This window comes from Paracoccus salipaludis (assembly GCF_002287065.1).
GTDB lineage: Bacteria > Pseudomonadota > Alphaproteobacteria > Rhodobacterales > Rhodobacteraceae > Paracoccus > Paracoccus salipaludis.
On the sequence record NZ_NSJZ01000008.1, the window covers coordinates 54,040 to 109,217 of the forward strand.

A 55,178-nucleotide genomic window follows, 5' to 3' on the forward strand; every position below is an offset into this window, starting at 1 on the left:
AACAGCCGGTCCGCCTCGGCGGGGCTGAAGCCGGCGATCTCAACCGCCTCAAGGCGGGCGGACAGCCGGTCGGCCTGCTTGATCTGCGCCTTCACCCCCCGCGGGATGACCGCCGGCAGCCCGAAGCGGCGATGCACCGCCGCGGCGATCCGGGCGTCCATCTCGCGGTAGCCGGGTCCCAGGGCCGCCTTGACCGGCGAGATCATGTCGCCGATCACGTATTCCGGCGCGTCGTGCAGCAGGGCCGCCAACTGCCATTGCGGCGCGACCCCCGGGTCCAGCCGGGTCACGATCTCCTCGACCAAAAGGGAATGCTCGGCCACCGTATAGGCCCAGTCCCCGCGCGTCTGCCCGTTCCAGCGGGCGACAAAGGCCAGGCCGTGGGCGATGTCCCCGATCTCGATGTCCAGCGGCGTGGGGTCCAGCAGGTCCAGCCTGCGGCCCGACAGCATCCGCTGCCATGCCCTTGCGCGCGCCATCAGAGGCCCCTGCGGATGGAAAAGGGCCGCCCGAGGCAGGGCGGCCCGATGAAAACGTCAGGGCGCATCGCCGTCAGGACAGCGGCTGGCCTTGCGGGCGCTCGCCCTCGGACTGGGCGCGCCGGGCGGCCTCTTGCCGGTAAAGGGCCACGAAGTCGATCGGGTCCAGGTTGAAGGGCGGGAAGCCGCCGTCGCGGGTCACGTCCGACAGGATGCGGCGCACGAAGGGGAACAGCATCCGCGGGCATTCGATCATCAGGAAGGGGTGCATCTGCTCCTCCGGCACGCCCTCGATGTGGAAGACGCCGGCATAGTCCAGCTCGCACAGGAACAGCTTGGCCTTGTCGGAGCTGTTCTGCGAGGTGACGCGGTACTTGCAGATCACCTCGTACTGGTGCTCGGCCTGGCGCTTGCGGGCGTCGAGGCTGACCTGCACCTGGATCTCGGGCGACACCTCGCCGCCGATGCCCTTCTGGGCGACGATGTTCTCGAACGACAGGTCGCGGGTGAACTGGGCCAGGATGTTCAGGCGCACGCCGGGCTGCGCCGCCTGCTGCGGCTGGGCCGGCTGGGCGCCCGATGCGCCGCCCGGGGCGCCGTTGGTGGTCTCATCGCTCATCTTGCGTCCTCGCGTCAGCGGTTCGTCAGCCTGTTAGCATCGCCCTGTCCGCCGCTCAATGCTGCGTCCAGCCCGAGGGGCGACGAGGCCCGCGCGGCGGCAGCGAAGGGGGAAGCTCGCCCTCGGGGGGCTCGTCCACCACCACGTATTCCGCGTCGATCACCGTGGCGCGGCCCGGCGGCGTGCCGTGGCGGCCGGTGCCGAAGCCCGCCGTCGCGACCCGGACCCGCCGGCCCAGTGCGCGCAGCAGCAGGCTCTGCAGGGGCGGGATCAGCAGCAGGATGCCGAGCGCGTCGGTGAAGAAGCCCGGCAGCACCAGCAGGCCGCCGCCCAGCATGATCAGCGCGCCATGGGCGATGGGCCGGCCGGGGTCGCGGAACTCGTGCACCGCGCGCTGCAGGTCGGCCATGGCCGCCGCGCCCTGCCGCCGCATCACCCACACCCCGATGACCGCCGAGGCCAGCACCCACAGGATCGTCGCACCCACCCCGATCGCTCCGCCGATCTGGACGAACAGCGCGATCTCGAGGATCGGCAGCAGGACGAAGGGGATCAGAAACCACATGTTGAACCTCGTTCATGGGCCGCAACTGGACTTGGCGACCCCTGGCACCTACATAATCGAGCGATCCTTTCAGACCAGACCCTTGGGGCCCAAGCGCAGAATGTCGAATACGATGCTTCAGATCGTCGTGCTGGCGGCCATCGCCGTCTTCCTCATCATGCGCCTGCGCAATGTCCTGGGCACCCGCGAGGGGTTCGAGCGGCCGCCCCAGCCGGTGCAGCCCGCACGTCCCGCCCCCGTGGCTGTGCCCGCCGAGGACAGCGACGTCCTGGACCATGCCGAGGCGGGCACCCCCGCCGCCGAGGCGCTGAGCGCCATGCAGCGGGCCGAGCCGTCCTTTGCGGTCGGTCCCTTCCTGTCGGGGGCGCGCCAGGCCTACGAGATGATCCTGACCGCCTTCGAGCGCGGCGACCTGTCCCAGGTGCGTCCCTTCCTCGCGCCCGCCGTGGCCGAGGCCTTCGATGGCGTGATCGCGCAGCGCCAGGCCCGGGGCATCACCACCGAGGTCCAGTATCTGGGCACCCGCGAGACCGCGCTGCAGGGCGCGGCCTTCGATCCCCAGACGGGCACGGGCGAGATCACCGTCCGCTTCGTGGGCGAACTGATCGCCGTGCACCGCGACGCGCAGGGCAACGTGGTCGAGGGTGATCCCAAGGCCGCGCGCAAGCAGCGCGACGTCTGGACCTTTGCGCGCCGGATGGGTCAGGACGACCCGAACTGGCAGCTCGTCGCAACCGCCGCCTGACATGGCCCGCCGCGGCCGGGGCGGGTTGTCCGAGGATGACAAGGCGCTGTGGGCCCAGGTGGCCCGCAGCGTGACTCCCATGGCCGCGGCCGAGCGCGGGCGCCTCGCCCCGCCCCCGGCGGACCCGCCCCGCGCCCCGTCGCCGTCCTCCCCGCCGGTTTCCGCCCCGCGCCTTGCGCTGCCGGAGGACTTCGGCCTCGGACGCCACGCGGCGCCCGCGCGGGTGCATGTGGCGCATCTGCCCACGCCGGCCGAACGGCTTGCCGCGCAGCCCCTGCGGATGGATGCCAGGACCCATCGCTCGCTGATCCGGGGCAAGCTGCGGCCCGATGCGCGCATCGACCTGCACGGCATGACGCTTGCGGTGGCCAAGGCCGAGTTGACGGGCTTCATCCTGCGGGCGCAGGCGGCGGGCCACCGGCTGGTCCTGGTCATCACGGGCAAGGGCAAGGGCGACCACGGGCCGCTGCCGGTCCGTTCGGGCGCGCTGCGCCACGAGGTGCCCTACTGGCTGCACATGGCCCCCGTGGCCCAGGTGGTGCTGCAGGTCGTCCCCGCCCATGTCCGTCATGGCGGCGGCGGGGCCTATTATGTCTATCTGCGCCGCCCGCGTGGGGCGGGCGGGCCTTAACCCTTTCGCAACCTTTCGGATGCGGGCCCGGGTGGCTTGGCGTTAGAACGGGAACGGGCGGTGCCTTCACCGCCATGAACCCTCCTGAGGGCGTGTGATGCTTGTGCTGCTCGGCCTTGCCAGCATGATGATGCTGGCGCTTGTCATCGACCCTTCGTCCGAGGATGGCGAGGGGGAGGACGAGGATCTGCTGTCCCCGGATGATCCCGACGCCCCGGCGTCAGAGGAGCCCGGAGACGAGGAGGCCGTCCGGCCGATCATCGGGACCGACTCGGACGACTGGCTGGAAGGCCTGCAGCGGGACGACCGCATCACCGGGGCGGGGGGCGACGACGACATCCGCGCCGGGGGCGGTGACGACCATGTCGCGGGAGACGACGGCGACGACGTGATCCATGGCGACTATACGCTGGACGATTTCGGTGACGACACGCTGCTGGGCGCGGCGGGCGGCGACATGCTTGTGGGCGAGGGCGGGCGCGACGTGCTGGACGGCGGGGCGGGCGACGACACCCTGTTCGGGGGCGAGGGCGACGACCTGGCCCAGGGAGGGACCGGCACCGACTGGCTGGCGGGTGGCGCCGGAAACGACACCCTGCGCGCGGGCGCCGGCGCCGACGACCTGTCGGGCGACGAGGGCGACGACCTGCTGGTCGCGGACGAGCAGGACGGCGAATGCGACTGGCTGCATGGCGGCGAGGGCGACGACACCCTGTGGGGCGTGTCCGGCGACTGGCTGGAAGGAGGCGCGGACCGCGACCTGTTCACGCTGCCCGCTGACGGGGTCGCGGGTCAGGCTCCGGCGACGGTCGCCGATTTCGATCCTGACGAGGACCGGCTGGAGCTGGTGCTGCCCGAGGATCAGATCGCCTCTGCAGAGATAACGCTCGACCTGCAGCCCGACGGATCGGGACTCGTGCTTCTGAACGGACAGGCAGTGGCCCATGTGCTGAACGCCGCCGGTCTGGATGCCGCGCAGATCGCCTTGCGCGCGGCCTGAGCGGACTTTCCTTCCGCCGCCCCTTCCCTTATATGCGCCCGGTCCGCCCGGCGATTCGAGTGGACCCTCCACGGGCCTGTGCTGGACGACATCCCGGCCTGCGCCATCACCCTTCACATCAGGAGACCCCGATGTCGATCACCGTTGAAGAAAAAGCCCGCGTCATGGGCGAATACGCCACCAAAGCCGGCGACACCGGCTCGCCCGAAGTGCAGGTGGCCATCCTCAGCTCGCGGATCGCCACGCTGACCGAGCACTTCAAGACCCACAAGAAGGACAACCACTCGCGCCGTGGCCTTCTGAAGCTGGTCGCCCAGCGCCGCAAGCTGCTGGACTATCTCAAGAAGAAGGACGAGGCGCGCTACACCGACCTGATCGCGCGCCTGGGCCTGCGCCGCTGAGCCCGAGGGCGCGCAGGCCGCGCCCCATCTGCGATCCCGATCACGCCCGCGGCGAAAGGCTGCGGGCGTTTTCATTTCCACGCGCCGGGGCATGTGGTTAACGATCGATTAAAATCCTCCATTTCCATTTCTGGATTCTCTCGCGCCCCTTCGTGATCCTTTGCCTGTAGTCAGACAAAGGATTGATCATGCCCAACACTGTGAACACGGGCCTCGCCGGCGCGATTGTCAGCCTGCTCGCGCATCTCAGGAATCAGGGACGGAAGAACGGCGTCTCTGCCCCCGAAGAGCCAGCGGCGACCTCTGGGCAAGCAGCGCCTCCGCCCCAGGCTCCTTCCGCCGCGCCGACGGGCGCAGACAGCGCCGTCCGGTTCGACTTCTCGGCTCCGCCTGCGCAAGCAGCCGCAGCCGCAGCCGCAGCCCCGGCGACGGCCGTTGTGAAGGCCGCCGCGCCTGCGGCCCATGTCGCCGCCGCTCCGCTTTCCGCGGCGGCTGGCAGCGCGGCCGCCCAAGGCGGCAACTCGGCCGGCGCGGCAACCCCGAGGACCTCGGGCGCTGGCGGGCAGAATGGTGCCAGCGCGGCGCCCGCGCCCTTCTCCGAGCCGGCGCGGCTGCCCGAGCCTGCGGACCCGGACGACGAAGCCAGGGCGCGGGCATGGGCGATCAGGACCATCGCGCGCGAAAACACGCTGAGCATGATCGGGCAGATCGCCCGCGTCTCCGAGCGGCCCGAGGCCGGCAAGGCGGGGACCGAAAGCGGCCACGGCAGCCACGCCGCCCGAGACTCCGAGCCGAGGACCCTGGCCCGGGCCTGATCCCGTGGGGCGCCCTTGCGGGCGGCGTGCCTTACGGCCGCCGCCCGTTTCCTGTTCCGGCGCGCCTGTCAGTCCCGCCAAGGGGCAGAGCCGCAGGGTCGCCATCGCAGCCGGGAAGGGCCTCCCCCACCCTGGCGGCGGCGGCGAGGATGCCGGGGCCAAGCATCACCTCCATGCCGCGTGCCCTCGCCTCATCGACAAGCTGCATCAGCAGCCGCGCCTCGCGTTCGGGAGAGTGATGCCCCCGCGCCCGCACGCGCTGCCGCGTTTCGGCATCCGTCCGGTCGCGCGCGTCGTAGTCCGGCACATAGCGCGTGGTGAAGAAGGTGAAGCCGACAATCCCCACCGCCTGCGCGGGCGAGGCCAGCAGCAGGCTGGCGCAGACCAGCCCGGTCGTCGGCGCGAAGCCGCCCAGCCGGCGGCACAGCGCGCGATGGTGGTCGAGCGGCGCGATCCTCAGATCCGTCGCGGGCGGCAGATCGCCTGCGAATGCGACCGTGCGCAGGAAATCGCCGCGCGTGGGCAGGCGGTGGACGATCAGCCTCACGCCCGCGCGGCGCAGGTTCTCGGGGGCGACGGGCCGCGTTTCTGCCGTCAGGCAGTGGAACAGCACGTCGCAGCGATACGGGTGACCCGGCACTGCCGCGATGGGCGTGTCCAGGCCGTTGTTCATGCGGACAACGGTGTCGAACCCCGCGCATCCCAGTTCCGCCAGATCGTCCTCGACCGTGCGGGCGGGGCCGACGATCAGCACCCGGCGGTCACGGAACGCCTGAAGGTCCAGCGCAAATCCCGGTCCCAGCCGATGGTGGAGGATGCGGTGCGCCACTCCGCGCAGCGGCTTGGGCGTGGCGCGGGCCAGCAGGGCATAGGTCGGATGCACGATCATTCCAGATCCCGGGGTGGCCCCTCCCGCCGCGCACCCCGGCCCGGGGAAGGGGGCGGCCCTCCCTTGTCGGCAACGGGGTGACGACCAATATACTTTTCACCAGACCGGTTTTCCTGTAAAGCCGGTCAATCTGCGACGTGAGGCCCGCCCCCCGGCCGCATGCGAAGGATTGGGGGGAGGCGGCAATGGGGCCGCCATATGACACGGGCGGCCGAGGGCCGGTGCGCCCTGAGGAAACTGCATGTTCGACGAAGTGAAGAAATCGATCCAGTGGGGCGGTGAAACGCTGACGCTGGAAACGGGCAAGGTTGCCCGCCAGGCTGACGGCTCGGTCATCGCCACGCTGGGCGAAACCTCGGTGATGGCGAACGTCACCTTCGCCAAGGAGCCGAAGCCGGGTCAGGACTTCTTTCCCCTGACCGTCCATTACCAGGAAAAATACTATGCCGCCGGCAAGATCCCGGGCGGCTTCTTCAAGCGCGAGGCGCGGCCGACCGAAAAGGAAACGCTGACCGCCCGCCTGATCGACCGCCCCTGCCGTCCGCTGTTCGCGCCGGGCTTCAAGAACGAAGTCCTGGTGATGTGCACCGTGCTGAGCCACGACCTGGTCAACGATCCCGACATCGTGGCGATGATCGCCGCCTCGGCCGCGCTGACGATCTCGGGCGTGCCCTTCATGGGCCCGATCGGCGCCGCGCGCGTGGGCTTTGCCAATGGCGAATACGTCCTGAACCCGGACGTGGCCGACATGGACAACCTGCGGGGCAACCCCGAACAGCGTCTGGACCTGGTCGTCGCCGGGACCAAGGACGCCGTGATGATGGTCGAATCGGAAGCCTATGAGCTGACCGAGGAAGAGATGCTGGGCGCCGTCAAGTTCGGCCACGAGCAGATGCAGCCGGTCATCGACCTGATCATCGACCTGGCCGAGGACGCCGCGAAAGAGCCCTTCGACTTCCAGTCGCCCGACTATTCCGAGCTTTACGCCCGCGTGAAGTCGCTGGGCGAGCAAGGGATGCGCGCGGCTTATGCGATCATCGACAAGTCCGACCGCCGCGACGCCATCCAGGCCGTGCGCGAGCAGATCGTCGCCGGCCTGTCCGAAGAGGAACTGGCCAACCCGAACCTGGGTTCGGCGCTGAAGAAGCTGGAATCGGGCATCCTGCGGGGCGACATCATCCGCGGCGGCGCCCGGATCGACGGCCGCGACAACCGCACCATCCGCCCCATCGACTCGGAAGTGGGCATCCTGCCGCGCACCCACGGCTCGGCGCTGTTCACCCGCGGGGAAACCCAGGCGCTGGTCGTGACCACGCTGGGCACGGGCGACGACGAGCAGATCATCGACGCGCTGCACGGCAACTCGCGTTCCAACTTCCTGCTGCACTACAACTTCCCGCCCTATTCGGTGGGCGAGGTGGGCCGCGTGGGTTCGCCCGGCCGCCGCGAGATCGGCCACGGCAAGCTGGCCTGGCGCGCGCTGCAGGCGGTGCTGCCGGCCCCGACCGACTTCCCCTACACCATCCGCGTCGTGTCCGAGATCACCGAGTCGAACGGCTCGTCCTCCATGGCCTCGGTCTGCGGCGGCTCGCTGTCGATGATGGACGCAGGCGTGCCGCTGAAGGCGCCGGTCGCGGGCGTGGCCATGGGCCTCGTGCTTGAGGACGGCGACAACTGGGCCGTGCTGACCGACATCCTGGGCGACGAGGATCACCTCGGCGACATGGACTTCAAGGTCGCGGGCACCGAGAACGGCATCACCTCGCTGCAGATGGACATCAAGGTCCAGGGGATCACCCCCGAGATCATGGGCCAGGCCCTGGCGCAAGCCAAGGAAGGCCGGATGCACATTCTCGGCGAGATGTCGAAGGCCCTGACCGAAGGCCGCCGCGAGTTCTCGGCCCATGCCCCGCGCATCGAGACGATGACGATCCCGACCGACAAGATCCGCGAAGTGATCGGCTCGGGCGGCAAGGTCATCCGCGAGATCGTGGAAACCTCGGGCGCCAAGGTCGACATCAACGACGACGGCACCATCAAGATCGCCTCGGCCAACGCCGATTCGATCAAGAAGGCTTATGACATGATCTACTCGATCGTGGCCGAGCCCGAGGAAGGCAAGATCTACACCGGCAAGGTCGTCAAGCTGGTGGACTTCGGCGCCTTCGTGAACTTCTTCGGCAAGCGCGACGGCCTGGTGCATGTCAGCCAGATCGCCGGCAAGCGCCTTCAGCACCCGAACGAGGTCCTGAAGGAAGGCCAGGAGGTCAAGGTCAAGCTGCTGGGCTTCGACGACCGCGGCAAGGTCCGCCTGGGCATGAAGATGGTGGACCAGGAAACCGGCGAGGAGATTTCCGAGCCGAAGAAGGAAGACGCGCAGGCCGAGTGATCCCTGCCATGTGACGCCCGAAGGCCCCGGTCACCGCCGGGGCCTTTTTCATGCGCGGAATTCGCTTTCCGTCCGGATCGGTGAATGGGCATTGAAATGCGTCCAATGTCATCACGATCCTTGCCGATTGACCATCATTGCTTATCATTGCGGCAGGGCCGGATACGCGCGCCATGCCGCAATGGGATTGTTCGCGTTTACCCCCGCCATGTCGGTTGTTTGTATGTTGCAGGTAATACGTGTCAAAGATCAGCATCCGGGCGGATCAGAAGCGCCTTGGCCAGGGCGTGCGAAGATTTCTGATCGTCGAATCCGATACACCGCTGCGCAGGCTGCGGCATCATCGAATCTTTTTCGATATCCCCGAGGGAGTCACCGGCCGCCCGGCGCTGCTGGATTGCCATGTCGCGCCCGCCCTGATGCTGGCCATGGCCGAGGGCCGGGACCTGTTCGTCCGGGGTCCGGTTTCGCGCCGGATGATCCACAACGCTTATGAATTCGTCGAGGCCTGGGCCAGCTGGCGCCCCGCGCTGTTCTCGCGCGTCGGGATCGAGGCCGAGAGCATCGTGGATCAGGTGGATGATCGCCCGTCCCGCGCGATCCAGGCCTTCAGCGGCGGATTGGATGCGCTGTACACCACCTGGTACCACAGGATCGGCGGACCCGGGCAGGCCTGCAGGCCGCTGCAGGCGGCATTGCTGGTCCAGGGCTTCGACATCTCGCTCCGTGACGACCGCAGCATGCAGATCATCTACGATCAGGGGCGGGCGACCCTCGACACGGTCGGTGTTCGCCTGTTCCGGATGAAGACCAACCTGAAGAAGGCGATCCGCATCGACTGGGAAATGTTCCACGGCGCCGCCATCGCCTGCGCCCTGATGCAGTTTTCCGACCAGTTCAACCAAGGGCTGATCGGCAGCAGCGGTCCCTATGATGCCCTGGAAATCCCCTGGGGCTCGAATCCCATCACCGATCCCTTGGTGGGCGGCGGCGCCATGACGATCCACCATGACGGTTGCGGGCGGTCGCGCAATGACAAGATCAATGCCGTTGCGGGCTGGCCGGTGGCGGCCGACAACCTGCGAGTGTGCTGGCGCAATTCCGATCCCTCGCAGAATTGCGGCATTTGCGAGAAATGCATCCGCACTGCGCTGGGCTTTCTGGCCAATGGCCATGCAATTCCGAAAAGTCTCAGGGCCGACATTTCGGTGGCCGACATCCTCGGCTGCCCGACCGACAACAAGGTCCAGAGGGATCGTTTCCGCCAGCTTCGGGATCTCGCGGTCCGCAATGGTGTGACTGGCGCCTGGGTGGATGCGATCGGCGCCAAGCTGCAGTCCAGAAATCCGGCGCGACGGAAGCCGAAGGTGGTGGTCCTTCCGCGCGCCGCCTGACCCGCCGGACAGCGCGCCCCTTTCGGGGGCGCGCAGTGTGTTTGGCAAGCCGCCCCGCGCGCGCTAGGAACTGCGGGAAACGAGGGCGCGAGGGGCACATGATCTGCGCGGGGCTGGATATCGGCGGGACCAAGATCGAGGCGCGGCTGTTCGACGCCGACTTGCAGGCGACCCATTCGCACCGGGTGCCGACCCCCCGTGCCAGCGCGGATGCCTTCTTCGCCGCCGTGGGGGAACAGGTCGCCTGGCTGCGGGAACGTGCAGGCGCCGACCTGCCCATCGGCATCGCCATGACCGGCGTGGTCGAGCCCGACACGGGCCTCGCCCAGACCGCGAACCTGCCGATCAGCGGCCAGCCCATGGCCGAGCGCCTGACCGCCGTCGCGGGCCGCCCCCTGCCGGTGATGAACGATTCCATGGCGCTTGCCTTTTCCGAGGCGAACGGCGGCGCGGCCGATGGCGCGGCGGCCGTCGTCGGGCTGATCTTCGGGACCGGGGTCGCTGCGGGCATCTGCGTCGACGGCCGCCCCGCCGCGCGCTACGGCGGCATCGCGGCGGAACTCGGCCATTGCGGGATGCCGGCCCGGGCGCTGGACCGGCACGGCCTGGGCCTGTGGCGCTGCGGCTGCGGGCGGGACGGCTGCATCGAGGCCTATATCCCGGGACCGGGGCTGATCCGGCTGGCCGCCCACATGGGCCTTGGCGAGATCGCGCCGCCCGAACTGGCCGCCCGCGCCGCCGGCGGGGACGCGCAGGCCGAGGCGGTGCTGGCCACCTGGGCGGACCTTTCCGCCGAGGCGCTCGAGATCCTGCAGATGACGATCGATCCGCAGATCGTGGTGCTGGGGGGCGGCCTGTCGCAGATGCCCGGCTTCGTGGAGCGGCTCGAGGCGGCGCTGCCCGCGCGCCTGATGCCCGGCACCCCGCGTCCCATCCTGCGGCTCGCGCGCCACGGGGACGCCAGCGGCGTGCGCGGCGCGGCCCTGCTGGCCCGCATGGCCGCGGCAGAGCAGCCTTGGACCTGCTGATCGCCCCCGGCCTGACCTGGGTCCGGGGCGCGTTGCGGGAAGGGCTGGGGGTCCGGCTGCGGGACGGCCGCGTGGTTTCGGCCGGGCCGCTGGGGTCTGCCACGCCCGACCTGCGTGTGCATCTGCTGATGCCGGGCGCGACCGACCTGCAGGTGAACGGGGGCGGGGGCGTGCTGTTCAACGCGGACCCCTCGCCCGGCGGGATCGCCGCGATCCGGGCCGCGCATCATGGCCTCGGCACCCATGCGATCCTGCCCACCGTCATCACCGACGCGCCCGACGTGATGGAGGCCGCAGCCGAGGCGGTGATCGCCGCCCGGGAAGCCCCCGGCATCGCGGGCATCCATATCGAGGGGCCCCATATCGCGCCCGAGCGGCGGGGCACCCACGACGCGCGCCATGTCCGCCCGCTGGACGAGCGCACCTTGGCCGTGCTGTCGCGCCTGCGGGCGGCAGGCGTGCCGGTGCTGCTGACGCTGGCGCCGGAACGCGCCGATCCGGCGCTGCTGGCACGCGCGGCGGCCCTGGGCGTGGTGCTGTCCGCAGGCCATTCCTCGGCCACGGCCGAAGAGGCGCAGGCGGCCTTTGACCGGGGCGTCACGATGGTCACGCATCTCTTCAACGCCATGCCGCCGCTTCATCACCGCGACCCCGGCCTTGCCGCAGCCGCGATCCTGTCGGATGCCTGGGTGGGGCTGATCCCCGACGGCATCCACGTGGACTGGGCCATGCTGCGGCTGGCGCTGGCCGCCCGTCCCCGGCCGGACCGCTGCTTCATCGTCTCGGACGCCATGCCCACGGTGGGCGGCCCCGACGCCTTCACGCTGTATGGCCGGCGGATCGAGGTCCGGGACAGACGCCTGGTGAACGCCGAAGGAGCGCTGGCGGGTGCCCATGTGGACATGCTGACCGGCGTGGCACGGCTGCACCGGCAGGGCGGCGTTCCCCTTGAAAGCTGCATCGCCATGGCGACCGACGCGCCGCGCGCGGCCATGGGCTTGCCGCCCCTGGAGATTGCGCCGGGAACGCCCGCGGGCAGCCTGGCGGTGCTGGACGAAGCCTTGGGCTTCGCCGGTTGGCTCGACCGCCTGTTATAACGGATTCGTGCCCTTGCCGGGCTGCGGCCCCGCTGCAATGCTGGCGCCATGACCCCTCGACTGCACTTGCCCTTGTGGGGACTCCACGCCGGACGGGCCGCGGCAGTCGCGGCCCTGGCCGCGCTGACGCTGATGCTGGCCGATCCCGGCGCGGCCCAGTCCCCCCCCGGCCCCGCAGGCCCCGGCGCGCAGGGCCCGCGCGAGGTCGGCGTGATGCAACTCGAACGCGAAACGGTACCTGTGACCGTCACGCTGCCCGGCCGGGCCGTGGCCTATCAGGAAACCGCCATCCGCCCTCAGGTCGGCGGCGAGGTCGCCGAGATCGCCTATCAGCCCGGCGTCCCCGTCAAGGCGGGGACGGTGCTGTTCCGCCTGAACGACGACCAGCTCGAGGCGACGCTGTCCGCGGCCCGCGCCGCCGTCACCAGCGCCGAGGCCGCCGTCCAGGGCGCCAGCGCGACCGTCAGCCGCTATGACCGCCTGCAGGGCACCGGCGTCAGCCAGGCCGAACTGGAAACGGCGCAGGTGGCGCTTGCCATCGCGCGCGCCAGCCTGTCGGCGGCCGAAGCCGACCGGGCACAGGCGCAGCTTGCCATGGACCGGACCGAGGTCCGCAGCCCCATCGACGGCATCCCCGACATCGCCCAGGTCTCGGTGGGTGATCTTGTCACCGCCAACCAGGCCGAGGCGCTGACCACGGTCACGCAGCTCGACCCGATCTATGTCGATGTCTCGCAATCCCGCGCCAGCGTCCTGCGCAATCGCGAACAGCGCTCGGCCGGCATCCTGAGGCGCTCTGACGGGCGCGAGGCCCAGCTGATCCTGGAAACCGGGCAAGCCTATTCCGAACCCGGCCAGATGGTCGCGCCGGGACGGCAGGTGTCCTCGACCACGGGGACGGTTCCCTATCGCTGGCAGTTCCCCAACCCCGACCGCCTGATCCTGCCGGGCCAGTTCGTGCGGGTGCAGGTGGCGGTCGGCGCGGTCGAGGGCGTGCTGGTCCCGCAGGGCCCCACGCGGCGTTCGGCAACCGGACAGCTGACGGCCTTTGTCGCCCGCGACGGGCGGGCCGAGGAGGTCGTGCTGACCGAGGCGGGCACCCACGAAAGCAACTGGATCGTGACCGAAGGCGTCGCGGCGGGCGACCTCCTGATCCTCGACGGGCTGACCAACCTGAACGACGGGGACGAGATCACCACCCTTCCCGTCACCATCGACGCCGAGGGCGTGGTGCGCGAGCTGTCGGGCGCCGGGGAACCGGCCGCGTCCGGTCCCGCCCCGGCCGGCCCCGGGGACGCGGCCGCACCCGCCGCCGCAACCGCGGCGGGCGGAACCTCGTCGCCGGCCCCGATGGCCGCGCAGGCCGCCGTGGTCGGCGCCCCTCCGGCCAATCCCGCCCGCAGCCCCGCCGCGGCCACGGGCATGAACTGATGGCGCAGTTCTTCATCCATCGCCCGGTCTTCGCCTGGGTGCTGGCGATCGTGACCATGCTGGCGGGCCTCTGGGGCGTCCTGAACCTGCCCGTGTCGCAATATCCCGACATCGCGCCCACGACCGTCCGCATCTCGGCCAGCTACCCCGGCGCCACCGCCGAAGCCGTGCAGAACTCGGTCACGACGCCGATCGAGGATTCGCTGACGGGCCTCGAAGGCCTGCTTTACTTCGAGTCCTCGTCCTTCCGGGGCCGGTCCTCGCTGACGCTGACCTTCGACGACAGCGTGGACCCGACGGACGCGCTGAACGACGTGCAGTCGCGCGTCCGCAGCGTCGAATCCCGCCTGCCCTCGGCGGTGCAGGACGATGGCGTGTCGGTCACCCGCTCGACCTCGTCGATCCTGATGGTGGGAGCGCTGGTCTCGGCGGGCAATGACTATTCCACGGTCGAACTCGGCAACCTGCTGGAAGAGGTCGTGGAAGGCCCGGTCAAGCGCGTTCCGGGCGTGGGCGGCATCGACATCTTCGGCTCGGGCTACGCCATGCGGATCTGGCTCGATCCGCTGCGCCTTGCGCAATACCAGCTGACGCCTTCGGACATCACGGCGGCGGTGGCGGAACAGAACTCGACCGTCTCGGTGGGGTCGCTCGGCAGCCAGCCCTCGGTCGCGGGCCAGCAGTTCACGGCGACCATCACCGCGCAAAGCCAGCTGACCAGCGTCGAGGATTTCCAGCGCATCCTTCTGCGCACGGGCGAGGACGGCGCCTCGGTCTGGCTGGGCGACGTGGCCGAGATCGAGATCGGGCAGGAAGCCTACGGCGCCAACAGCCGCTTCAACGGCGCGAATGCCTCGGGCTTCGGCGTCAACCTGGAAACCGGGGCCAATGCCGTGGACACGGCCGCGGGCGTGCGCGCGGTGCTGGAATCGCTTCAGCCCGCCCTGCCGGACGGGGTCGAGCTGCGCGTGGCTTATGACACCTCGCCCTTCGTGGAACGCTCGATCGAGAAGGTCTGGCACACGCTCTTCGAGGCGATCCTGCTGGTGATCGCCGTCATCCTGGTCTTCCTGCAAAGCTGGCGGGCGACGATCATCCCGGTGATCGTGGTGCCGGTCGTGCTGCTGGGCACCTTCGCGGTGCTGTTCGCGCTGGGCTACACGATCAACACGCTGACCATGTTTGCCATGGTGCTGGCGATCGGCCTGCTGGTGGACGACGCCATCGTGGTGGTGGAAAACGTCGAGCGCATCATGCGCGAGGACGGGCTGGACCCGGTGCGCGCGACCGAGGTGGGGATGCGCCAGATCACCGGCGCGCTGATCGGCATCGCGGTGGTCCTGTCGGCGGTCTTCCTGCCCATGGCCTTCATGGCGGGCTCGACCGGGGTGGTCTACCGCCAGTTCTCGGTGACGATCATCACCGCGATGATGCTGTCGCTGGCCGCCGCCCTGATCCTGACGCCCGCGCAGACCGCGTCCATGCTGCGCCCCCACCAAGGGCCGCCGCGCTTCGCGCCCGCGCGCTGGTTCAACCGGGGCTTCGACCGGGCGAGCGACTGGTACGCGCGCGTCGTCGCCCGCACAGTGCGGCATCCGATGCTGGTGCTGCTGGTGCTGGCGGTGATCTCGGTGGCGGTCTGGCAGCTCTTCACGCGCATGAACTCGACCTTCCTGCCGACCGAGGACCAGGGCGTGCTGATGGCCCAGATCAACCTCTCGGAAGGCTCGACCACCCAGCAGACCCTGGCCGTGGTGGAGGAAATCGAAAGCTACCTGCTGAACGAGGAACCGGCGGTCGCCTCGACCTTCGGGGCGCTGGGCTTCGGGTTCTCGGGCACGGGGCAGGGGCGGGCCACGCTGTTCGTCCGGCTCAAGGACTTCGACGAAAGGCCCGACCCCGACGAGTCCGCCTCGGCCGTGGTCGGACGCGCGACCGAGCGCTTCGGCAACCACCGCGCGGGACGGATCAACTTCGTCCAGCCGCCCCCCATCCAGGGCCTGGGCAACAGCGCCGGCTTCCAGATGTACCTGATCGACCAGTCGGCCCAGGGGACGGCCGCCCTGCGCGAGGCGGCGCAGGCGCTGGAGGAGGCGGGCGAGGCCCATCCCCAGCTGGTCAACGTCCGCAGCCAGGGCGACGAGGATGACGCGGCGCTGCGGCTGGACATCGACCCCCAGCGGGCCGAGGCGGCGGGCCTGAGCCTGTCCGAGGTGAACGGGATGCTGGCCACGATCTTCTCGGGGCGCGAGGTCAACGACTTCGCCATGGGCGCCACGCTGCGCCCCGTGATCGTGCAGGCGGGCGCCGAGTTCCGGATGCAGCCCGAGGACCTGGAAGACTGGTATGCCCGCAATTCCTCGGGCGAGATGGTGCCTTTCAGCGCCTTCATGTCCACCCGCTGGGTTCCGGTGGCCCCGCGCCTGTCGCGCTTCGAGGGGACCGACGCGATCTCGATCTCGGGCAGCGAGGCCGAGGGCGCGACCTCGGGGCAGGCCATGGCGGCGATGACGGACCTGGTGGGGCAGATGCCGGGCGGCTACGGCGTGGCCTGGACCGGCCTCAGCTACCAGGAACAGCAGGCGGGCAACCAGGCGCCTTACCTTTACGCCCTGTCGGCGCTGGTGGTGTTCCTGTGCCTGGCCGCGCTTTACGAAAGCTGGACGGTGCCCTTCTCGGTCATGCTGGCGGTGCCGGTGGGCGTCCTGGGTGCCGTTCTGGCCGCCCTGATCTTCGGGCAGTCGAACGACGTGTATTTCAAGGTGGGCATCCTCACGACCATCGGCCTGGCCGCCAAGAACGCCATCCTGATCGTGGAATTCGCCCGTGACCTCGAGGTGGGCGGCCGATCCACGGCCGAGGCGGCGATCGAGGCCGCCAAGCTGCGCCTGCGGCCGATCCTGATGACCTCGCTGGCCTTCATCCTGGGCGTGCTGCCCCTGGCGGTCGCCACCGGGGCGGGGGCGGCGGCGCAGAACTCGATCGGGATCGGGGTGATGGGGGGCATGATCTCGGCCACCTTCCTGGGCATCTTCATGATCCCTGGCCTTTACGTGGCCGTGCGCCGCCTGACCGGGAACCGGCCGCTGGTCGCGCGGCATGCGCAACCCGCGAGCGCATGAGAAAAGGGCCGCGCGATGGCGGCCCTTTCCGAAGCATCATCCCGCGGTCACAGGATGAATTCGTCGGTCGAATACTGGTAGGCCCGGATCCCGCCGTCGGCGATGATCAACTGGAAATCCGCCACGCCGTCGTTGTTGACGTGACCCGACAGGATCGTGTTCGTCCCCTGTTCGCTGAGCGCCACCGTTCCCGCTGCGCGCGAGGTGCTGAAGGCGAAGGCCTGGTTGCCGCCATAGTTCAGGTTGGCATCGATCCCCGACAGGTCGATCCGGTCACCGCCCGTGGTGCCCACGCCCTCGAAGGCCACCGCGCCGTCGCCTGCCGCGATCACGTCATAGCCGAAGCGCGCGTTCGAATCGGTGTGGCTGTGGAAGACGAAGCGATCCGCCCCCGCGCCGCCGTAAAGGTCGTCGGCGCCGGTGCTGCCGAACAGGACGTCGTTGCCGGCCTGGCCCCGCAGCACGTCATTGCCCGCCTGGCCCTGCAGCACATCCGCCCCGACGCCTCCCACCAGCGCGTCGTTGCCGGCGCCGCCGATCAGGTTGTCGTTGCCCCCGGCGCCGATGATCGTGTCGTTCCCCGCCATGCCGTTGATCGCGTCATTGGCCGAGGTCCCGTTCACCCTGTCGTTGGCGTTGCTGGCATAGCCCGCCGAGACGGTCAGCACATAGCTGCCGGTGGCGTTGTCGCCCTGCTCGCCGACCACCAGCGTGTAGGTCGAGGTCCCGCCCGCGCCGATCTTGAAGGTCAGTTGCGCGTCCCGGTTCGTGCCCGGCGACACGTCGTCGTTTTCAAGCAGGCGGCTCCCCGACGAGTCGTACAGCGCGAGGTTCGGGTCGCCCAGCGTGCCGTTCCCGCTGGAAGCGCCCTTGGCGGCGACCGAATAGGTCAGGCCGCTGATGAAGGTGGTGTTGAAGCTGTCGTACTCGCCCTGGTACGAGATCACGCCCCGTCCCGTGGTTCCGGTCCCGATGGTGCCGTTGTAGGCCATCCTGTTCTCCCAAGCTTTGCGCCGATCGCGGCTGCTGCATCCTAGGATCGCGTGCCATCACCCGCACTTCACCTTGCGGCGCGCGGCGCGTGACCGGCCTGCGAGCCGTCGTGCGCTTCAACGCGAGACCGCGCAGGCCCGTTCGCTCACGATCCGGTGCATCGGCGGAAGCCCGCAGGCCAGGAAATGCCCCGGCCCTGGCGGCCGACCGGAAAGCCCTAGGGAATCATTGAGGACGCGGCCTGCGCGCCCAAAGGAAAGACGCCCCTCCACCTTCGGGTGGCGGGGCGTCTGTCGTTCATGGTCATGCCGGGAAAGGTGACGGACCCAGCCGGGCCCTGCGCCGGCGCTGCGGGCATCCGGGGCTGCAGACGATCCACCGGACCGCCTGCAGGCGCCCTGCCGGCCCTTCGCCTACGCTCCGGGCGATTGCCGGGGGAAAGGTCTACCGGACCTTTCCCGGATCCGGCTCACCCCTTCTTCAGGCAGCGGTTGCCCAGCAGTTCTGCGATCTGGACCGCGTTCAGGGCCGCGCCCTTGCGCAGGTTGTCGCTGACGCACCACAGGTTCAGGCCGTTTTCCAGCGTCTGGTCCTGGCGGATGCGGCTGACATAGGTTGCGTCCTCGCCCGCGGATTCGATGGGGGTGACGTAGCCGCCGGGCTCGCGCTTGTCGATCACCAGCACGCCCGGCGCTTCGCGCAGGATGTCGCGGGCCTCGTCCTCGTCCAGGAAGTCCTCGAACTCGATGTTGATCGATTCGGAGTGGCCCACGAAGACCGGGACGCGCACGCAGGTCGCCGTCACCTTGATCGACGGATCAAGGATCTTCTTGGTCTCGGCGACCATCTTCCATTCCTCCTTGGTCTGGCCGTCTTCCATGAAGACGTCGATCTGGGGAATGACGTTGAAGGCGATCTGGCGCTGGAACTTCTTGGGCTCGACCTCCTGGCCGGGGACATACATCCCCTTGGTCTGGGACCAGAGCTCGTCCATGCCTTCCTTGCCCGCGCCCGACACCGACTGGTAGGTCGAGACGACGACCCGCCTGATCCGCGCGCGGTCGTGCAGCGGCTTCAGCGCCACCACCATCTGCGCGGTCGAGCAGTTGGGGTTCGCGATGATCATCTTGTTGCGGTAATCCTCGACCGCGTCGGGGTTCACCTCGGGCACGATCAGCGGGATCGCGGGGTCGTAGCGGTACAGCGACGAGTTGTCGATCACCACGCAGCCCTGGCTGGCCGCGATGGGGGCGTATTTCTTGGTCGCGTCCGAGCCGATGGCGAACAGCGCGATGTCGTAGCCGGTGAAGTCGAAGCCCTCGATATCCCGGGTCTTGAGCGTCTTGTCGCCATAGCTGACTTCAGTGCCGAGGCTCCGGCGCGAGGCCAGAGCCACCACCTCATCGGCAGGAAACTGGCGCTCGGCCAGGATGCTCAGCATTTCGCGGCCCACGTTCCCCGTGGCCCCCGCGACGACGACCTTGTAGCCCATCGACGTCCCTTTCACGAACAAGACGGCGGGCCATAGCCGAAAACCCCGGCGAAGTGAAGGCTGCAAGGCCGCAATGGGTATTTGGATCAGGAAGAAGTCACCGGCCTTTCCTTCCGGCCCGGATACCCGCAGAAACTGTCCCGCAGGACAGGAGATGCCGATGACCGAGCCCGAGTTCGCCCCCGCCGATGCCGGAAGCCGCCCTCTGTGGCTGGTCGCTCAGGGCGACGACGGGCCGCTCTGGCCCGAGGGGGTGGAGTGCGCCTTTGCCAAGGCCTCGGGGTTCGCGGCGAAGCCGGGCCAGATCTGCCTGCTGCCGGGCGAGGGAGGAGTCGCGGGGGCGCTGTTCGGAGTCGGCAAGCCCGCCACGCCCGCAGATCGCCCGGCGCGCGAGCGGTTCACGCTGGCCCGCGCCGCCGAAGGACTGCCCGAGGGGGCGTGGCATCTGGCCGGGGTGCCGGACAGCTACAATCTGGCGCATGGGGCGCTGGGGTGGCTTTTCGCGCAATACCGCTTTGACCGCTACAAGAAGGCCGAGCCGCCCAGGGCGCGGCTGGTCTGCCCCGCGGGCGTGGACCGCGAGGCCCTGCTGGCGATGGCCGCGGGGGAATATCTGGCACGCGACCTGATCAACACGCCCGCGTCCGACATGGGACCGGCCGATCTGGAAGCGGCCGCCCGTGATCTTGCGGCGCGCCACGGTGCCTCTGTCGAGGTGATTTCAGGCGAAGCGCTGGCCGAGAACTTCCTCATGATCCACGCTGTCGGCCGTGCCGCCGGTCCGGGCCGCGCGCCGCGGCTGATCGATCTGCGCTTTCCGGGCGACGGGCCAGCGGTCACGCTGGTGGGCAAGGGGGTGTGCTTCGACACGGGGGGCTTGGACATCAAGCCCTCGGCCTCGATGCTGATCATGAAGAAGGACATGGGCGGGGCCGCGAACGTGCTGGGGCTGGCCGAGACGCTGGCACGGCTGGGACGCGCGGGCGGGCTGCGGGTGCTGGTGCCGGCGGTGGAAAACGCGGTTTCGGGCGACAGCTTCCGCCCCGGCGACGTGCTGACCAGCCGCAAGGGCCTGACGGTTGAGGTCAACAACACCGACGCCGAGGGCCGCCTGATCCTCGCCGACGCGCTGGCCTATGCGGCCGAGGAAGGCCCGCGCCTGCTGGTGTCCATGGCGACGCTGACGGGGGCCGCGCGGGTGGCCCTTGGCCCGGACCTGCCGCCCTTCTTCTGCGACGACGACGCCGTGGCCGAGGCGCTGTATCAGGCGGGCCGCGACCACGCCGACCCGATCTGGCGGATGCCCTTCTGGGAGCCCTACGAGGCCATGATCGAGCCCGCCATCGCCGATCTGGACAACGCGCCGTCGGGAGGCTTCGCGGGCGCGATCACCGCCGCGCTGTTCCTGCGGCGCTTTGCCGAAGGGGCCGGGGCCTACGTGCATTTCGACATCTACGGCTGGCAGCCCTCGGCGGCGCCGGGCCGGCCCAAGGGCGGCGTGGGGCAGGGGATGCGCGCGATCCTGCACGCGCTGCCGAGGATGGCCTGATGGACCGCCGCCTGACCCCCGCGACCGACCGCGTGGCGCTGCGCGGATCGGGGATCGCGCGGGACATGCTGGCAGATGGCCGCCCCATGCGGGTGGCCGCGCCCGTGGCCGACCTGCTGCGCGCGCCCGGCGGGGCAAGGGACCGGCAGCTTCTGCACGGTGCGGATGTCACGCTGATAGAGGAGCGCGACGGCTGGGGCTTCGTGCAGGCGGCGGCGGACGGCTATTGTGGCTGGGTGGCGTTGTCTGCGTTGACCGGCGAACGCCCCGCGATCACCCATCGCGTGACGGCCGCAGCCACGCATCTTTATCCCGCCGCCGACTTCAAGCGGCCCGAGCGGGGCAGCCTGCCCATGGGCGCGCGCCTGTCGGTCACGGGGACCGAGGGCCGCTTCGCCCGGCTGGCCGACGGGCTGTTCGTGCCGGTCCAGCACATCTCGGACGCAGCCGCCGAGGACCCGGCCGAGGTGGCGCTGCGCCTGATCGGGACGCCCTACCTGTGGGGCGGGAACAGCCGCCTTGGCATCGACTGCTCGGGGCTGGCGCAGGCGGCACTGCACGGGGCGGGGATCGCCTGCCCGGGCGACAGCGACCTCCAGCGCGACGCCTTCCCCGAAACGGAAACGGTCCAGCGCGGCGACCTGCTGTTCTGGCCCGGCCACGTCGCGCTGGCGCTGGACGCCCGGACGATGGTCCACGCGACCGCCTGGACCATGTCCGTCATCACCGAGGACATCGCGGCCGCCATCGCCCGCATCGACGCGGCGGGCGACGGTCCCTTCCTCGGCGCGCGCCGTCCGCGTCTGGACGACCGCATCGCCTTTCCGTAACTGTCGCGCAGCGTCGAGGAACGGCTTGCCGCTGGCCAGCGGCAGCAGGGGAGGGGTCTGATGGTGCATCTGTGGGTCCGGGCGGAAAGCCGCCCCAACGAGGACAGGGTCGGCATCACCCCCGAGGGCGTGCGCGACCTGATCCGCCGCGGCTTCCGCGTCACCGTCGAGGACAGCCCGCGCCGCGTGATCCCGACCGCCGACTATCGCGCCGCCGGGGCCTCGATCGCGCCGGAAGGCTCCTGGCCCGAGGCCCCCGTGGACGCCATCGTCTTCGGCCTCAAGGAACTGCCCGAGGACGGCAGCCCGCTGATGCACCGCCACATCATGTTCGGCCATGCCTTCAAGGGCCAGCCCGCGGGCGAGGTGCTGCTGCGCCGCTTCCGCGAAGGGGGCGGGCGGCTTTACGATCTCGAATACCTGCTGGACGACAACGGGCGCAGGCTGGCGGCCTTCGGCTACTGGGCGGGCTATGCGGGCGCGGCGGTCACGCTGAAGGCCTGGGCCGCGCAGCACCGGGGCGATATCTGCCCGCCCGTGGGCACCTATCCCGACAAGGACGCGCTTGCCACCGAACTGCGGGCGGAACTGGACGGCACCGGCCTGCCCCGCCCCCGCGCCATCGTCATCGGCGCGAAGGGCCGCGTGGGCACGGGCGCGGCGGACCTTTGCGCCGAGGTCGGCGTGCGCGTCACCAGGTGGGACATGGCGGAAACCGCGCAGGGCGGCCCCTTCCCGGAAATCCTGCTGCACGAGGTCTTCCTCAACTGCATCCTTGCGCAGCCCGGCTGCCCGGTCTTTGTCCCCGAAAGCGCCGTGAACCCCGGCCGCGCGCTGACCGCGATCGGCGACATCGCCTGCGACCCGACCAGCGCGTTCAACCCGGTCCGCGTTTATGACCGCACGACCACCTGGGACGCCCCGGTCCTGCGCGTGGCGGAACACCCGCCGCTGGACGTCATGGCCATCGACAACCTGCCCTCGATGCTGCCGCGGGAATCGAGCCTCGACTATGCCGCCCAGCTTCTGCCGGTGCTGCGGACGCTCGACGCCATCGAGACGGGCCCCTGGGGCCGTGCCGCCGAGATCTACGACACCCATCTGAAAGGGCTTGCGCCATGACGATCCACTGGGTCGGAACCGGACTTTCCGCCGTTCCCGGACTGCGGCGGCTGCTGAAGGGGCAGACCCCCGTCGCCGTCTGGAACCGCACGGTCGAGAAGGCCCGCGAGGCCGTGGGCGACCTGACCTCGGACATCCGCGAATACAGCGCGCAGGCACTGGCCGCCGCCGTCCGGCCCGGTGACGTGGTGGTGTCCATGCTGCCCGCCGACCAGCACCCGCCGCTGGCGCGCATGTGCATCGAGAAAAGGGCGCATTTCGTCAGCTCTTCCTACATCTCGCCCGAGATGGCGGCGCTGGAGCAGGCAGCGATGGACGCAGGCGTGGCGCTGGTGAACGAGGTGGGCCTTGATCCCGGCATCGACCACCTGATGGCGCATGAGCTGGTGGCCGACTACCGCCATGTGGCGCAGCCGGGCGACGAGATTGCCTTCACCAGCTATTGCGGCGGCATCCCCAAGCATCCGAACCCCTTCCGCTACAAGTTCTCGTGGTCGCCCCTCGGCGTGCTGCGCGCGCTGCGCGCGCCCTCGCTGTCGATCCGGGACGGGGCGGAGCGCCGGGTGGACCGTCCCTGGCACGCGATCGAGCCCTATGACGCGCCCCTGCCCGTGCCCGAGCGCTTCGAGGTCTATCCCAACCGCGATTCCACGGCCTTCGTGGGCCAGTACGGCTTCGACCCCGACTGGACCCTGCGGGACTTCGTGCGCGGCACCATCCGGCTGAAGGGCTGGGCCGAGGCTTGGGCCCCGGTCTTCGTCGAGGTCGAGGGCCTTGCAGGCCCCGAGGGCGACGCCCGCCTGCGCGAGATGGCCGAGGAGTTCTGGTCGCAGCACGCCTATGCCGAGGGCGAGCCCGACCGCGTCGTCCTGTTCGTCCGCCTGGGTGCGACCCGCGATGGCCAGCCGGTCTTCGACAAGGAATGGGTGCTGGACGCCCAGGGCAACGACAAGGGCACGGCCATGGCGCAGCTTGTCTCGATCCCGGTGGCGATGGCGGTCGAGGCGGTTCTGGCGGGCGCCTTCCCGCCGGGCGTCCACGCCGCCCCCGACGACCCCGACCTCGTCGGCCGCTGGCTGGTCGAGGTGGGCGAGATCGCCGACCACATGGCCAAGGTCAACCACCTCGGCGCCTGAAGCCGCCAAACCCCCGGCAGGGACGCCCCCGACCCTGCCGGACCCCGCCCGCGCTTCCTTCCGACCCGGAGAACCCTGCGGGCATCCGAGCGCCCGGTCGCGAGGCGGAACGGGACTCAGCCGTCAGGGCGGTCCCCGCCGATGCCCGCGGCGAACCGTTTCAAGCCACGGCAACGGCTCGCCGGAACGGGCGGGAACAGCGGCCGGTGCGGCCGTACCCCTTCACGCTTCGGTCAACCGCCGGAACGTTTCCCTGCCCCTCCCGTTCCCTCAGGCACATGCCAAGGGAGTCGCAGATGCCGTTCCTTCGTCCGACCGCGGCACTTGCCGCCCTGATCTTCACCCCGCTGGCCGCCTGCGCGCAGGAGTTCAACAGCGCTCCCCCGAACGCGTCCAACCAGACGCCCGCCTTCGAGGGCCAGACCCGCGCGCCCGCCATGGCCGACGACATCGCGCTGGACACGACCTTCATCGCGGACGGGCTGGAACATCCCTGGGGCATGGCGCAGCTTCCCGACGGCGGTTGGCTGGTGACCGAGCGTCCGGGCCGGCTGCGGATCGTCTCGGCCCGCGGCGCGCTGTCCGATCCCATCGGCGGCCTTCCCGAGATTTCGGCGGGCGGCCAGGGCGGGTTGCTGGACGTGGCGATCGCCCCCGACTTCGCCCAAAGCCGGCGGCTCTGGATCAGCTATGCCGCACCCGCGCAGGGCGGCAACCATACGGCGGTCGCCACGGCCACGCTGTCGGCGGACAACTCGGCGCTGGAAAACGTCAAGCAGATCTTCGCGCAGGTGCCGGTCTATGACGGCAACAAGCACTTCGGCAGCCGGGTGGTGCCCGACGGGCAGGGCAACCTGTTCGTGACGCTGGGCGAGCGTTCGGACGTGCCGATCCGCGATACGGCGCAAGCCGACGACAACCACCTGGGCAAGATCGTCCGCATCGACGCCCTGACCGGGGCGCCCGCCGCAGGGAACCCCTCGATGGGCCTGCCGGAAACCTACGCCAAGGGTCTGCGCAACGTGCAGGCGGCGGCGCTGGACGGCAACGGGCGGCTTTGGACCATCGAGCACGGGCCGAAGGGCGGGGACGAGCTGAACCGGATCGAGGCGGGCCGGAACTACGGCTGGCCGGTCATCACCTATGGTGTCGACTATTCGGGCGCGCCGATCAACGAGGGGATCACCGCGCGCGAGGGGATGGAGCAGCCGGTCTATTACTGGGACCCGGTGATCGCACCGGCGGGACTGGCCTTCTACCGGGGCGAGATGTTCCCCGAATGGAACGGCCATCTGCTGACCGGGGCGCTGCAGGGCGACCACGGCCTCGTGCGGCTGCGGCTCGAGGGCGACCGGGTGACGGGCGAGGCGCGCCACCTCGAAGGCATCGGTCGCGTGCGCGACGTCGAGGTGGCGCCCGACGGCTCGATCCTGCTGCTGACCGACAAGGACAACGGCGAGCTGGTGCGGGTGACGCGCCAGTAGACCCGGGCGATCCGGGAAAGCCCTGGGAAGGGGCGGGGTGAAACCCCGCCCTGCGGCAACCGGGCCAGTCGGTCCGCGACCCTGCCGCAGGAAGGATGCCCATGGGGGCAGGTTCCACCCCGCCGACAGGACGCGGCATCAGCTCGACGCCCCGTCCCGATCCTCCCGATCCGCAGAAGGCCCTTGCCCGCACCAGTCGCGGGCGCCGCAGGCAGTCCGGGGTCCCTCCATCACGAGGCCGGACCCCGCCGGGGACTGCTCACCCCCTGAGCAGGTCGTCCTCTTCCTCGCCGGGCGTCAGGCCGAGCGCCTCCATCCCGGCTTCCAGGTGGTCGGCCAGATGCGGCTCGCCCATCAGGTAGTCCTCGGTCGGCGTGGTCTTTTCCGCCTTGGCGGTCGAGATCGCCTCTTCGAGGTCGTCGGCGTCGAAGGTGCCGCGGCCGATCCACATGACGGCGGTCAGTTCGGCCTGCTCGTCCTCGGTCATGTCGGCGATGAAGTCGCGCAGCTCGAAGGCATTCCGCCCGCCGCGGCCGTCGGGCCCGTGGTCATAGTCGCGGGCGCGGAGGATGACGAAGGCGATCTTGTCGGCGCCGATTTCCAGCATGGCACTTCCCCTTTTCCCCGGTTCTCGCGCGCAGGCGGGGCCGCGTCAATCAGCGGCCGAACAGCCGTTCGACATCCGCAAGCTTCAGTTCCACCCAGGTCGGGCGGCCGTGGTTGCACTGGCCCGCGCGGGGCGTGCGCTCCATCTCGCGCAGCAGCGCGTTCATCTCCTCGCCCGTCAGGCTGCGGCCCGACCGCACCGAGCCGTGGCAGGCCATGGAGGACAGCACCGCATCCAGCCGCCCCTGCAGCCGGTCCGAGGCGCCCTGCTCGGCCAGATCGTCGGCGATGTCGCGCAAGAGCGCCGCGGCATCCGCCTGCCCCAGCGCGGCGGGCAGTTCCCGCACCGCCACGCAGCCCGGGCCGAAGGGCTCGATGACAAGGCCCAGCCGGTCCAGATCCCCGGCCGCCGCCAGCACCCGCTCGGCATCCGCGCCCAGATCCACGATGGCCGGGATCAGCAGCGCCTGACTGGGCACGCGCGCCTGCGCGGCCTGCGCCTTGAGCCGTTCGTAGACCAGCCGCTCATGGGCGGCGTGCTGGTCCACGATCACGATGCCGTTGCGGCTTTGCGCCACGATCCAGTTTCCGTGCAGCTGCGCGCGCGCCGCCCCCAGGGGTGCGTCGGGGGCTTCGGCCACCGGCTCGATCCGCGCGGCGGCCGGGAAGGTCGCCTCGGGCGCCTCGGCAAAGCCCTGGGGGGAGGCGGACGCGGGCGCAAGCGGGGCCTGCGCCGCATGGGCGGCCGCAACCGCGGCAGGGGAAGGCGCGGGGCTGCGCCAGAAGGACGGTCCCGCCTCGGGGCGCATTGCCGCCAGCGTGGCCGCCCCCCCGGTCGAGGAGGCGCGGTGCCCCGCCCCCGCCAGCGCGTGGCGCAGCGTGGCGACGACCAGCCCACGCGCGGCGTCGGGCTCGCGGAAGCGCACCTCGGCCTTGGCGGGATGGACGTTCACGTCCACGCCCTGCGGATCGCAGGACACGAACAGCACCGCCGCCGGGTGCCGGCCCTGGGGCAGCACGTCGAAATAGCCCGCCCGGAGCGCCCCGGTCAGCAGCTTGTCCCGCACCGGCCGCGTGTTGACGAAGAGATGCTGCGCCACCGCCGCGCCGCGCGAATAGGTGGGCAGGGCGGCAAGGCCGGTCAGGCGCAGCCCGTCGCGCTCGGCCTCCAGCGGGATGGCGTTCTCGATGAACTCGCGTCCCATGACCCGGCCGATGCGGGCGGACAGGGCGTCGAAGAGATCTCCCTGCTCGGCATCGGCGCGGAAAAGGACGCGGCCCTCGTCCTCGTCGGTGAGGGTGAGGGCCACCGAAGGCTCGGCCATGGCGAGGCGGCGCACGACCTCGGCGATGGCCTGCGTCTCGGCCCGGTCGGACCGCAGGAAGCGCAACCGGGCGGGCGTCGCGAAGAACAGGTCGCGCAGTTCGACCACCGTGCCGCGGTTGGCGGCGGCAGGGCGCACGGGCTCGGTCCGGCCGCCCGCGACGGCGATGCGCGCGGCCTCGTGCCCGGCCGCGCGGCTGGTGATGGTCAGGCGGCCCACGGCGCCGAGGCTCGGCAGCGCCTCGCCCCGGAAGCCGAAGGAGCGGATGTCCAGCAGGTCCGAGCCGTCGATCTTCGAGGTGGCGTGGCGCGCCAGCGCCAGCGGCAGGTCCTCGGCGGTCATGCCGCAGCCGTCGTCGGTGACGCGGATCAGCCGCTTGCCGCCGCCCGCGATGGCGATGTCGATCCGGGTCGCGCCCGCGTCCAGCGCGTTCTCGACCAGCTCCTTCACGGCCGAGGCGGGCCGTTCCACAACCTCGCCCGCCGCAATGCGGTTTGCCGCGGATTCGTCGAGCTGGCGGATCACCGGCCGGATATCAGGGTCGTGGCGGGTCATGGTTCCGAACTAGCACGGACGGGGATGCGCGGGAAAGATTCTCGACTCCTCGCGGGTTTGCGCGCTGCCGAGGGAACCGGGGAGGTCCGTTGCGTCGTTGTCAGGTGCAGCAGACGTTCAAAAATCGCAGGAGATCATCATGAAGAAGACGGCAGCAATCCTGATCTGCGGCCTGACGCTGGCCGTGGCCGGCTGCGGCGACAACTCGACCGAGCGTGCGGTGACCGGCGCCACCACCGGCGCGATCGTGGCCGGTCCCGTCGGCGCGGCGGTCGGCGGCATCGCGGGCGGCAGCGGCGCGGTGCAGGTCAATCCGTAAGGCGCGGTTCGGCCCGCCATCCCTGGCGGGCCGCCGTTCGGGCGGGCGTCACGAACCCGAGGCCTCGATTCCTTCGGGCCGCCCGACCAGGACGAACTCCAGCTTCCCGGGGTCCAGCACCTCGCGCGCGACGCGTTCCACGTCCTCGGCCGTCACGGCCTCGATCTTCTGGTTGCGCGTGTTCACGTAGTCGCGCGGCATTCCCATCAGCTGCATTCCCGACAGAATGCCCGCGATCCGGCGGTTGCCGTCGAAGCGCAGGGGATATTCGCCCGTCAGGTAGGTCTTGGCGTCGTGCAGCTCCTGCTCGGTCACGCCCTCGCGCATCGCACCCCAGACCTCGCGCACCAGCGCCACGGCCTCGCCCGTGCGGTCGTTGGCGGTGGCCATGCCGCCCGCCCAGGTCTCGCCCAGGACCATGTTCGACAGCCCCGTGCCCACACCATAGGTCAGGCCGCGCTTTTCACGGATCTCCTCCATCAGGCGCGAGGAAAAGCCGCCGCCCCCGAGGATATGGTTCAGCACAAAGGCCGCGAAATAATCGGGATGGTCCATCGGCAGGCCGGGCTGGGCGAAGCTGACCACCGTCTGCGGGCTGTCCCAGTCGATCACAACGGTTTCGCCGGTCAGCTTCAGATCGGCCTTGGGCGGCAGCGGCGCGGTCGCCTGGGCCGGAAGGCCGCCCAGGATGCGGTCGATCAGCATGCCCAGGGCCTCGGCGTCGATGTCGCCCGCGGCCGACACCAGCACCCGGTCGCGGGCCAGGACGCGGTCCTTGGCCGCCAGCAGGTCGTCGCGGGTCAGGGCCGCGACCGATCCTTCCGTCCCGCTGATGACCGAGCCATAGGGGTGGTCGCCCCAGGCACGGCGGGCCATTTCCTTGGACGCGATCCCCTGGGGATCGCTGTCCTGCGCGCGGATCGAGGACTGGACCTGCGCGCGCACCCGTTCGATCGCGTCGGCGTCGAAGCGGGGGCGTGTCAGGGCGTCGGCCAGCAGGTCCGCGGCCCGGTCGCGGTTTTCCGTCAGCGCGCGGAAGCTGATGCTGACCGCGTCGTCCGAGACGTCGAAGCCGGCCGAGGCGGCAAGCTCCTCCATCGCTTGCGCGAAAGCCACAGCGTCGCGGTCGCCCGCGCCTTCTTCCAGCAGCGCGGTCATCAGGTTGATCGCCCCACGCTTGTCGGGCGCATCGACCGAGGCCCCGCCCTTGAAGGCGATTTCCAGGGCGACAAAGGGGATCGAGTCGTCCTCGACCAGCCAGGCGGTGATGCCGCCGGGCGAGGTCACCTCCTGGATGTCGATTGCGCGGGCGGGCAGCGCCGCGAAAAGCACCAGCGCGAGCGCGGAAAGGAAGCTGCGGATCATCGGGTCTGCTCCGGGGCCGGGTCTTGGGCGGGATCGGCCAGCGGCGCCACAGAGGCTGCGGGCGAGGCGGGCGCGGGCTGCGCGGGATGCGGCGTGTCGGCGGGAACCGGCGCGGCGGGCGCGGTTGCGGCGGGAGAGGGGACGTCCGGGACGACCGCGGGCGTGCTGCCCCCCAAGGCCTGGGGATCGGCCGGGGCAGCGCCCGCCGCATCGCCCATGGCAGGGGCGGGACCGCCGGTTGCCTCGCCCGTCAGCGCGACGGGGGCGGCTTCCCCGGCACCGGCTGCCGCCTGGACCATGGCGGCCTCGCCGGGCGCGGCGGGCTTCAGCAGGCTCGTCACCCCGGCCCGGCCGCCCAGGGCCAGTTCAGCCGCGGCGCGGACATCTTCCGGCGTCACGGCGGCCAGGATGTCGGGCCAGTCGTTCACATCCCCGACCGTCAGGCCGACGGCAAGGCCCTGGCCATAGTCGTAAGCGCGCCCGTGGGCCGAATCGCGTTCATAGATGCGGGCCGCGCGCAGCTGCGTCTTGACGCGCTCCAGATGCGCGGGGTCGGGTCCCTGCGCCAGGAAGTCCCGGATGGCCGCATCCAGCGCGGCCTCGGCCGCCGCGTCGTCGGTTCCCGGCGCATAGGCCATGGTGACCGCGAAGGTGGTCGGATCGACGCTGAGCCCGTCGTACCATGCGCCCACTCCCAGCGCCTGCCCCGTCAGCACCAGCCGCTGGCCCAGGAACGAGGTCTGGGGCGAGCCGCCCAGCAGTTCTGCCAGCACGGTAAGGGCGGCGGCGGTCTTCTGGTCGCCCGGGTTGCGTTCGGGCACGATCACGCTGCGGGTCAGGACGGGCTGGGGCACGCGCGGGTCGGTCATGGTCATGCGCCGCTCGGCCCGCTGCTCGGGCTCCTGCGGGCGGGCATCGCGGGGCGCGTCGGGTTTGGGCGGGATGGGGCCATAGTGCTTTTCGGCCAGCGCGCGCACCTCGTCGGCCGTGACGTCGCCCGCCACGACCAGCACGGCCACGTTCGGGGCGTAATGGTCCTCGTACCATTTCAGCGCGTCCTCGCGGGTCAGCGCCTCCATCTCGCCGCGCCAGCCGATCACGGGGCGGCCGTAGGGGTGGTTGTAGAACTGGACCGCCGAGCGCTCCTCGGCGAACAGCGCCCGGGGGTCGCTGTCGGTACGCTGGGCGCGTTCCTCAAGGACGACCTGCCGCTCGGCCTGCCAGTCGTCCTCGCCGATGCGCAGGTTCGCCATCCGGTCGGCCTCCATGCCCATGACCAGGTCCAGCCGGTCCGAGGCGATGCGCTGGAAATAGGTGGTGAAGTCGTAGGAGGTGAAGGCGTTGTCCATGCCGCCGTTGGCCGTGACCGTCTTCGACAGCTCTCCGGCGTCCAGCTTCTCGGTGCCCTTGAACATCAGGTGTTCCAGGTAATGCGCCAGCCCGGACTTGCCGGGCACCTCGTCGGCCGAGCCGATCTTGTACCACAGCATCTGGACCACGACCGGCGCGCGGTGATCCTCGATCACCACGGCCTCGAGCCCGTTGCCGAGCGTGAAGTGGCTGACGCCCGGGGGCATCTCGGCCAGCGCCGGAGCGGCGGCGGTGGCCAGAAGGAAGGCGAGGGTGCGGCGCATGGTCGGGCGGCCTCCGGGCTTGCGGGTGCAGGCCGCAGGTTGGTCGCATAAGGCCCGGCGCGCAAGCCGAGTGCCGGTCAAGCGGTGGTGAGCGGGACTTTACCGTTCCGCGGTCGCGGTGGGCGGGGCGGCGGGGACCCGCGCGCCCGCGCGGCGCCAGCGCTCCTGCTCGGCCCAGCTGTCCAGCGTCTGCGGTTCATAGGCGCGCTGGTAGACGTTGACGCGGCCCAGAACCTCAAGCGGGCGGCGGCCGCGGCTGGCGCGGTAGGCCTGGTCCTCGGCGGCCACGACCCCGCGCACGCCGGGCGTCACGCCCGCCCGTGCGGCATGGGCGATCAGCGCCCCGTCGCCCGCGCCGACGCCCGTCTGGGCGAGTTGCCCCGGGTTGCCCCCCAGCGCGGCGACGGCATCGCCCGCCGGGTTCGGGTCGGTGATGTTGGCGCCGCCCGGCGTGGGCGCGGGAAGCTGCGCAAGATCCGGCGGCAGTTCCAGCGGACGGGTGGGGACGATGGCGAATTCCTCGGGACCGTCGTCCTCCGAGGCGGAAAGGTTCATCAACCGTCCGTCGTTTCCACAGGCCGCAAGCGCCAGCACGGAAAGGGTCAGAAGAAAGGCCCGCATGGCACCACCCAAGGAAAAAGCGTCGAGGCCCTTCTAGCGCGTCTTGCGCGGGCCGTCACGGCTGTTGTCGGAAGCTTCCGCGGGCCTGGCCGGTCCCGGCTGGAAGACCAGCCCCAGGGCGCCCGCGAAGATGGCGATGTCGGCCAGGTTGAAGCTGTACGGGTTGCGCCAGCCGGGCAGCGACATGTTCAGGAAATCCGCGACCGCCCCGTAGGCCAGCCGGTCGATGACGTTGCCCACCGCGCCCCCGATCAGCAGCCCGGCGGCGACCTGCGCCAGCCGCCCCGGCCGGACGCGGAAAAGCCAGACCGCGACCCAGGCGCAGATCACCAGCGCCACGGCGATCAACACCCAGCGCATCACCTCGACATCCGAGGACAGGAGCCCGAAGTTCACCCCCTGGTTCCAGGCCATGCGCAGGTTCAGCCAGGGGTCGATCACGTCGATGGCCTGCACCTCGGGAAGGTTCAGCGCATGGACCACGATCCATTTCGTCAACTGGTCGAGAGCAAGGATCACCAGCGCCGTGCCCGCCGCCCACCAGAGGCTCGTCTGCGGCGGCAGCGGAGGAGGAGGCGGGGCGGCGGGCTTGCGGCGGCGCTTGGGGGCGCTGCCGGCGGGCACCGCCGCCGGGGGAACGGCGTCGCCGGCAGGGGCCGCGATCTTGCGGCGCGGCGGCTTCTTCGGCTTGGGGGCGTCGGCGTCGTCGCTCATCAGTGGCGGAAGTGCCGCTGTCCGGTGAAGACCATGGCGAGGCCCAGGCGGTCCGCCGCCGCGATCACCTCGTCATCGCGCATGGACCCGCCCGGCTGGATCACGGCGCGGGCGCCCGCCGCAGCCAAGGCCTCGATGCCGTCCGCAAAGGGGAAGAAGGCGTCGGAAGCGACCGCCGCGCCTTCGGTCAGGGGGCCGGGCAGGCCCAGCGCCTCGGCCATGTCCTCGGACTTGCGGCGGCCGATGCGGGTCGAATCGACCCGGCTCATCTGGCCCGCGCCGATGCCGACGGTCGCGCGGTCCTTCGCATAGACGATGGCGTTCGACTTGACGTGCTTGGCGACAGTCCAGGCGAACATGAGGTCGGCAAGCTCGGCCTCGCTGGGCTGGCGCCGGGTCACGACCTTGAGGTCGGCCGCCGTCACATGGCCGTTGTCGCGGGTCTGGACCAGGAAGCCGCCCGCGACCTGCCGGAAGGTCAGTCCGCCCGCCTGCGCGTCGGGCACGCCGCCCGTGGTCAGAAGGCGCAGGTTCTTCTTGGCGGCGAAGATCTCGCGCGCCTCGTCATCCGCCTCGGGCGCGATGACGACCTCGGTGAAGATCTCGGTGATCGCGCGGGCGGTGGCGGCGTCCAGCCGCCCGTTCAGCGCAACGATCCCCCCGAAGGCCGAGGTGCGGTCGCAGTCGAAGGCGCGGCGGTAGGCCGCCTCCAGCGACTCGGCGCGGGCCACGCCGCAGGGGTTGGCGTGCTTGATGATGGCGACGGCGGGGCCTTCGGTGAACTCGGCCACGAGTTCAAAGGCCGCGTCGGTGTCGTTGATGTTGTTGTAGGACAGTTCCTTGCCCTGCCATTGGCGGGCGGTGGCGACGCCCGGACGGGCCGAGCCGTCGGTGTAGAAGGCGGCCGCCTGGTGCGGGTTCTCGCCATAGCGCAAGGGCTGCGCCAGCGTCCCCGCGAAGGCGCGGCGGCGCGGGGTGGCCTCGTTGATGGCGCTGGCCATCCAGGTGGACACGGCGGCGTCATAGGCGGCGGTGCGGGCATAGGCCGTCTGCGCCATGCGCTTGCGGAAGGGCAGGGTGGTCGCGCCGCCGTTGGCGTCCAGTTCCGCCAGCACCGCGTCGTAGTCCTGCACGTCCACGACCGTCGTCACGAAGGCATGGTTCTTGGCCGCCGCGCGAATCATCGCCGGGCCGCCGATGTCGATGTTCTCGATGCAGTCGTCGTAGGCGGCGCCCTTCGCGACCGTCTCCTCGAAGGGGTAAAGGTTGACCACCAGCAGGTCGATGGGGGCGATCCCGTGCTTTTCCATGCTGGCGCGGTGTTCGGCGTTGTCGCGCAGCGCCAGAAGGCCGCCGTGGACGCCGGGATGCAGCGTCTTCACGCGCCCGTCCATCATCTCGGGGAAGCCGGTGATCTCGGACACGTCGCGGACGTCCAGCCCGGCATTGCGCAAGGCGCCTGCGGTTCCGCCGGTGGACAGAAGCTCGACCCCGCGTGCCGCGAGGGCTTGGGCGAACTCGACAAGCCCCCCCTTGTCCGAAACGGAAATCAGCGCGCGGCGCAGGTCGATGCGGTCGGTCATGGGGACGGGCCTTCGATGGCAAGCCGGGGAATCGCGCCGTCCCTATCCTCACGGGCCGCGACAGTCCAGCGCGCCGCCCCTTTTCGGCCGAACGGCGCGGCTGTAGCGTGGCGCGCATGACAGATTACACCGAGCTTTCCGCCCGAATCCGCGCCCTGACCGAGGGCGAGACCGACGAGGTCGCCCTGATGGCCACCGTCGCCTGCGAGCTGCACCACGCCGACGCGCGCTTCGACTGGACCGGCTTCTACCGCGTGACCGGGCCCGAGACGCTGAAGATCGGCCCCTACCAGGGTGGCCACGGCTGCCTGGTGATCCCCTTCTCGCGCGGGGTCTGCGGGGCCGCCGCCCGCACGCGCCAGACCCAGCTTGTCCCCGATGTCGAGGCCTTTGCGGGCCATATCGCCTGTTCCTCCTCGACCCGGTCCGAGATCGTGGTGCCTGTCTTCGGCGCGAACGACCGCCTGATCGGCGTGCTGGATATAGACAGCGACCGGCCGGATGCGTTCACTGAAGCCGATGCCGAGGCGCTGGAAGGGATGATGCGGGATGTCTTCGGAAGGCTCTGAGATCAGCGGCGCCTGCCTTTGCGGCGCCGTCACCTTCGCCGGGCGGCTGACCTCCGAGCCGGTGGGCGCCTGCCACTGCTCGCAATGCCGGCGGTGGAGCGGGCATTTCTGGGCCGGCGCCGAGCTGCGCGATCCCGCCATCGAGGGCGAGCCGCTGCGCTGGTTCCGCTCATCCGAAGACGCCGAGCGCGGCTTCTGCGCGGCCTGCGGATCGTCGCTGTTCTGGCGCGAGACCGGGTCGCGCCGCACGGTCGTCTCGGCGGGGGCGATCACGCCGCCCACGGGGCTGCGGCTCGAAGGGCATATCTACGTCGCCGACAAGGGCGACTATTACGACATCGCCGACGGGCTTCCCCAGCAGGCGCAGTCACGACGACGCGTCGCGCCCGCTGCCTTTGCGGCGCCGTCCGGGTGACGATCCGGGGAGATCTGGACGACATCGCCGCCTGCCATTGCAGCCAGTGCCGCCGCTGGTCGGGCCATGTCTGGGCCGCCGTTCCCGTTCCCGACGACCGGCTTGAGGTCGAGGGCGCCGAGCACGTCCGCTGGTTCAAGTCCTCGGACAAGGCGGAACGGGGCTTCTGCGGCACCTGCGGCAGTTCGATCTTCTGGCGCGCCTTCGGGCGGGGGGAAACCGACGTGGCGGTGGGCTGCATCGAGCCGCCGACCGGCCTGCGCCTGCAGCGCCACATCTGGGTCGGCGACAAGGGCGACTATTACGACATCGCGGACGGCGCGCCGCAGGAAGACCGGCAATGATCTGGGACACGCTGGGCAACATCCCCCTGCCGCAGCTTCTGGCCTTCATCTCGGGCGGACTGGTGCTGAACGCCGCGCCGGGGCAGGACGTGTTCTTCGCCACCGCCTCGGGCATCCAGGGCGGGCCGAAGGCCGGGGCGCTGGCGGGACTGGGCGTCGGGATCGGCGTGCTGTTCCACGTCACGATGACGACGCTGGGCCTGGGCGCCGTGATCGCCGCGCATCCGGGCGCATTGTCGGCGATCAGGTGGATCGGGGCGGGCTACCTGCTTTATCTCGCCTGGAAGGCCTGGACGGCGCCGCCGCCCGATCCCTCGGCGCGGCCGGTCGTGCGCTCGCGCGACGTGATCCGGCGGGGCATCCTGTCCAACGTGCTGAACCCCAAGCCTGTGCTGTTCCTGCTGGCCTTCCTGCCGCAGTTCACCAGCCCCGCCCATGGCCCCGTCTGGCACCAGCTTCTGGGCCTGGGGCTGATCTTCGCCTTCACCGGCACGCTGATCACCATGGCCTACGGGATGGCGGCGGGCTGGCTGGGGATGCGGCTGGCAGGGCGGATGGGCATCCTCAACCGGATCGCGGCGGTGATGTTCGCCGGGCTGGCGGTGCGGCTGGTCGCCCGCTAAGTCGGGCTTCATGAGCTTCGTCTATCAGCCCACCGCCGAGCAGCCCCGCCTGATCCACCACGACGACCAGATCCTCGTGGTGGAAAAGCCCGCGGGCCTGCTGTCCGTGCCGGGGCGTGGAGAGGACCGGACCGACTGCCTGATCAACCGGCTGCGTGGGGCCTTTCCGACCGTGCTGCTGGTGCACCGGCTGGACATGGACACCTCGGGCATCATGGTCTTCGCCCTGACGCCGCACGCGCAGAAGCACCTGGGCCAGCAGTTCGAGCGGCGGCAGGTGAAGAAGGCCTATGTCGCAAGGCTCTGGGGACGGCTCGAGCCGAAGGAGGGCCGGGTGGACCTGCCGCTGATCGTGGACTGGCCGAACCGGCCGCGACAGAAGGTGGACCATGCCGAGGGTCGCCCGGCGCAGACCGACTGGCGGGTGATCCGCGCCTCGGACGCCGAAACCCGCGTCCGGCTTTATCCGCTGACCGGGCGCAGCCACCAGTTGCGGGTCCACATGGCAAGCCTCGGGCATCCGATCCTGGGCGATCCGCTTTACGCGACCGGGCCCGCCGCCGACCACCCGCGGCTGATGCTGCATGCGGAATCGCTGCGGCTGCGGCACCCCGACAGCAACGCGACGATGAGCTTCTCGGCGCCCCCGCCGTTCTGATCCCGTTCCCCGGAAAACCCCCGCACGGGTCATTCACGGCCGATGCACGTCCCGTGCACGGGGGATGCGGACGAAACCCATCCGCCCCCTCGCGGCGTTGGACCCCCGACTGACGGAGGTTCACCCATGCAGATCCGCACCATCGCCGCCGGGCTCGCCGCCCTTGCCGCGCTCTCCGCCTGCTCGCGCGCGGTCATGACCCGCGTGCCCCGCGGCATCGAGCCGGTCACCGGCTTCGAGGCCCCCCGCTACATGGGCCGCTGGTACGAGATCGCCCGCCTGGACCACCGCTTCGAGCGCGGGATGACAAACGTGACCGCCGACTACGCCCTGAACGAGGACGGCAGCGTGCGGGTGGTCAACAGCGGTGTCCGCAACGGCCGCCGCAAGTCCGTCGAGGGCACCGCCCGCTTCAAGGGCGACCCTTCGGTGGCGAGCCTCGCCGTCAGCTTCTTCCCCGGCTTTCCCGGCGGCTACCACGTCTTCGCCCTGGACGAGGACTACCAGTGGGCGATGATCTCGGGCCCGGACCGGGGCTATCTGTGGATTCTGTCGCGCCAGCCGGGAATGGAGGAGGAACTTTACCGCCAGCTCGTCGGGATTGCGGAGGACCGGGGGTTCCCGGTGGAGGGTCTGATCCGGGTGGAGCAGGGGGAGGGAGTGGTGCGAATGGACCTGCACAAACGTCTCCGTTGAGCAGGCTGTATCGCAGCACGAACCCGAGAGCGCTGTGGCGCTCCAATTAGTGCAGAAAACGTGTCCCGCTCTAACACTTGCTTCTATCGCGCTTCTTTTCGTTCTGCGAGCAGCCTTAGTTGCGCTTGGTATAAGTATGATGATGTAAGCCTAGCCTCCGGATAGGCGAGAGGGGATGCTCTGCCTCTGAGAATTTGCTAGAGGGGTCGTCGGCTTTCGAAGATAGCGCAGCAGGGTGGACGCAATGGATGACGTATATAAGCCGATATGGAAGGCTCCTGATGGAGATGCGCTGTACATTGTGTTTTCAGGTGGGCTGCGAGCAGTCAAAGCCGGTGGAGATTCCTGGATTTTCCAGCCAGTTCTTTTTCACGGTGAGCCCTGCCTTAGCCGTCCTATCCCCAAGAGGAAGCTTATGAATCTGACAAGTAAGGAGGGGTACTTGCCAATTGCCTTCCAAGATATATCTTGGAGCAACGGATCTTATTATTCTAGCTGGAAGCCAATCGTAGATGGTAGAGTTGAAAATTGGCAAACTCCTGCAAGTCTTTGGGCGAATATCTCGAGAAATTTTCGCAAGAGTAGTGCTGAAAGGAGCGGGCAGATCGCGCCTGAGACATTTGAGGACTATGTCAAGGCCGCAGATGCGCCAGACTCTATAGCTGACGCCGCTCAGGCTATCAGCCTAAGTATAGCAAACGCAGACTCTGCATTGTCACACATCTGCGATTTTTATCATGATCAACTAGTTGAGATCATGAGAACTAACATGAGGCCGGGAATGCTTCATGGTAAGCCGTCTGACAACGTTCTATACGCTAGTGTTCACTCATTCTTTGTGCATGTTGGGTCGGCTCGAGATCATCTTGCAACCTTCATAGCAAGGGAGATGAATATATCGAATGAAGTAGATGACCTAAATAAGCTCAAGAACAAAATTAAAATAGATGACTTGGAAAGCAATAGGCTCTTGAGTCTATTGAAGGCTAGGGACTGTCTAAGAGTTCAGTCTGATTCTAGTCAAATTATTGTATCTGGATGGTTAAAGGAATTCAACGCGCTCAGAAGAAGATTCGTTCATGGGACGCCGTATGGCAGCTTTTTTCTCGAGTCCGTAGGGTCTGTAAAGACAGTAAATCAAGGCGAAGGAAGGTTCAAGTATCATAGAAATATAAAGATCGGAGATACATCAGATTACGACCTCTTGGACATATTGGTTTATCACTACAGGAACTTCGCTAAGTTATTCTTAGAATTGGCCCAAGAATCAGGAAAGGATACGTCCATGCTAACGCTGACAGACGAGGATATTCTTTCCGTTAGCCGTGAGAAAAACTGATCTATCTCCGCCCCCCATAATTCGCCTTCGGCCCGGCGATCCACCAGGCGATGAGCCCTGCGACCGGCAGGATCGCCACGACCAGCACCCAGATCACCTTGCTTTTGCCCGTCGCGCCCGAGTTGATGATCGAGGCGATGGCCCAGATGTCGAGGACGAAGATGATCAGGCCGAAAACGCTGCCGAAAAGGTTCATCGGGATGGCTCCGTGGGTAAGGGGGCGCGACCGGCCCGTTGATGCGTCAACGGACTGGCCGCGCCGGGGTTCCCCTTACAGCACGTAGCGCGACAGGTCGGCCGAGCGGGCGAGGTCGCCCAACTGGGACTCGACAAAAGCCGCGTCGACCGTGATCGCCTCGCCCTTGCGGTCGGGGGCGGTGAAGGAGAGGTCCTCGAAGACGCGCTCGATCACGGTGTAAAGGCGGCGGGCGCCGATGTTTTCCACGCTGCCGTTCACCTCGGCCGCGATGCGGGCCAGCGCCGCGATGCCGTCGGGGGTGAAGCTGACCTCGACACCCTCGGTCCGCATCAGGGCCGCGTATTGCAGGGTGAGGGCGTTGTCCGTCTCGGTCAGGATGCGGACGAAGTCGGCCTCGGTCAGCGCGCGCAGTTCGACGCGGATCGGCAGGCGGCCCTGAAGTTCGGGCAGCAGGTCCGAGGGCTTGGCGACGTGGAAGGCGCCCGAGGCGATGAACAGGATGTGGTCGGTCTTCACGGGGCCGTATTTGGTGGACACCGTCGTGCCTTCGATCAGGGGCAGCAGATCGCGCTGGACGCCCTCGCGGCTGATGTCGCCGCCGCGGGTCTCGGCGCGGGCGCAGACCTTGTCGATCTCGTCGATGAAGACGATGCCGGACTGCTGGACGGCCTCAAGGGCCGCAGCCTTGATCTGCTCGTCGTCCAGAAGCTTGTCGGCTTCCTCGGCGATCAGCAGGTCGTAGGACTGCGCGACCGTGACCTTGCGGCGCACGCGGCGGCCGCCGAAGGCCTTCATCAGCGCGCCCAGGTCCATCATCTGGCCCATGCCGGGCTGGCCCGGAACCTCCATCCCCAGGGAGTTCGAGCTGTCGTTCAGCTCCAGCTCGATCACGGTGTCGTCCAGCTCGCCAGACTTGAGCTTGCGGCGGAACATCTCGCGGGTCTGGTCGCGCGCCTGGTCGCCCGCCAGCGCCGCGATCACGCGGTCCTCGGCGGCGGCCCGGGCGCGCGACTTCACGGCCTCGCGCATCCGCTCGCGGGTTTCGACCATGGCCGCGTCGGTCAGGTCGCGGATGATCTGTTCCACGTCACGGCCGACATAGCCGACCTCGGTGAACTTGGTGGCCTCGACCTTGACGAAGGGGGCCTGCGCAAGCTTCGCCAAGCGGCGCGAGATCTCGGTCTTGCCGACGCCCGTGGGGCCGATCATCAGGATGTTCTTGGGGTAGACCTCGTCGCGCAGGTCGTCGGCAAGCTGCTGGCGGCGCCAGCGGTTGCGCATGGCCACCGCCACCGCGCGCTTGGCCTCGGCCTGGCCGATGATGAAGCGGTCAAGCTCGGCGGTGATCTCGCGGGGGGTCAGGTCGGTCATGGCGTCCTCGGGGTTTCGATTGCCGCCGACTTATGCAGCCGAGGCGGCAACGCCAAGTCACCAGGTGGCGCGGGCCTCCATCGCGACGGGACCGCCGCGTTGCGCGGTCCAGAGTTTCAGGCCGTCACCGTCCTCGGTCGCGTTCAGGGTGTAGTCGGCGGTGTCGAAGATGGTGGACAGGCTGCGGAAGTCGAAGGTCCGGGGCACGCGGCCGCGGACCCGTTCCGCAAGGTGGACAAGTTGCGACGCCTGCAGGGGACCGTGGACGATGAGGCCGGGATAGCCCTCGACCTCGCGGACATAGGGGGCGTCGTAGTGGATGCGGTGGCCGTTGAAGGTCAGCGCCGAATAGCGGAACAGCAGCGGCGCCGTGGGCGCGACCGTGACGCGGTGGGTGCCTTCGGGGGCGGGGGGCGGCGCGGCCTTCGCGGGGCCTCCGGGCGGGTCGAGGTCGCGGTAGACGATGTCCTGCCGCTCGGTCAGGACATGGCGGCTGCCGCTCTCGATGCGGTGCTCGACGGTGACGAAGCAGAGGGTGCCGGTGCGGCCCTGCTTGACCGCCACGTCGCGGATGACAGACCGGCGGGTGACGGTTTCGCCGATGCGGATGTCGTCATGGAAGGCAAAGCTGCCGCCGGCCCACATCCGGCGGGGCAGAGGGACGGGCGGCAGGAAGCCGCCCCGCGCGGGATGGCCGTCGGGGCCAAGCTGGTCCATGGGCGCCGCGGGGGGCGCGAGGCAGAGGTGGATCATCACCGGGGCCGCCGCGCCGGGCGTGGTGTCGCCGGTCCGGCCGAAGGTGGCGTCGAAGCGTTCGACAAGCGCGGTCGTCACCGGTTCGGACTTGGCTTCCTCGCGTCCGATCCAGCTTCGCAGGTGGTCAAGGTCGAGATCCATCACGCGTCTCCCAATGCCGGCACGGGACCATAGCTGCGGGTCTCGTCGGTGAAAACCGCGCCGGGCGCGGGATAGCTGACGGGACCGGCGGCCGTGTCCACGGTGAGGCGGCGCAGATGGGGGTGCCGCGACAGGGCGGCCATGTCGTTGACCGAGGCCAGCGCCACGTCGGCGGCTTGCAGGGCCTCGATGGCCTGGGCTTCCGTCATGCGGGCGAAACCGGCGGCGACGGCCGCATCCGTCTCGGCGCGGTTCGCGACGCGGGCCACGTTGGTGGCGAAGCGGGGGTCGCGGCCCAGGTCGGGCCGGGCCAGGAAGACCTCGGCCAGCTTGCGCCATTCGCGGTCGCTTTGGACCGAGATCAGGATCTGCCGGCCGTCCCCCGTGGTGAAGACGCCATAGGGGGCGATGGAGGGATGCGCCATGCCGATGCGCTGCGGGGACTTGCCGCCCTCGTGCTGCAGCAGCGGCACCGTCAGCCAGTCGGCCATGACGTCGAACATCGAGACCGAGATGCTGGCGCCCCTGCCCGTCACGCCGCGGCGGATCAGCGCCTCGAGGATCGCGGCATGCGCCGTGGCACCGGTCGCGATATCCACCATCGAGATGCCGACGCGGGCCGGTTCCTGCGGGCCGCCGGTGATGGAGCACAGGCCCGATTCCGCCTGGATCAGCAGGTCGTAGGCCTTGCGGTCGGCCATGGGCCCGTCCTCGCCATAGCCGGTGATCGAGCAGGTGACGAGGCGCGGCCAGTCCGCCGCAAGCCGGTCGAAGCCGAAGCCCAGCCGCGCCAGCGCCCCGCGCCTGAGGTTCTGCACCAGCACGTCGGCGCCATCCAGCAGGCGGGTGAGCTCCGCCTTGCCCTCGTCGGACGCGAGGTCCAGCACCACGGTTTCCTTGCCGCGGTTCAGCCAGACGAAATAGCTGGACTGGCCCTTGGCGACCGAGTCGTAGCCGCGGGCGAAATCGCCTTCGGGGCGCTCGATCTTGATGACCCGCGCGCCCGCGTCCGCGAGGCGCAAGGTGGCGAAGGGGGCGGCGACGGCCTGCTCGATGGCGACAACGGTGAGGCCGGAAAGGGGAAGGGGGCTCATCAGTAGCTCTTCGGCATGCCAAGGACGTGCTGGCCGATGTAGCCCAGGATCATGTTGGTCGAGATCGGGGCGACCTGGTAAAGGCGCGTTTCCCGGAACTTGCGTTCCACGTCATATTCATTGGCAAAGCCGAAGCCGCCGTGGAACTGGATGCAGGCGTTCGCCGCTTCCCAGCTTGCCTTGGCGGCAAGGTACTTGGCCATGTTCGCCTCGGCCCCGCAGGGCTGGCCCTCGTCGTAAAGCCGGCAGGCCTTGAAGCGCATGAGGTTCGCGGCCTCGATCTCGATATAGGCTTCGGCGATGGGGAACTGGACGCCCTGGTTCTGGCCGATGGGGCGGCCGAAGACGGTGCGTTCGTTGACGTAGCTCACGACGCGGTCGGTGAACCAGTAACCGTCGCCGATGCATTCGGCGGCGATCAGCGCGCGCTCGGCATTCAGGCCCGAGAGCAGGTGCTTGAAGCCCTGTCCCTCGGTGCCGATGAGGTTCTCGGCCGGGATTTCGAGGTTGTCGAAGAACAGCTCGCTGGTCTCGTGGTTGACCATGTTGGCGATGGGCTTGACCGTCAGCCCGCCGCTGGCCTGCGCCTGCTTCACATCGACGATGAAGATGGACATGCCTTCGGACGGCTTCTTCACCCGGTCGGCGGGGGTGGTGCGCGCGAGCAGGATCATCAGGTCCGAATGCTGGACGCGGCTGATCCAGACCTTCTGGCCGTTGACCACGTAGCGGTCGCCCTTGCGGGTGGCGGTGGTCTTGATCTTCGTCGTGTCCGAGCCGGTGGTGGGCTCGGTCACGCCCATGCTCTGCAGCCGCAGGTCGCCCGCGGCGATGGGGGGCAGGTAGCGGCGCTTCTGGTCGGCGGACCCGTGCTTGATCAGGGTGTTGATGACATACATCTGCCCGTGGCAGGCCCCCGAGTTCCCGCCGGAGCGGTTGATCTCCTCCATGATGACCGAAGCCTCGGTGAGGCCGAGGCCCGAGCCGCCGTATTCCTCGGGGATCAGGGCGGCCATCCAGCCGGCGCGGGTCAGCGCCTCGACGAATTCCTCGGGATAGGCGCGGGCCTCGTCGATGCGGCGGTGATAGTCCTCGGGAAATTGCGCGCACAAGGCGCGCACCGCGTCGCGGATGTCCCCATACTGGTCGGCGGGCTGTGCGATCATCGCGGGCCTCCTGTCATGCGGCGGCAGATTAGGGCTGTCAGGGGCGATAAGCCAAATACATGATGGGTCTGATCGTCATAGCGAAAAGATATGGATCAGGACGCCCCGTTCGGACCGCACGGCCTGATCCCGGCACCTCGAGGCGCCCCGCGTGGTCCGGCCCACCCCGACCGGCGCGTCCGGCAGGCCGGGGCACCTGCGGGCGGGGCGCTGCTGCGCAAGCCCGTGGGCGCGCCCGACCGCGCCGGGCAGGGCTGTGGCGCGTGAAATGCCGCGCCTTCTGCAAAGAAGCGCCTGGAAAGGGCGGCTCCGGCTAGAAAGGGGACCCGCCAAGGGCTGATCCGGTCCCCTTCGCCCGGCGCCGCTCAGGCGGCGATCCGTTCCACCACCAGGTTGCCGTTGGTGTAAACGCAGATGTCGGCCGCGATCGCCATGGCGCGGCGGGCGACCATTTCGGCGTCGAGGTCGCCTTCCATCAGCCCCCGCGCCGCCGCCAAGGCGAAGTTCCCGCCCGAGCCGATGGCGGCCACGTCATGTTCGGGTTCCAGCACGTCGCCCGCGCCGGTCACGACATAAACCTGCGCCCCATCGGTGACGATCAGCATGGCTTCCAGGTTGCGCAGGTACTTGTCGGTGCGCCAGTCCTTGGCAAGTTCCACGCAGGCGCGCTGCAACTGGCCCGGCGCGGATTCCAGCTTGCGCTCAAGCCGTTCCAGCAGGGTGAAGGCATCGGCGGTCGAGCCGGCGAAGCCCACCACTACGTCGCGCCCGCCCGGCGACAGGCGGCGCACCTTGCGGGCCGTGCCCTTCATCACCGTCTGGCCCACGCTGACCTGCCCGTCGCCGGCGACGACGACCTCATTGCCGCGGCGCACCGCCAGGATCGTGGTCATGGCTCTTCTTCCCCTTCGTTGAACTTGCGGGCCCCAGATATGGGCGCGCGCCGGCTTCCGCAACGCGGGCGCGCCGATTACGCTGCCGCCATGCCGCCGCCGCCCACCCTTCGCGTCTACCTTCACGGGCACATGCTGCGCACCGCGCGCGCGGGGACCTTTCCGGCGATGGCCGTGCTGGCCCGCACGGTCGAGGCGCAGGGCTGGCGCGTGCTGTTCGAGCGCGCTTCGGCGCAGGCGCAGGACAGCCCGCCCCCGCCGGGCGACCACGCGTTGCTTCACATGAAGCAGCCCCGCCACCCGCGCACGCTGACCCTGCGCCGCGCCTATCATTATCCCTTCTGGCGCATCGAGCCGGTAGCCGAGCGCTGGCGCTTTGCCGTGGCGCAGGCGCGCTTCGACCCCGAGGCGGTGGATCCCGGCGAGGCTGCCGCCTTTGTCCGCCGCCTGCGCGCCCGCGTCCTGCCGGGGCCCGAACCTGCGCAGGGCGATCACGTCCTTGTCCCGCTGCAGGGCCACCTGCGCCGCACCCGGTCCTTCCAGTCCATGAGCCCGGTCGAGATGCTGGACGCCGTCTGCCGCACAGGCCGCCCGGTGGTGGCGACGCTGCACCCGTCCGAAAGCTACGATGCCGCCGACCATGCCGCGCTGGCCCGGCTGGCGGCCCGGCACCCGAACCTGACGCTGGGCGGCGACACGATGGCGCTGCTGCGGGACTGCGCCTTTGTGGCCACCCAGAACAGCGCGGTCGCCTTCGACGGCATGATCCTGGGCAAGCCCGCGGTTCTGTTCGCGCAGATCGACTTCCACCACGCGGCCCTGAACGTCGCCGACCTGGGGGCCGAGGCCGCGCTGGCCCGGGCCGCGGACGCGCGGCCGCCGCTCGACCGCTATGTGCACTGGTTCCTCAGGACCCAGGCCATCGACGCGCAGGCGCCGGATGCGGGCGCGCGGATGCTGGCCGCGATGCGCCGGGGCGGCTGGCCGCTGTAAGGGCCCCGGGGCTTGCGCCCGGCCCGGCCCTTCCGCAAAGTCCGCCGGTCAAGCGGGGCGGGAGGGGCAGGCATGTCGGACAGGGTGGTGATCGTGGGCGCGGGGCAGGGGGGGCTGCAGGCCGCGGCCAGCCTGCGGCAGGAGGGCTTCGCGGGACCCATCACCCTGGTCGGGGACGAGCCGGGACTGCCCTACCAGCGCCCGCCGCTGAGCAAGGCCTACATGAAGGACGGCGACGAAAGCCGGCTGGCGCTGAAGCCCGCGTCCTTCTTCGAGACGGCCGGCATCGATTACCGCCCGGGCATCATCGTGGCCGCCATCGACCGGCCCGCCGGCGAGGTGGTGCTGGAGGATGGCGGGCGCATCCCCTTCGACCGCCTCGTGCTGGCGACCGGCGCGCGCAACCTGCGCCCGCCGCTGCCGGGCCTCGACCTGCCCGGCGTGCACGAGCTGCGGGGCCTGGCCGACGCCGCGCGGCTGCGCGCCATGGCCGAGGGCGTCAGCCGCGCGGCGGTGATCGGCGGCGGCTTCATCGGGCTCGAGTTCGCGGCCGTCGCCGCCGCGCGCGGCATCGAGGTCACGGTGATCGAGGCCGCCGACCGGCTGATGTCCCGCGCCGTGACGCCGCCCATGTCGCAGCGCTTTCTCGATTTCCACCGCGAGTCCGGGGTCGATGTTCGGCTGTCCTCGCTGGGCGCCGGGATCGCCGGGACATCCGCGGCCGAGGGCGTGGCGCTGGCCGACGGCCGGACGGTTCCCGCCGACCTCGTCCTGCTGGCCGCGGGCGTGCGCCCCAATGTCGAGCTTGCCGCCGAGGCGGGGCTGGCGGTCGCCAACGGCATCGTCGTGGACGGGCACCTGCGCACGAGCGACCCGCGCGTCTTCGCCATCGGCGATTGCGCCAACTTCCCGCTGCACGGCATCGCCACGCGTCTGGAATCGGTGCAGGCGGCGGTCGATCACGCCCGCCATGTCGCCCGCACGATCACCGGGGCCGAACAGCCGCCCTATGATGCGCTGCCCTGGTTCTGGTCGGACCAAGGGCCACTGAAGCTGCAGATCGCGGGGCTGTCCACCGGCTGGGACGACACCCATGTCCTGACCGACGCCAGTGGAGCGGTCGACACGGTGCTGGCCTTCCGCGACGGGCGGCTGATCGCGGTCGAGACGGTGAACCAGGCCGGGCGGCACATGGCGGCGCGCAAGCTGCTGGCGGGCGCGCCGGTCACCCGCGACCGGCTGCAGGGGTTGGACTGGGACCTGCGGGCGGCCTTGGCGGCCTAGACGCCGAGGTCCAGGATACGCGCCTCGGGGCAGGCCTCGCGCGCGAGGTCACAGACATGGCGGTGGTGGGTCAGGTAGATCACCTGGCCCGCCCGCGACATCTCGGCCAGCGCCCCCAGCGCCAGCCGCGTGCGGCTGTCGTCGAAGGTTTCCATGATGTCGTCGGCGATCACCGGCACCGGCCCGTGCGCCCCCGCCCATTCGTGGAACCCCGCGATCCGCAGCGCGAGGTAAAGCTGGAAGCGCGTGCCCTTGGACAGCGCCCCCGGCTCCTTTGAGCTGCCATCGGCCGCGACGGCGATCAGCCGCTCGGTCCCTTCGCCGGGCTGCGAGGTCAGGCTCCGGTAGGCGCCGCCCGTGATCGCGGCGAAGGCCTCCGAGGCGCGGGCCATCATCCCGCTGCGGTGGTGGTCGCGGTACGAGCGCAGCGCGTGGTCGGTGGCGATCACCCCCGCCCGCAGGCGCAGCCAGGCGCGGGCCTCGTCCTCGATCTCGATCAGCAGGGTGCGGCGGCGCGCCTCGATCAGCGCCACGCGGTCGTCCCCCGGCACCGCGTCCAGCGCGTGGCGGGCGGCGTAAAGCGCGGCGCGGGCGGCGTCCAGCCGCGCCTCGGTCTCGGCCTGTGCGTCCTCGGCCCGCACCAGCGCGGCGCGCAGCTCGTCGGGCGTGGTGCCGGACAGGCGGGCGCGCGCCTCGTCCAGCGAGGGAACCCCCAGCGCGCCCCGGATCTGCGCCCCCAGGCGCACGGCGCGGTCGCGCAGCTCGGCGCGGCGGGCGATGCGGGCCAGCGCCGCCTGCGCATGGGTCAGGTCGGGGGCGCCCAGGTGGGCGGTGATGGCCGCGGCCTCGGCGTCCAGCCGGGCGCGGCGCTGGGCCAGGGCATCGCGGGCAGCCTCGGCGCGGGCGAGATCCCCGGCCAGAGCGGCCCGGCGCTCGGCCGTGCGCCGGGCTTCGGCAAGGCGGGCGGCGGCGGCGGCATGGCGCGCGAGCGGGTCGCCGGGGGGCAGGTCCAGCGCGGCGGCCAGCGCCTCCACCGCCTCGGCGAAGCGGCGCTGGTCGTCCTGCATGGCCTCGGTGCGGTGGCGCAGGTCCTCGGCCACGGCCAGCGCCGCGCCCAGGTCGCGCAAGGGAGGAAGCAGGGCGCGCAGCCGGGCGGCATCGGGCGGGGCGTCCGACAGGAAGGTCGGCGCGCAGGCCTCGGCTAGGGCGCGCTGCCAGTCCTCCAGCGCGCGCCGCGCTGCCGCCTCGGCCTGCCGGCGGGTGGCCAGTTCCCGCGTCAGGCGCAGCCGTTCGGCCCGGCGCGCGGCCTCGGCCTCGCGGCGGTTCAGCAGGTGCTGGGCCTGGGCAGCGAGGGCACGCAGTTCGCTTTGGGGGATTTCGCCGGCGCTTTCCAGCCGGGCGCGCAAGGCGGCCTCGGCCTGCGCCGCCTCGGCATGGGCGCGGTCGGCGGCGCGGGTAGCCGTCCCGGCCTCGTCCGCCAGATCCAGCGCCCGTTCGCGTCGGGCCAGCCAGCCCGACAGGTCGGCCAGAGGGTCAGCCGGGTCGCGGCCGGGCAGGATCGCGCCCGCGCTGGCCGCCAGCGTCGCGCGCAGTTCCGCCAGGGCCGCCTCGGCCGTGGAAAGATCGTGCGCCGCGGCCGCGGCCAGTCGCGCCGCCGTCGCGGCATCCTCGCGCGCGCCGTGAAGCCGCCCGATGTCGGCGGCGCGGTCCAGTTGGGCGGAAACGGCGCTGTCATGCGCCTCCATCGCCTCGGCGAAGGCGCGGGCCGAGGCGGCATCCAGAGTCGCCAGATGCGCCTTCCAGGCCGTATCCCGGCGGGCGCGGCTGTCGGCCACCCGCTGCGGGTCGGCCGCGCCGATGCTGTCGGCCAGCCCGTCGCGTTCCGCCGCCCGCCGCCGCGCTTCTTCGGCCCGGTCGGCGGCGGCGCGCGCCGCCGTGTCCCGCGCGGCGGTGGCGGCATCGAGCCTGGCCGCCCATCCCGCCAGCCGTTCCGCCGATGGCACCTCCAGCGCCCGCAGCGCGCCCGGGTCGCCACTCCACGGCACAAGCCGCGCAAGCGCCGCATCCAGCCGGGCGGCGGCTTCGTCGGCCTTGGCCCGCGTCTCGTCGCGGCGTCCCGCCAGATCGGCGCGGCGCAGGGGCGCCAGCGCCTCGCGCAGCGCGGCCGCGCCCTCATCCTCGCCCTCGTCGTCCAAGGGCCCGCCCGCCGCCGCAAGCTCCTCCACCCGCGCCGCCACCTCGGCCCGGGCCGAGGCGAGCCGCGCGGACAACCCCTCATGCGCCGTCATCAGCTCGGCCAGCCGGTCGAGCGTCCCGGGGCCGACCGCAAGGGTCGCGGCATCGGCACCGGGCAGGACCTGGCGGCCCAGCGCCTCGATCCGCTGGCAGGCCCCGGCAAGCTCCTGCAGGCGGCGGGGCAGGTCGTCGCGGGCGGCGATCCAGCGCGCCTTCAGCTCCTCGTCGAAGCCCGCGGCCTCGGCCTGCGCAAGCGCCGCACCGTCCGGCACCAGCGCCGCCAGCGCGGTGGCCAGCGCCTGCCGCCGCTCGGTGTCCAGCGCGGCTTCGGTGCGCAGCGCCACCTCCTCGGCCAAGAGCCCGGCCACCCGCGCGGGCCAGTCCGGGGGCGCGTCCGGCAGCCCGTCCAGCGGCGCCAGTTCCGCGTCGATGGCGCCCCATTCGGCCAGCCAAGGCAGCGCCTCCAGCGCGGCCCTTGCAGCGTCGCGGGCGGCGGCGGCGCGGGCATGGGCTTCGGCCGCCGCGTCGCGCTCGGCCTCGGCCTTGTCGGCCGCGAGCCGCCGCGCGCGATGCTCGGCCGCCTGCACGTCCAGCGCCTTGCGCTCGGCCGCAAGCTCCTCCAGCCGGGCGCGCATGTCCTTGAGGGTGCCTTTCCGGGCGGATTTCCTGTAGAAGGCATCCGCCTCGGCCCGCAGGCCGTCCAGCCGGTCACCCAGTTCCGCCAGTCCCGCGCTGGCCGAAAACAGAAGCTGGCCCAGGTTGCCCCTGCTGGACAGGATCAGCTCGCCCCCGTCCTCCATCGTGCCCGCGTCCAGGGCGAACATGTCGGCGCAGTCCTTGCGCTCGATCCCCCCGAGCGCGGCACGCAGCACCCCGTCGGGCACGGGCCGCCCGGCCGGATCGACCAGCGAGTCGCGGGCCTTCTTGACGCGCACCACCTCGCGCGGGCCCTCGGCCAGGTCCAGCACGGCCCCGATCCGCATCGAGTCATAGGGATGCAGGAAATTGTAGCTGCTGCGCGCGTGGATGCCGAACAGCAGGTCCAGCCAGGCGTTCAGCAGGGTGGACTTGCCGGCCTCGTTCGGCCCGTGGACGATGTGCAGGTCGGGCCGGCCCGGTTCCGCCGCCCCGAAAACCAGGCTGCGGTCGGTGAAGCGCCCGTAGCGCGTCAGGTCCAGCCGGCGCAGCCGCATCAATCGGCGCCGTCCGCCCGGTCGGGGACAAGCCGCGCCACCACCTCGTCTGCCCCCTCGCGGGCGAGTTCGGCCAGCGTGCGGCCCAGTGCGCCCTCGTCCTCGCCGAAACCCGCGCGCAACTCGGGCGGAAGCTGCCCGATCAGTTCCTGCGCGGCGGCGGTCATGTCCGTGGCAAAGGCCTCCGAGTCCAGCACCTCGCCCGAGATCAGCCGCCGCAGCGCGACCAGGGGCGAGCCGTCGGCGGTCGGCGCCTCCTCCTCCCGCAGGGTGCATTCCGAGGTCAGCTTCTCGATCCAGACACGCCCGGTTGCCTCGGCCGCCGCCTGGGCCTCGGCCAGCAGCAGGTCCAGGTCGCGCCGGATGCGCCAGGCCAGCGGCGTGGCCCCGGTCAGCACCACCCGCGCCACCAGGTGCGGCGAGCGGGCCTTGCCGCGCGCCGTTTCCAGCGTCACGCGCAGGCATCGGACCAGCGCGGCCCAGTCCGCCACGCCCGTCGCATCCACGGGCACGGCGGCGAATTCGGCAAGGCTCGTCAGGCGGTCCTCGACGGTGATCGTGCGGTCGGGGGCGACGGTCACCAGCACGACGCCGCGCGGCCCGGCCTCGCCGATGTCGCGACCCTGCGGGATACCGGGCATGACGACCTGCGTGCGTCCCACCACCTGCCGCGAGGGCTTGTGGATATGCCCCAGCGCCCAGTAGTCGAAGCCCGAGCGTCCCAGGTCGGCGGGCGTCACGGGGGCATAGGGGTCGTGGCCCGGTGCGCCGCCCAGGCTGGTGTGCATCAGTCCGATGTTGACCGCCTCCGATACCGGCGGCCGGTAGTCGCCCAGCAGGCAGGCCTCGGCCCGGGGCTCGCGGAAGCTGAGCCCGTGCAGGACGACCGGGACTGCGCCCGGCGGGCGCTGCAGCGGCACGGCCTCGGCGCGGTGGGCATAGACATGGGTCGAGGGCGGCAGCACCAGTTCCCGCGTGATCCGCGACAGGGCGTCGTGGTTGCCCCGGATGATGTGGACCGCGACGCCCGCCTGATCCAGCCGCTCCAACTGCTGCGCCAGGAAGCGCGCCGTGGTCATCGAGGTCTGGTCGCCGTCATACAGGTCGCCCGCCAGCAGCAGCGCGTCCACCCGCTCGGCCAGGCACAGGTCCACGATGGCGGCGAAGGCCTGCCGGGTCGCGGTCCCGATCAGTTCCGCCACCTCGGGCGCCCGCAGCGCCAGCGAGCGCAGCGGCGAGTCCAGGTGGATGTCGGCGGCATGGACGAAGCGGAAGCTCATGGTCACGGATTGTTCCGCGGCGCGGGGCGGAGTGCAAGCGGAGACGCAGCACCGGGGGCTTCGCGCCCCCGGAACCCCCGCGGGATATTTCCGCGAAGAAGAAAAAACTGAAGGCCCGGTTGCCCGGAACGGCGCTGAAGCCGGCCCTGTCCGCGCCGGCCATCATGCGCCAAGGCAGGGCTTCTTCTTTGCCCAAATATCCCGGGGGAGCCGGCGTCAGCCGGCGGGGGCAGCGCCCCCTTCTTCAGTCCAGCAGGTCCGTCACCGCCGCCTGCCCGGGCAGTTCCACTTCGATCACCCACAGGTCGGGGTCGGCGGCACGCCTGCGGGCGATGGCGGCGTCGATGTCGCGCGCCGTCCCCTCGGCCTGCCGCACCCAGGCACGGCGATCGGCGGAAAGGTCGTATTCCTGCGCCCAGAGTTCGACTGTCCCGCCGGGGCGGACCACGCTGACCGCCAGCGCGCCCGCCGTGTCGTCGCCGCGATGGACGACATAGGCCGCGCGCCCTTCCAGGTCCGCCCGCCGCAGCAGCGCGGCGACGCGCAGGCCGGCGGTCAGGCGCGGCTCCATCAGTTCCCGTCGCGGAAGTCGAGGCCCATCTCGGTGTAGCGCTCGGCCTCGTCCAGCCAGTTCTCGCGCAGCGCCACGCGCAGGAACAGGTGGACCGGGCGACCCATGAACTCGATCAGCTCCTCGCGCGCGGCGCGACTAACGGCCTTGATCGTCTCGCCGCTCTTGCCCAGCACGATCCCCTTGTGGCCGGCGCGGCTGACATAGACCACCTGGTCAATGCGGGCGGACCCGTCCTGGCGTTCTTCCCAGTTCTCGGTTTCCACCGTCAGCTGGTAGGGGATTTCCTCGTGCAGCCGCAGGGTCAGCTTCTCGCGCGTGATCTCGGCGGCGATCATCCGCATCGGCAGATCGGCGATCTGGTCCTCGGGGTAAAGCCACGGACCTTCCGGCACCTCGGCGGCCAGCCAAGCCAGCAGGTCGTCGGTCCCGTGCCCCCTCTCGGCCGAGATCATGAAGGTGCGGACGAAGGGAAAGGCCTCGTTCATCTTCTGTGACAGGGCCAGCAGCTCCTCGGCCTTCACCCGGTCGATCTTGTTGATCGCCAGCGCCACCGGATGCCCGCCCGCCTTTTCGCTGAGCGCGTCGAGGATCGCCTGCACCCCGTCCGTCAGCCCGCGATGCGCCTCGATCAGCAGCACGACAATGTCGGCGTCCGCCGCTCCACCCCAGGCTGCTGCCACCATGGACCGATCGAGCCTGCGGCGCGGCCGGAAGATGCCGGGCGTGTCCACGAAGACGATCTGGCTTTGCCCGTGCATGGCGATGCCGCGGATGCGGGCGCGGGTCGTCTGCACCTTGTGGGTCACGATCGAGACCTTGGCCCCGACCATCCGGTTCAGCAGGGTGGATTTCCCGGCGTTGGGCTCGCCGATCAGGGCGACGAAGCCCGCGCGGGTGGGTCCTTCGGGCGCCTGTTCGGGGGCGGTGTCGTTCTCGGTCATGGGGTATCCCCGATCTGGTCCAGCATCGCGCCGGCGGCGGCCTGCTCGATGCTGCGTTTCGTGCCGGTGCCGCTGGCCTCGGCCTGCCGGCCGTCGTCCAGCCGCACGATGATGCGGAAATGCGGCGCATGGTCGGGGCCCGACCGGTCCGCCACCTCGTAGGAGGGCGGACCCATGCCCTTGGCCTGCGCCCATTCCTGAAGCGTGGTCTTGGGGTTGAAGGCGGCCTCCTCGGCGCCCGCGATCCGCGCGCCCCAGAGGCGCAGGATCATCGCCCGCGCGGCTTCGAAGCCCGCGTCGAGATAGACGGCGGCGATCACCGCCTCCATCGCGTCGCCCAGCAGCGCGTCCTTGCGCCGCCCGCCGGTCATCATCTCGGACCGGCCGAGCTTCAGCACCTCGCCCAGGCCGATCTGGCGGGCGATCTCGGCGCAGGTCTCGCCGCGGACAAGAGCGTTGAGGCGCGGCGCAAGCTGACCCTCGGTCGCGCCCCGGTCGGCCTTCAGCAGCGCCTCGGCGATGGTCAGGCCCAGCACGCGGTCGCCCAGGAATTCCAGCCGCTGGTTGTCGGGCCGCGTGGCCGAGGACAGGCTGCCATGGGTTAGCGCGCGCACCAGCAGCGCGGGGTCGGCGAAGTGGTGACCCAGCCGCGCCGAGAAGGCGGCAAGCTCGGCCGAGAGCTTCACCGCGCCACCTCAGTGGACCCCATGGAAGAACCGGTCCGGCCGCCAGGTCCAGAAATACAAGAGCGAGCTGCCCGCGGACGAGAAGATCACCCGGTCGGCGCGGCCGATCAGGAACTCGGCCGGCACAAAGCCCAGGCCCCCTGCGATGGCGGGCACGCGGCTGTCTTCGGAATTGTCGCGGTTGTCGCCCATGAAGAAATAGCTGCCCTCGGGCACCGTGAAGACAGGCGTGTTGTCCAGCGGCCAGTCGTTCACGATATTCAGAACGTCATGGCTGCGTCCTTCGGGCAGGGTCTCGGTGAAGCGCTCGTTCTCGCAGGGGCCGCCCTCGGGCACGGGCTCGTTGGTGCAGCGGGGCAGGGTGCGGGCGGGGCCCTGCGGCAGCTTGGGTTCCACGAAGGTGCCGTTGGGCGTCTGCGGCACGGGCTGGCCGTTCAGGATCAGCTGGCCGTCGCGCACCTGCACCGTATCGCCCGGCAGGCCGATGACGCGCTTGATGAAATCGACGCCCCGCGTCGGATGGCGGAAGACCACCACGTCGCCGCGCTCGGGCTCGGACCCCAGGATGCGGCCCTCGATGGGGCAAAGCGCGAAGGGGCAGGAGTAGCGCGAATAACCGTAGGCCATCTTGTTGACGAACAGGAAGTCGCCGATCAGCAGCGTGTCCTTCATCGACCCCGAGGGGATCCAGAAGGGCTGGAAGAACAGCGTGCGGAACACGCCCGCGATGACCAGCGCCCAGAAGACGGTCTTCACCGTTTCCCAGATGCCGCCTTCCTTTGTCGCGGTCTTGGTGCGGGCCATGCTTTCTCTCGTCCAATGGCGGATCGCCGGTTCTTGGGCGCGCGAGGCGGCGGAAGTCAAGGCAAAGCGCGTCCCGCGCGCATCAGCGTGAACGGGGCCGCGAGAGTCAGGTGTCCTCGGGCAGGGCCTCGATCACCACGAAGGCCTGCGCCCAGGGGTGGTCGTCGGTCAGCGTCACATGGACATGGGCCCGGTGCCCGGGCGGCGTCATGGCCGCCAGCCGCTCGGCCGCCCAGCCAGTCAGCGCCATGGTCGGCTGGCCTGAGGCGAGATTGTCCACCGCCATGTCCCGCCAGGCGATGCCCATGGCCAGCCCCGTGCCCAGCGCCTTGCTGCAAGCCTCTTTCGCGGCCCAGCGCTTGGCCAGCGTCCCCGCCTCATGCGCCCGCCGCGCGGCCCGCGCCAGTTCGCGTTCGGTGAAGACCCGGTTGCGGAACCGGTCGCCGTGGCGGTCGAGCACGCCCGCGATCCGGTCGATGTTGCAGAGATCGGTGCCGATGCCGAGGATCATGGGGCCATGCCAGCGCGCGCCGCGTCCATGCGCGCGCGCATTTCCCGGATCGCAGGCCCGAGACCCACGAACAGCGCTTCCGAGATCAGGAAATGGCCGATGTTCAGCTCGCGGACCTCGGGCAGGGCGACGATGGGGCCCACGGTGTCGAAGGTCAGGCCGTGGCCGGCGTGGACCTCCAGCCCCAGCGAGGCCGCGAGGCGCGCGCCTTCCGCCAGACCGGCCAGTTCCGCGTCGCGGGCGGCGTGGTTCCCCTCGGTGTCGAGGTCGCAATAGGCGCCGGTGTGCAGTTCGACCACGGCCGCGCCGATGCGGGCGGCGGCCTCGATCTGGCGGGGGTCGTGGCCGATGAACAGCGACACGCGGCTGCCTGCCTCGCGCAGGGGGGCGATGAACTCGGCCAGGCGCTGCTCGTCGCCCGCGACGTCGAGGCCGCCCTCGGTCGTCCGCTCTTCGCGCTTTTCGGGAACGATGCAGACG

Annotated in this window: 53 protein-coding genes and 1 pseudogene (2 of these 54 only partly in view); 26 read left to right on the top strand and 28 right to left on the bottom strand. The window is 70.3% G+C overall.

Translation table 11 applies throughout. The annotated features are described in order from the left end of the window. From CK240_RS10820 to CK240_RS10830, 3 genes are all read right to left on the bottom strand, one after another. Window positions 1-479, bottom strand: partial view of an HD domain-containing protein gene (locus CK240_RS10820; protein WP_095640359.1) — the 5' portion only. 118 nt of this gene lie to the left of the window's left edge; the window shows 479 of its 597 coding nt (coding positions 1-479); the start codon lies at window positions 477-479; its stop codon lies off the left edge, out of view. A 73-nt stretch (window positions 480-552) separates the two neighbouring features. Continuing rightward, window positions 553-1,098, bottom strand: a complete 546-nt coding sequence (secB, locus tag CK240_RS10825; protein WP_095640360.1) for a protein-export chaperone SecB — start codon at window positions 1,096-1,098, stop codon at window positions 553-555. Between the two features lie 55 nt (window positions 1,099-1,153). Further along, window positions 1,154-1,663, bottom strand: coding sequence for an FxsA family protein (locus CK240_RS10830; RefSeq protein WP_095640361.1), 510 nt, complete (start codon window positions 1,661-1,663; stop codon window positions 1,154-1,156). Window positions 1,664-1,763: 100 nt separating this feature from the next. Here CK240_RS10830 and CK240_RS10835 point away from each other — a divergent pair, with 100 nt between their 5' ends. From CK240_RS10835 to CK240_RS18260, 5 genes are all read left to right on the top strand, one after another. After that, window positions 1,764-2,408, top strand: a complete 645-nt coding sequence (locus CK240_RS10835) for a Tim44/TimA family putative adaptor protein (RefSeq protein WP_095640362.1) — start codon at window positions 1,764-1,766, stop codon at window positions 2,406-2,408. A 1-nt stretch (window position 2,409) separates the two neighbouring features. Beyond that, window positions 2,410-3,039 carry a Smr/MutS family protein gene (locus CK240_RS10840; RefSeq protein ID WP_095640363.1) on the top strand — a complete coding sequence of 210 codons (630 nt, stop codon included), beginning with the start codon at window positions 2,410-2,412 and terminating at the stop codon, window positions 3,037-3,039. Between the two features lie 97 nt (window positions 3,040-3,136). Next, the gene (locus CK240_RS10845; RefSeq protein ID WP_095640364.1) at window positions 3,137-4,039 is read left to right on the top strand and encodes a calcium-binding protein; all 903 of its coding nucleotides are present in this window, start codon (window positions 3,137-3,139) and stop codon (window positions 4,037-4,039) included. A gap of 131 nt (window positions 4,040-4,170) precedes the next feature. Continuing rightward, entirely contained in the window at window positions 4,171-4,440 is a 270-nt protein-coding gene (gene rpsO / locus CK240_RS10850; protein ID WP_090756507.1) for a 30S ribosomal protein S15, read from the top strand. Window positions 4,441-4,628: 188 nt separating this feature from the next. Next, window positions 4,629-5,255 (top strand): hypothetical protein, encoded by a 627-nt coding sequence (locus CK240_RS18260; RefSeq protein WP_135058821.1) that lies wholly within the window; start codon window positions 4,629-4,631, stop codon window positions 5,253-5,255. 31 nt (window positions 5,256-5,286) lie between these two features. Here CK240_RS18260 and CK240_RS10860 read toward each other — a convergent pair whose 3' ends face one another. Then, window positions 5,287-6,144 carry a hypothetical protein gene (locus CK240_RS10860; RefSeq protein ID WP_095640366.1) on the bottom strand — a complete coding sequence of 286 codons (858 nt, stop codon included), beginning with the start codon at window positions 6,142-6,144 and terminating at the stop codon, window positions 5,287-5,289. 241 nt (window positions 6,145-6,385) lie between these two features. Here CK240_RS10860 and pnp point away from each other — a divergent pair, with 241 nt between their 5' ends. Further along, window positions 6,386-8,533 carry a polyribonucleotide nucleotidyltransferase gene (gene pnp, locus CK240_RS10865; RefSeq protein ID WP_095640367.1) on the top strand — a complete coding sequence of 716 codons (2,148 nt, stop codon included), beginning with the start codon at window positions 6,386-6,388 and terminating at the stop codon, window positions 8,531-8,533. 242 nt (window positions 8,534-8,775) lie between these two features. On the opposite strand, the gene CK240_RS18680 is transcribed toward pnp, so the two are convergent. Next, window positions 8,776-8,937, bottom strand: a complete 162-nt coding sequence (locus tag CK240_RS18680; RefSeq protein WP_167650019.1) for a hypothetical protein — start codon at window positions 8,935-8,937, stop codon at window positions 8,776-8,778. A gap of 162 nt (window positions 8,938-9,099) precedes the next feature. Here CK240_RS18680 and CK240_RS18685 point away from each other — a divergent pair, with 162 nt between their 5' ends. The 5 genes from CK240_RS18685 to CK240_RS10885 all read left to right on the top strand — a co-directional run bounded on the left by CK240_RS18685 (window position 9,100) and on the right by CK240_RS10885 (window position 16,605). Then, window positions 9,100-9,927 carry a hypothetical protein gene (locus tag CK240_RS18685; RefSeq protein WP_167650020.1) on the top strand — a complete coding sequence of 276 codons (828 nt, stop codon included), beginning with the start codon at window positions 9,100-9,102 and terminating at the stop codon, window positions 9,925-9,927. A gap of 98 nt (window positions 9,928-10,025) precedes the next feature. Further along, on the top strand, window positions 10,026-10,955 hold the full coding sequence (locus CK240_RS10870; protein WP_167650021.1) for an ROK family protein: 930 nt from the start codon (window positions 10,026-10,028) through the stop codon (window positions 10,953-10,955). Continuing rightward, the gene (locus CK240_RS10875) at window positions 10,943-12,052 is read left to right on the top strand and encodes an N-acetylglucosamine-6-phosphate deacetylase (protein ID WP_095640369.1); all 1,110 of its coding nucleotides are present in this window, start codon (window positions 10,943-10,945) and stop codon (window positions 12,050-12,052) included. The genes CK240_RS10870 and CK240_RS10875 overlap by 13 nt, the downstream gene beginning before the upstream one ends. 48 nt (window positions 12,053-12,100) lie before the next feature. Then, window positions 12,101-13,483, top strand: a complete 1,383-nt coding sequence (locus CK240_RS10880) for an efflux RND transporter periplasmic adaptor subunit (RefSeq protein ID WP_095640370.1) — start codon at window positions 12,101-12,103, stop codon at window positions 13,481-13,483. Continuing rightward, window positions 13,483-16,605 (top strand): multidrug efflux RND transporter permease subunit, encoded by a 3,123-nt coding sequence (locus CK240_RS10885; protein WP_095640371.1) that lies wholly within the window; start codon window positions 13,483-13,485, stop codon window positions 16,603-16,605. Before CK240_RS10880 ends, CK240_RS10885 begins: the two co-directional genes overlap by 1 nt. Window positions 16,606-16,652: 47 nt before the next feature. On the opposite strand, the gene CK240_RS10890 is transcribed toward CK240_RS10885, so the two are convergent. Together CK240_RS10890 and CK240_RS10895 are read right to left on the bottom strand one after the other, a co-directional pair. Next, window positions 16,653-17,597 (bottom strand): calcium-binding protein, encoded by a 945-nt coding sequence (locus CK240_RS10890; protein ID WP_095640372.1) that lies wholly within the window; start codon window positions 17,595-17,597, stop codon window positions 16,653-16,655. A gap of 470 nt (window positions 17,598-18,067) precedes the next feature. Beyond that, window positions 18,068-19,090 carry an aspartate-semialdehyde dehydrogenase gene (locus CK240_RS10895; RefSeq protein WP_095640373.1) on the bottom strand — a complete coding sequence of 341 codons (1,023 nt, stop codon included), beginning with the start codon at window positions 19,088-19,090 and terminating at the stop codon, window positions 18,068-18,070. A gap of 154 nt (window positions 19,091-19,244) precedes the next feature. On the opposite strand from CK240_RS10895, the gene CK240_RS10900 reads away from it, so the two are divergent. The 5 genes from CK240_RS10900 (at window position 19,245) to CK240_RS10920 (ending at window position 25,211) form a co-directional block, all read left to right on the top strand. Further along, on the top strand, window positions 19,245-20,639 hold the full coding sequence (locus tag CK240_RS10900; RefSeq protein WP_420818624.1) for a leucyl aminopeptidase family protein: 1,395 nt from the start codon (window positions 19,245-19,247) through the stop codon (window positions 20,637-20,639). Further along, window positions 20,639-21,469 carry a C40 family peptidase gene (locus tag CK240_RS10905; protein WP_095640374.1) on the top strand — a complete coding sequence of 277 codons (831 nt, stop codon included), beginning with the start codon at window positions 20,639-20,641 and terminating at the stop codon, window positions 21,467-21,469. Before CK240_RS10900 ends, CK240_RS10905 begins: the two co-directional genes overlap by 1 nt. A gap of 60 nt (window positions 21,470-21,529) precedes the next feature. Further along, complete coding sequence (locus tag CK240_RS10910) at window positions 21,530-22,591, top strand: saccharopine dehydrogenase (RefSeq protein WP_095640375.1); 1,062 nt, start codon at window positions 21,530-21,532, stop codon at window positions 22,589-22,591. Beyond that, window positions 22,588-23,727 (top strand): saccharopine dehydrogenase family protein, encoded by a 1,140-nt coding sequence (locus CK240_RS10915; protein ID WP_095640376.1) that lies wholly within the window; start codon window positions 22,588-22,590, stop codon window positions 23,725-23,727. Before CK240_RS10910 ends, CK240_RS10915 begins: the two co-directional genes overlap by 4 nt. Before the next feature lie 296 nt (window positions 23,728-24,023). Then, on the top strand, window positions 24,024-25,211 hold the full coding sequence (locus CK240_RS10920) for a PQQ-dependent sugar dehydrogenase (protein WP_095640377.1): 1,188 nt from the start codon (window positions 24,024-24,026) through the stop codon (window positions 25,209-25,211). A gap of 259 nt (window positions 25,212-25,470) precedes the next feature. On the opposite strand, the gene CK240_RS10925 is transcribed toward CK240_RS10920, so the two are convergent. Together CK240_RS10925 and mutL are read right to left on the bottom strand one after the other, a co-directional pair. Further along, window positions 25,471-25,818, bottom strand: a complete 348-nt coding sequence (locus CK240_RS10925; protein ID WP_095640378.1) for a DUF3775 domain-containing protein — start codon at window positions 25,816-25,818, stop codon at window positions 25,471-25,473. 49 nt (window positions 25,819-25,867) lie between these two features. Next, window positions 25,868-27,697, bottom strand: a complete 1,830-nt coding sequence (mutL, locus tag CK240_RS10930) for a DNA mismatch repair endonuclease MutL (protein WP_095640379.1) — start codon at window positions 27,695-27,697, stop codon at window positions 25,868-25,870. A gap of 139 nt (window positions 27,698-27,836) precedes the next feature. Here mutL and CK240_RS10935 point away from each other — a divergent pair, with 139 nt between their 5' ends. After that, complete coding sequence (locus tag CK240_RS10935) at window positions 27,837-28,016, top strand: hypothetical protein (protein ID WP_095640380.1); 180 nt, start codon at window positions 27,837-27,839, stop codon at window positions 28,014-28,016. 48 nt (window positions 28,017-28,064) lie between these two features. Here CK240_RS10935 and CK240_RS10940 read toward each other — a convergent pair whose 3' ends face one another. The 5 genes and pseudogenes from CK240_RS10940 to purH all read right to left on the bottom strand — a co-directional run bounded on the left by CK240_RS10940 (window position 28,065) and on the right by purH (window position 33,933). Further along, on the bottom strand, window positions 28,065-29,381 hold the full coding sequence (locus CK240_RS10940; RefSeq protein WP_095640381.1) for a M16 family metallopeptidase: 1,317 nt from the start codon (window positions 29,379-29,381) through the stop codon (window positions 28,065-28,067). Between the two features lie 242 nt (window positions 29,382-29,623). After that, window positions 29,624-31,015, bottom strand: a pseudogene (locus tag CK240_RS10945) (M16 family metallopeptidase); the annotation flags it as partial. A 99-nt stretch (window positions 31,016-31,114) separates the two neighbouring features. Beyond that, window positions 31,115-31,636 carry a DUF3035 domain-containing protein gene (locus CK240_RS10950; protein ID WP_095640382.1) on the bottom strand — a complete coding sequence of 174 codons (522 nt, stop codon included), beginning with the start codon at window positions 31,634-31,636 and terminating at the stop codon, window positions 31,115-31,117. A gap of 33 nt (window positions 31,637-31,669) precedes the next feature. Next, the gene (gene lspA / locus CK240_RS10955; protein ID WP_240517385.1) at window positions 31,670-32,200 is read right to left on the bottom strand and encodes a signal peptidase II; all 531 of its coding nucleotides are present in this window, start codon (window positions 32,198-32,200) and stop codon (window positions 31,670-31,672) included. A gap of 149 nt (window positions 32,201-32,349) precedes the next feature. After that, window positions 32,350-33,933, bottom strand: coding sequence for a bifunctional phosphoribosylaminoimidazolecarboxamide formyltransferase/IMP cyclohydrolase (gene purH, locus CK240_RS10960; protein WP_095640384.1), 1,584 nt, complete (start codon window positions 33,931-33,933; stop codon window positions 32,350-32,352). A 116-nt stretch (window positions 33,934-34,049) separates the two neighbouring features. Here purH and CK240_RS10965 point away from each other — a divergent pair, with 116 nt between their 5' ends. The 7 genes from CK240_RS10965 (at window position 34,050) to CK240_RS18265 (ending at window position 38,577) form a co-directional block, all read left to right on the top strand. Continuing rightward, window positions 34,050-34,502, top strand: coding sequence for a GAF domain-containing protein (locus tag CK240_RS10965; protein ID WP_095640385.1), 453 nt, complete (start codon window positions 34,050-34,052; stop codon window positions 34,500-34,502). After that, complete coding sequence (locus CK240_RS10970) at window positions 34,483-34,917, top strand: GFA family protein (protein ID WP_095640386.1); 435 nt, start codon at window positions 34,483-34,485, stop codon at window positions 34,915-34,917. Before CK240_RS10965 ends, CK240_RS10970 begins: the two co-directional genes overlap by 20 nt. Next, complete coding sequence (locus CK240_RS10975) at window positions 34,914-35,261, top strand: GFA family protein (RefSeq protein WP_095640387.1); 348 nt, start codon at window positions 34,914-34,916, stop codon at window positions 35,259-35,261. The genes CK240_RS10970 and CK240_RS10975 overlap by 4 nt, the downstream gene beginning before the upstream one ends. After that, window positions 35,258-35,884, top strand: a complete 627-nt coding sequence (locus CK240_RS10980; RefSeq protein ID WP_095640388.1) for a LysE family translocator — start codon at window positions 35,258-35,260, stop codon at window positions 35,882-35,884. Before CK240_RS10975 ends, CK240_RS10980 begins: the two co-directional genes overlap by 4 nt. 10 nt (window positions 35,885-35,894) lie before the next feature. Then, complete coding sequence (locus CK240_RS10985) at window positions 35,895-36,542, top strand: RluA family pseudouridine synthase (protein ID WP_095640389.1); 648 nt, start codon at window positions 35,895-35,897, stop codon at window positions 36,540-36,542. Between the two features lie 126 nt (window positions 36,543-36,668). Continuing rightward, window positions 36,669-37,238, top strand: a complete 570-nt coding sequence (locus CK240_RS19450; protein ID WP_095640390.1) for a lipocalin family protein — start codon at window positions 36,669-36,671, stop codon at window positions 37,236-37,238. A gap of 244 nt (window positions 37,239-37,482) precedes the next feature. Continuing rightward, a complete protein-coding gene (locus tag CK240_RS18265; protein ID WP_135058822.1) occupies window positions 37,483-38,577 on the top strand; it encodes a hypothetical protein in 1,095 nt (364 codons plus the stop codon). Between the two features lies 1 nt (window position 38,578). Here CK240_RS18265 and CK240_RS10995 read toward each other — a convergent pair whose 3' ends face one another. From CK240_RS10995 to hslV, 6 genes are all read right to left on the bottom strand, one after another. Beyond that, a complete protein-coding gene (locus CK240_RS10995; RefSeq protein WP_095640391.1) occupies window positions 38,579-38,773 on the bottom strand; it encodes a PLD nuclease N-terminal domain-containing protein in 195 nt (64 codons plus the stop codon). 75 nt (window positions 38,774-38,848) lie between these two features. Beyond that, window positions 38,849-40,147 carry an ATP-dependent protease ATPase subunit HslU gene (hslU, locus tag CK240_RS11000; protein ID WP_095640392.1) on the bottom strand — a complete coding sequence of 433 codons (1,299 nt, stop codon included), beginning with the start codon at window positions 40,145-40,147 and terminating at the stop codon, window positions 38,849-38,851. 57 nt (window positions 40,148-40,204) lie between these two features. Beyond that, on the bottom strand, window positions 40,205-41,044 hold the full coding sequence (locus tag CK240_RS11005; RefSeq protein WP_095640393.1) for an HTD2 family dehydratase: 840 nt from the start codon (window positions 41,042-41,044) through the stop codon (window positions 40,205-40,207). Continuing rightward, window positions 41,044-42,138 (bottom strand): CaiB/BaiF CoA transferase family protein, encoded by a 1,095-nt coding sequence (locus CK240_RS11010; protein ID WP_095640394.1) that lies wholly within the window; start codon window positions 42,136-42,138, stop codon window positions 41,044-41,046. The genes CK240_RS11005 and CK240_RS11010 overlap by 1 nt, the downstream gene beginning before the upstream one ends. Beyond that, complete coding sequence (locus tag CK240_RS11015; protein ID WP_095640395.1) at window positions 42,138-43,304, bottom strand: acyl-CoA dehydrogenase family protein; 1,167 nt, start codon at window positions 43,302-43,304, stop codon at window positions 42,138-42,140. The genes CK240_RS11010 and CK240_RS11015 overlap by 1 nt, the downstream gene beginning before the upstream one ends. A gap of 365 nt (window positions 43,305-43,669) precedes the next feature. Further along, the gene (gene hslV / locus CK240_RS11020; protein WP_095640396.1) at window positions 43,670-44,197 is read right to left on the bottom strand and encodes an ATP-dependent protease subunit HslV; all 528 of its coding nucleotides are present in this window, start codon (window positions 44,195-44,197) and stop codon (window positions 43,670-43,672) included. 132 nt (window positions 44,198-44,329) lie between these two features. Between hslV and CK240_RS11025 the strand changes: the two genes are divergently transcribed. Both CK240_RS11025 and CK240_RS11030 read left to right on the top strand, forming a co-directional pair. Continuing rightward, the gene (locus CK240_RS11025) at window positions 44,330-45,190 is read left to right on the top strand and encodes a hypothetical protein (protein ID WP_240517382.1); all 861 of its coding nucleotides are present in this window, start codon (window positions 44,330-44,332) and stop codon (window positions 45,188-45,190) included. A gap of 72 nt (window positions 45,191-45,262) precedes the next feature. Further along, complete coding sequence (locus tag CK240_RS11030) at window positions 45,263-46,474, top strand: NAD(P)/FAD-dependent oxidoreductase (protein ID WP_095640397.1); 1,212 nt, start codon at window positions 45,263-45,265, stop codon at window positions 46,472-46,474. On the opposite strand, the gene CK240_RS11035 is transcribed toward CK240_RS11030, so the two are convergent. The 8 genes from CK240_RS11035 to CK240_RS11070 form a co-directional block, all read right to left on the bottom strand. Then, the gene (locus CK240_RS11035) at window positions 46,471-49,902 is read right to left on the bottom strand and encodes a YhaN family protein (RefSeq protein WP_095640398.1); all 3,432 of its coding nucleotides are present in this window, start codon (window positions 49,900-49,902) and stop codon (window positions 46,471-46,473) included. The two genes, CK240_RS11030 and CK240_RS11035, sit on opposite strands and share 4 nt — an antisense overlap. After that, complete coding sequence (locus tag CK240_RS11040) at window positions 49,902-51,182, bottom strand: metallophosphoesterase family protein (protein WP_095640399.1); 1,281 nt, start codon at window positions 51,180-51,182, stop codon at window positions 49,902-49,904. The genes CK240_RS11035 and CK240_RS11040 overlap by 1 nt, the downstream gene beginning before the upstream one ends. Window positions 51,183-51,426: 244 nt before the next feature. Further along, entirely contained in the window at window positions 51,427-51,753 is a 327-nt protein-coding gene (locus tag CK240_RS11045; protein WP_240517383.1) for a DUF1491 family protein, read from the bottom strand. Continuing rightward, entirely contained in the window at window positions 51,753-52,697 is a 945-nt protein-coding gene (era, locus tag CK240_RS11050; protein WP_095640401.1) for a GTPase Era, read from the bottom strand. The genes CK240_RS11045 and era overlap by 1 nt, the downstream gene beginning before the upstream one ends. Beyond that, window positions 52,694-53,383 carry a ribonuclease III gene (gene rnc / locus CK240_RS11055; protein WP_095640402.1) on the bottom strand — a complete coding sequence of 230 codons (690 nt, stop codon included), beginning with the start codon at window positions 53,381-53,383 and terminating at the stop codon, window positions 52,694-52,696. The genes era and rnc overlap by 4 nt, the downstream gene beginning before the upstream one ends. 9 nt (window positions 53,384-53,392) lie before the next feature. Then, window positions 53,393-54,187: a signal peptidase I gene (gene lepB, locus CK240_RS11060; protein ID WP_095640403.1), complete on the bottom strand. Its 795-nt coding sequence runs from the start codon at window positions 54,185-54,187 to the stop codon at window positions 53,393-53,395. Window positions 54,188-54,293: 106 nt separating this feature from the next. Beyond that, entirely contained in the window at window positions 54,294-54,698 is a 405-nt protein-coding gene (gene acpS / locus CK240_RS11065) for a holo-ACP synthase (protein ID WP_095640404.1), read from the bottom strand. Then, window positions 54,695-55,178, bottom strand: the 3' portion of a protein-coding gene (locus CK240_RS11070) for a pyridoxine 5'-phosphate synthase (protein ID WP_095640405.1). It continues 263 nt past the right edge of the window; only the last 484 of its 747 coding nucleotides appear in the window; its start codon lies off the right edge, out of view; the stop codon is at window positions 54,695-54,697. The genes acpS and CK240_RS11070 overlap by 4 nt, the downstream gene beginning before the upstream one ends.

Excerpts from the sequence above, each read along its gene's own strand:
- CK240_RS10920 (WP_095640377.1), top strand. The coding sequence starts at position 24,024 with ATGCCGTTCCTTCGTCCGACCGCGGCACTTGCCGCCCTGATCTTCACC.
- hslU (WP_095640392.1), bottom strand. The coding sequence starts at position 40,147 with ATGACCGACCTGACCCCCCGCGAGATCACCGCCGAGCTTGACCGCTTC.
- mutL (WP_095640379.1), bottom strand. The coding sequence starts at position 27,697 with ATGACCCGCCACGACCCTGATATCCGGCCGGTGATCCGCCAGCTCGAC.
- CK240_RS11030 (WP_095640397.1), top strand. The coding sequence starts at position 45,263 with ATGTCGGACAGGGTGGTGATCGTGGGCGCGGGGCAGGGGGGGCTGCAG.
- CK240_RS10905 (WP_095640374.1), top strand. The coding sequence starts at position 20,639 with ATGGACCGCCGCCTGACCCCCGCGACCGACCGCGTGGCGCTGCGCGGA.
- CK240_RS11010 (WP_095640394.1), bottom strand. The coding sequence starts at position 42,138 with ATGAGCCCCCTTCCCCTTTCCGGCCTCACCGTTGTCGCCATCGAGCAG.
- CK240_RS11045 (WP_240517383.1), bottom strand. The coding sequence starts at position 51,753 with ATGGAGCCGCGCCTGACCGCCGGCCTGCGCGTCGCCGCGCTGCTGCGG.
- CK240_RS11025 (WP_240517382.1), top strand. The coding sequence starts at position 44,330 with ATGCTGCGCACCGCGCGCGCGGGGACCTTTCCGGCGATGGCCGTGCTG.
- lepB (WP_095640403.1), bottom strand. The coding sequence starts at position 54,187 with ATGGCCCGCACCAAGACCGCGACAAAGGAAGGCGGCATCTGGGAAACG.
- CK240_RS11035 (WP_095640398.1), bottom strand. The coding sequence starts at position 49,902 with ATGCGGCTGCGCCGGCTGGACCTGACGCGCTACGGGCGCTTCACCGAC.
- CK240_RS10950 (WP_095640382.1), bottom strand. The coding sequence starts at position 31,636 with ATGCGGGCCTTTCTTCTGACCCTTTCCGTGCTGGCGCTTGCGGCCTGT.
- CK240_RS10870 (WP_167650021.1), top strand. The coding sequence starts at position 10,026 with ATGATCTGCGCGGGGCTGGATATCGGCGGGACCAAGATCGAGGCGCGG.
- CK240_RS18265 (WP_135058822.1), top strand. The coding sequence starts at position 37,483 with ATGGATGACGTATATAAGCCGATATGGAAGGCTCCTGATGGAGATGCG.
- pnp (WP_095640367.1), top strand. The coding sequence starts at position 6,386 with ATGTTCGACGAAGTGAAGAAATCGATCCAGTGGGGCGGTGAAACGCTG.
- acpS (WP_095640404.1), bottom strand. The coding sequence starts at position 54,698 with ATGATCCTCGGCATCGGCACCGATCTCTGCAACATCGACCGGATCGCG.
- hslV (WP_095640396.1), bottom strand. The coding sequence starts at position 44,197 with ATGACCACGATCCTGGCGGTGCGCCGCGGCAATGAGGTCGTCGTCGCC.
- CK240_RS10835 (WP_095640362.1), top strand. The coding sequence starts at position 1,764 with ATGTCGAATACGATGCTTCAGATCGTCGTGCTGGCGGCCATCGCCGTC.
- CK240_RS10880 (WP_095640370.1), top strand. The coding sequence starts at position 12,101 with ATGACCCCTCGACTGCACTTGCCCTTGTGGGGACTCCACGCCGGACGG.
- CK240_RS18680 (WP_167650019.1), bottom strand. The coding sequence starts at position 8,937 with ATGGCAATCCAGCAGCGCCGGGCGGCCGGTGACTCCCTCGGGGATATC.
- CK240_RS11005 (WP_095640393.1), bottom strand. The coding sequence starts at position 41,044 with ATGGATCTCGACCTTGACCACCTGCGAAGCTGGATCGGACGCGAGGAA.
- CK240_RS19450 (WP_095640390.1), top strand. The coding sequence starts at position 36,669 with ATGCAGATCCGCACCATCGCCGCCGGGCTCGCCGCCCTTGCCGCGCTC.
- purH (WP_095640384.1), bottom strand. The coding sequence starts at position 33,933 with ATGACCGACCGCATCGACCTGCGCCGCGCGCTGATTTCCGTTTCGGAC.
- CK240_RS10840 (WP_095640363.1), top strand. The coding sequence starts at position 2,410 with ATGGCCCGCCGCGGCCGGGGCGGGTTGTCCGAGGATGACAAGGCGCTG.
- CK240_RS10965 (WP_095640385.1), top strand. The coding sequence starts at position 34,050 with ATGACAGATTACACCGAGCTTTCCGCCCGAATCCGCGCCCTGACCGAG.
- CK240_RS10895 (WP_095640373.1), bottom strand. The coding sequence starts at position 19,090 with ATGGGCTACAAGGTCGTCGTCGCGGGGGCCACGGGGAACGTGGGCCGC.
- era (WP_095640401.1), bottom strand. The coding sequence starts at position 52,697 with ATGACCGAGAACGACACCGCCCCCGAACAGGCGCCCGAAGGACCCACC.
- CK240_RS10910 (WP_095640375.1), top strand. The coding sequence starts at position 21,530 with ATGGTGCATCTGTGGGTCCGGGCGGAAAGCCGCCCCAACGAGGACAGG.
- CK240_RS10985 (WP_095640389.1), top strand. The coding sequence starts at position 35,895 with ATGAGCTTCGTCTATCAGCCCACCGCCGAGCAGCCCCGCCTGATCCAC.
- CK240_RS10935 (WP_095640380.1), top strand. The coding sequence starts at position 27,837 with ATGAAGAAGACGGCAGCAATCCTGATCTGCGGCCTGACGCTGGCCGTG.
- CK240_RS10970 (WP_095640386.1), top strand. The coding sequence starts at position 34,483 with ATGTCTTCGGAAGGCTCTGAGATCAGCGGCGCCTGCCTTTGCGGCGCC.
- CK240_RS10995 (WP_095640391.1), bottom strand. The coding sequence starts at position 38,773 with ATGAACCTTTTCGGCAGCGTTTTCGGCCTGATCATCTTCGTCCTCGAC.
- CK240_RS18260 (WP_135058821.1), top strand. The coding sequence starts at position 4,629 with ATGCCCAACACTGTGAACACGGGCCTCGCCGGCGCGATTGTCAGCCTG.
- CK240_RS10830 (WP_095640361.1), bottom strand. The coding sequence starts at position 1,663 with ATGTGGTTTCTGATCCCCTTCGTCCTGCTGCCGATCCTCGAGATCGCG.
- CK240_RS10845 (WP_095640364.1), top strand. The coding sequence starts at position 3,137 with ATGCTTGTGCTGCTCGGCCTTGCCAGCATGATGATGCTGGCGCTTGTC.
- CK240_RS10940 (WP_095640381.1), bottom strand. The coding sequence starts at position 29,381 with ATGATCCGCAGCTTCCTTTCCGCGCTCGCGCTGGTGCTTTTCGCGGCG.
- rpsO (WP_090756507.1), top strand. The coding sequence starts at position 4,171 with ATGTCGATCACCGTTGAAGAAAAAGCCCGCGTCATGGGCGAATACGCC.
- CK240_RS10860 (WP_095640366.1), bottom strand. The coding sequence starts at position 6,144 with ATGATCGTGCATCCGACCTATGCCCTGCTGGCCCGCGCCACGCCCAAG.
- CK240_RS11040 (WP_095640399.1), bottom strand. The coding sequence starts at position 51,182 with ATGAGCTTCCGCTTCGTCCATGCCGCCGACATCCACCTGGACTCGCCG.
- CK240_RS10885 (WP_095640371.1), top strand. The coding sequence starts at position 13,483 with ATGGCGCAGTTCTTCATCCATCGCCCGGTCTTCGCCTGGGTGCTGGCG.
- CK240_RS10980 (WP_095640388.1), top strand. The coding sequence starts at position 35,258 with ATGATCTGGGACACGCTGGGCAACATCCCCCTGCCGCAGCTTCTGGCC.
- CK240_RS10890 (WP_095640372.1), bottom strand. The coding sequence starts at position 17,597 with ATGGCCTACAACGGCACCATCGGGACCGGAACCACGGGACGGGGCGTG.
- CK240_RS11015 (WP_095640395.1), bottom strand. The coding sequence starts at position 43,304 with ATGATCGCACAGCCCGCCGACCAGTATGGGGACATCCGCGACGCGGTG.
- CK240_RS10925 (WP_095640378.1), bottom strand. The coding sequence starts at position 25,818 with ATGCTGGAAATCGGCGCCGACAAGATCGCCTTCGTCATCCTCCGCGCC.
- CK240_RS10900 (WP_420818624.1), top strand. The coding sequence starts at position 19,245 with ATGCCGATGACCGAGCCCGAGTTCGCCCCCGCCGATGCCGGAAGCCGC.
- CK240_RS10915 (WP_095640376.1), top strand. The coding sequence starts at position 22,588 with ATGACGATCCACTGGGTCGGAACCGGACTTTCCGCCGTTCCCGGACTG.
- secB (WP_095640360.1), bottom strand. The coding sequence starts at position 1,098 with ATGAGCGATGAGACCACCAACGGCGCCCCGGGCGGCGCATCGGGCGCC.